The organism is Chroococcidiopsis sp. [FACHB-1243] (assembly GCF_014696895.1).
In the GTDB taxonomy this organism is placed as follows: domain Bacteria; phylum Cyanobacteriota; class Cyanobacteriia; order Cyanobacteriales; family Chroococcidiopsidaceae; genus Chroococcidiopsis.
Map to the genome: position 1 here is coordinate 1 of NZ_JACJQX010000043.1, position 53,551 is coordinate 53,551.

At 44.4% G+C, this 53,551-nt stretch carries 51 protein-coding genes, 1 tRNA gene and 1 pseudogene; 14 read left to right on the forward strand and 39 right to left on the reverse strand.

All coding sequences use genetic code 11. From position 1 onward, the window contains the following. The 4 genes and pseudogenes from H6G17_RS25695 to H6G17_RS25710 form a co-directional block, all read left to right on the forward strand. Nucleotides 1–949: pseudogene (locus H6G17_RS25695) on the forward strand (hypothetical protein); the annotation flags it as partial. 11 nt (nt 950–960) lie between these two features. Then, the gene (locus H6G17_RS25700; protein ID WP_192161417.1) at nt 961–4,140 is read left to right on the forward strand and encodes a hypothetical protein; all 3,180 of its coding nucleotides are present in this window, start codon (nt 961–963) and stop codon (nt 4,138–4,140) included. A gap of 67 nt (nt 4,141–4,207) precedes the next feature. After that, on the forward strand, nt 4,208–4,468 hold the full coding sequence (locus H6G17_RS25705; RefSeq protein WP_192161418.1) for a hypothetical protein: 261 nt from the start codon (nt 4,208–4,210) through the stop codon (nt 4,466–4,468). After that, on the forward strand, nt 4,465–4,746 hold the full coding sequence (locus H6G17_RS25710; protein ID WP_192161419.1) for a hypothetical protein: 282 nt from the start codon (nt 4,465–4,467) through the stop codon (nt 4,744–4,746). Before H6G17_RS25705 ends, H6G17_RS25710 begins: the two co-directional genes overlap by 4 nt. Before the next feature lie 123 nt (nt 4,747–4,869). Here H6G17_RS25710 and H6G17_RS25715 read toward each other — a convergent pair whose 3' ends face one another. The 14 genes from H6G17_RS25715 to H6G17_RS25780 all read right to left on the reverse strand — a co-directional run bounded on the left by H6G17_RS25715 (nt 4,870) and on the right by H6G17_RS25780 (nt 16,285). Beyond that, nucleotides 4,870–5,916 carry a hypothetical protein gene (locus H6G17_RS25715; protein ID WP_192161420.1) on the reverse strand — a complete coding sequence of 349 codons (1,047 nt, stop codon included), beginning with the start codon at nt 5,914–5,916 and terminating at the stop codon, nt 4,870–4,872. A 3-nt stretch (nt 5,917–5,919) separates the two neighbouring features. Beyond that, entirely contained in the window at nt 5,920–6,489 is a 570-nt protein-coding gene (locus H6G17_RS25720; protein ID WP_192161421.1) for a hypothetical protein, read from the reverse strand. A gap of 3 nt (nt 6,490–6,492) precedes the next feature. Beyond that, nucleotides 6,493–6,765 (reverse strand): hypothetical protein, encoded by a 273-nt coding sequence (locus H6G17_RS25725; RefSeq protein ID WP_192161422.1) that lies wholly within the window; start codon nt 6,763–6,765, stop codon nt 6,493–6,495. A 13-nt stretch (nt 6,766–6,778) separates the two neighbouring features. Then, the gene (locus tag H6G17_RS25730) at nt 6,779–7,066 is read right to left on the reverse strand and encodes a hypothetical protein (protein WP_192161423.1); all 288 of its coding nucleotides are present in this window, start codon (nt 7,064–7,066) and stop codon (nt 6,779–6,781) included. A 1,104-nt stretch (nt 7,067–8,170) separates the two neighbouring features. Next, nucleotides 8,171–8,551 (reverse strand): hypothetical protein, encoded by a 381-nt coding sequence (locus tag H6G17_RS25735; RefSeq protein WP_192161424.1) that lies wholly within the window; start codon nt 8,549–8,551, stop codon nt 8,171–8,173. Between the two features lie 213 nt (nt 8,552–8,764). Beyond that, entirely contained in the window at nt 8,765–9,217 is a 453-nt protein-coding gene (locus H6G17_RS25740) for a hypothetical protein (RefSeq protein WP_192161425.1), read from the reverse strand. Between the two features lie 64 nt (nt 9,218–9,281). Next, entirely contained in the window at nt 9,282–10,940 is a 1,659-nt protein-coding gene (locus tag H6G17_RS25745) for an AAA family ATPase (protein WP_192161426.1), read from the reverse strand. Between the two features lie 188 nt (nt 10,941–11,128). Continuing rightward, the gene (locus H6G17_RS25750; RefSeq protein ID WP_192161427.1) at nt 11,129–11,287 is read right to left on the reverse strand and encodes a ribbon-helix-helix protein, CopG family; all 159 of its coding nucleotides are present in this window, start codon (nt 11,285–11,287) and stop codon (nt 11,129–11,131) included. A 340-nt stretch (nt 11,288–11,627) separates the two neighbouring features. Beyond that, complete coding sequence (locus H6G17_RS25755) at nt 11,628–11,948, reverse strand: hypothetical protein (protein ID WP_192161428.1); 321 nt, start codon at nt 11,946–11,948, stop codon at nt 11,628–11,630. Nucleotides 11,949–11,989: 41 nt separating this feature from the next. Further along, nucleotides 11,990–13,096 (reverse strand): site-specific integrase, encoded by a 1,107-nt coding sequence (locus H6G17_RS25760; RefSeq protein ID WP_192161429.1) that lies wholly within the window; start codon nt 13,094–13,096, stop codon nt 11,990–11,992. 82 nt (nt 13,097–13,178) lie between these two features. Further along, nucleotides 13,179–13,251, reverse strand: a tRNA-Ala gene (locus tag H6G17_RS25765). 57 nt (nt 13,252–13,308) lie between these two features. Continuing rightward, nucleotides 13,309–14,037: an HAD family phosphatase gene (locus H6G17_RS25770; protein ID WP_015155585.1), complete on the reverse strand. Its 729-nt coding sequence runs from the start codon at nt 14,035–14,037 to the stop codon at nt 13,309–13,311. A gap of 14 nt (nt 14,038–14,051) precedes the next feature. Then, complete coding sequence (locus H6G17_RS25775) at nt 14,052–14,930, reverse strand: class I SAM-dependent methyltransferase (RefSeq protein WP_192161430.1); 879 nt, start codon at nt 14,928–14,930, stop codon at nt 14,052–14,054. Nucleotides 14,931–15,082: 152 nt separating this feature from the next. After that, the gene (locus H6G17_RS25780) at nt 15,083–16,285 is read right to left on the reverse strand and encodes an ROK family transcriptional regulator (protein ID WP_192161431.1); all 1,203 of its coding nucleotides are present in this window, start codon (nt 16,283–16,285) and stop codon (nt 15,083–15,085) included. Nucleotides 16,286–16,525: 240 nt separating this feature from the next. On the opposite strand from H6G17_RS25780, the gene H6G17_RS25785 reads away from it, so the two are divergent. Together H6G17_RS25785 and H6G17_RS25790 are read left to right on the forward strand one after the other, a co-directional pair. Next, nucleotides 16,526–17,752 (forward strand): MFS transporter, encoded by a 1,227-nt coding sequence (locus tag H6G17_RS25785; protein ID WP_192161432.1) that lies wholly within the window; start codon nt 16,526–16,528, stop codon nt 17,750–17,752. 317 nt (nt 17,753–18,069) lie between these two features. Continuing rightward, nucleotides 18,070–19,251 (forward strand): RtcB family protein, encoded by a 1,182-nt coding sequence (locus H6G17_RS25790; protein ID WP_192161433.1) that lies wholly within the window; start codon nt 18,070–18,072, stop codon nt 19,249–19,251. Between the two features lie 31 nt (nt 19,252–19,282). Here H6G17_RS25790 and H6G17_RS25795 read toward each other — a convergent pair whose 3' ends face one another. Then, complete coding sequence (locus H6G17_RS25795; RefSeq protein WP_192161434.1) at nt 19,283–20,263, reverse strand: glutathione S-transferase family protein; 981 nt, start codon at nt 20,261–20,263, stop codon at nt 19,283–19,285. A gap of 468 nt (nt 20,264–20,731) precedes the next feature. Here H6G17_RS25795 and H6G17_RS25800 point away from each other — a divergent pair, with 468 nt between their 5' ends. After that, a complete protein-coding gene (locus H6G17_RS25800) occupies nt 20,732–22,159 on the forward strand; it encodes a sodium/proline symporter (RefSeq protein WP_192161435.1) in 1,428 nt (475 codons plus the stop codon). Here H6G17_RS25800 and H6G17_RS34265 read toward each other — a convergent pair. The 12 genes from H6G17_RS34265 to H6G17_RS34270 all read right to left on the reverse strand — a co-directional run bounded on the left by H6G17_RS34265 (nt 22,131) and on the right by H6G17_RS34270 (nt 36,850). Then, nucleotides 22,131–22,253: a hypothetical protein gene (locus H6G17_RS34265; RefSeq protein WP_277876085.1), complete on the reverse strand. Its 123-nt coding sequence runs from the start codon at nt 22,251–22,253 to the stop codon at nt 22,131–22,133. The two genes, H6G17_RS25800 and H6G17_RS34265, sit on opposite strands and share 29 nt — an antisense overlap. Nucleotides 22,254–22,260: 7 nt before the next feature. Next, nucleotides 22,261–22,551, reverse strand: a complete 291-nt coding sequence (gatC, locus tag H6G17_RS25805) for an Asp-tRNA(Asn)/Glu-tRNA(Gln) amidotransferase subunit GatC (protein WP_192161436.1) — start codon at nt 22,549–22,551, stop codon at nt 22,261–22,263. 119 nt (nt 22,552–22,670) lie between these two features. After that, complete coding sequence (locus tag H6G17_RS25810) at nt 22,671–23,192, reverse strand: photosystem I assembly protein Ycf3 (RefSeq protein WP_015155576.1); 522 nt, start codon at nt 23,190–23,192, stop codon at nt 22,671–22,673. 71 nt (nt 23,193–23,263) lie between these two features. Further along, nucleotides 23,264–24,010 carry a sulfite exporter TauE/SafE family protein gene (locus tag H6G17_RS25815; RefSeq protein ID WP_192161437.1) on the reverse strand — a complete coding sequence of 249 codons (747 nt, stop codon included), beginning with the start codon at nt 24,008–24,010 and terminating at the stop codon, nt 23,264–23,266. Between the two features lie 179 nt (nt 24,011–24,189). Continuing rightward, a complete protein-coding gene (locus H6G17_RS25820; protein WP_192161438.1) occupies nt 24,190–26,406 on the reverse strand; it encodes a nitrate reductase in 2,217 nt (738 codons plus the stop codon). 503 nt (nt 26,407–26,909) lie between these two features. Further along, nucleotides 26,910–28,418, reverse strand: coding sequence for a NarK family nitrate/nitrite MFS transporter (locus tag H6G17_RS25825; protein ID WP_192161439.1), 1,509 nt, complete (start codon nt 28,416–28,418; stop codon nt 26,910–26,912). Between the two features lie 595 nt (nt 28,419–29,013). Beyond that, complete coding sequence (locus tag H6G17_RS25830; protein ID WP_192161440.1) at nt 29,014–29,850, reverse strand: nitrate ABC transporter ATP-binding protein; 837 nt, start codon at nt 29,848–29,850, stop codon at nt 29,014–29,016. A 185-nt stretch (nt 29,851–30,035) separates the two neighbouring features. Then, on the reverse strand, nt 30,036–32,036 hold the full coding sequence (locus H6G17_RS25835) for a nitrate ABC transporter ATP-binding protein (protein ID WP_192161441.1): 2,001 nt from the start codon (nt 32,034–32,036) through the stop codon (nt 30,036–30,038). Nucleotides 32,037–32,172: 136 nt separating this feature from the next. Further along, entirely contained in the window at nt 32,173–33,006 is an 834-nt protein-coding gene (gene ntrB / locus H6G17_RS25840) for a nitrate ABC transporter permease (RefSeq protein WP_192161442.1), read from the reverse strand. 113 nt (nt 33,007–33,119) lie between these two features. Next, entirely contained in the window at nt 33,120–34,454 is a 1,335-nt protein-coding gene (locus H6G17_RS25845; RefSeq protein WP_192161443.1) for a CmpA/NrtA family ABC transporter substrate-binding protein, read from the reverse strand. Between the two features lie 79 nt (nt 34,455–34,533). Next, a complete protein-coding gene (locus H6G17_RS25850; RefSeq protein WP_192161444.1) occupies nt 34,534–36,150 on the reverse strand; it encodes a ferredoxin--nitrite reductase in 1,617 nt (538 codons plus the stop codon). 571 nt (nt 36,151–36,721) lie between these two features. Next, nucleotides 36,722–36,850 (reverse strand): hypothetical protein, encoded by a 129-nt coding sequence (locus tag H6G17_RS34270; protein WP_277876086.1) that lies wholly within the window; start codon nt 36,848–36,850, stop codon nt 36,722–36,724. Nucleotides 36,851–36,880: 30 nt separating this feature from the next. Here H6G17_RS34270 and H6G17_RS25855 point away from each other — a divergent pair, with 30 nt between their 5' ends. Beyond that, a complete protein-coding gene (locus H6G17_RS25855; protein ID WP_192161445.1) occupies nt 36,881–38,284 on the forward strand; it encodes a HEAT repeat domain-containing protein in 1,404 nt (467 codons plus the stop codon). On the opposite strand, the gene H6G17_RS25860 is transcribed toward H6G17_RS25855, so the two are convergent. The 5 genes from H6G17_RS25860 to H6G17_RS25880 all read right to left on the reverse strand — a co-directional run bounded on the left by H6G17_RS25860 (nt 38,268) and on the right by H6G17_RS25880 (nt 42,888). Then, nucleotides 38,268–38,678, reverse strand: coding sequence for a hypothetical protein (locus H6G17_RS25860; RefSeq protein WP_192161446.1), 411 nt, complete (start codon nt 38,676–38,678; stop codon nt 38,268–38,270). The genes H6G17_RS25855 and H6G17_RS25860 overlap by 17 nt on opposite strands. A gap of 271 nt (nt 38,679–38,949) precedes the next feature. Further along, on the reverse strand, nt 38,950–39,138 hold the full coding sequence (locus H6G17_RS25865; protein ID WP_192161447.1) for a hypothetical protein: 189 nt from the start codon (nt 39,136–39,138) through the stop codon (nt 38,950–38,952). Nucleotides 39,139–39,235: 97 nt separating this feature from the next. Continuing rightward, a complete protein-coding gene (locus H6G17_RS25870) occupies nt 39,236–40,486 on the reverse strand; it encodes a phosphorylase (protein WP_192161448.1) in 1,251 nt (416 codons plus the stop codon). A 381-nt stretch (nt 40,487–40,867) separates the two neighbouring features. Further along, nucleotides 40,868–41,176 carry a hypothetical protein gene (locus H6G17_RS25875; RefSeq protein WP_192161449.1) on the reverse strand — a complete coding sequence of 103 codons (309 nt, stop codon included), beginning with the start codon at nt 41,174–41,176 and terminating at the stop codon, nt 40,868–40,870. An 80-nt stretch (nt 41,177–41,256) separates the two neighbouring features. Further along, a complete protein-coding gene (locus H6G17_RS25880; protein WP_192161450.1) occupies nt 41,257–42,888 on the reverse strand; it encodes an alpha-D-glucose phosphate-specific phosphoglucomutase in 1,632 nt (543 codons plus the stop codon). A 115-nt stretch (nt 42,889–43,003) separates the two neighbouring features. Here H6G17_RS25880 and H6G17_RS25885 point away from each other — a divergent pair, with 115 nt between their 5' ends. The 3 genes from H6G17_RS25885 to H6G17_RS25895 all read left to right on the forward strand — a co-directional run bounded on the left by H6G17_RS25885 (nt 43,004) and on the right by H6G17_RS25895 (nt 46,770). After that, the gene (locus H6G17_RS25885; protein ID WP_192161451.1) at nt 43,004–43,195 is read left to right on the forward strand and encodes a hypothetical protein; all 192 of its coding nucleotides are present in this window, start codon (nt 43,004–43,006) and stop codon (nt 43,193–43,195) included. A gap of 347 nt (nt 43,196–43,542) precedes the next feature. Continuing rightward, a complete protein-coding gene (locus H6G17_RS25890; protein WP_199317001.1) occupies nt 43,543–44,715 on the forward strand; it encodes a carbonate dehydratase in 1,173 nt (390 codons plus the stop codon). A gap of 18 nt (nt 44,716–44,733) precedes the next feature. Next, on the forward strand, nt 44,734–46,770 hold the full coding sequence (locus H6G17_RS25895) for a primary-amine oxidase (RefSeq protein ID WP_192161452.1): 2,037 nt from the start codon (nt 44,734–44,736) through the stop codon (nt 46,768–46,770). A 198-nt stretch (nt 46,771–46,968) separates the two neighbouring features. On the opposite strand, the gene H6G17_RS25900 is transcribed toward H6G17_RS25895, so the two are convergent. Continuing rightward, the gene (locus H6G17_RS25900) at nt 46,969–47,193 is read right to left on the reverse strand and encodes a high light inducible protein (RefSeq protein WP_192161453.1); all 225 of its coding nucleotides are present in this window, start codon (nt 47,191–47,193) and stop codon (nt 46,969–46,971) included. Between the two features lie 71 nt (nt 47,194–47,264). Here H6G17_RS25900 and H6G17_RS25905 point away from each other — a divergent pair, with 71 nt between their 5' ends. The 3 genes from H6G17_RS25905 to H6G17_RS25915 all read left to right on the forward strand — a co-directional run bounded on the left by H6G17_RS25905 (nt 47,265) and on the right by H6G17_RS25915 (nt 50,327). Continuing rightward, nucleotides 47,265–47,645 carry a DUF1636 domain-containing protein gene (locus H6G17_RS25905; RefSeq protein WP_192161454.1) on the forward strand — a complete coding sequence of 127 codons (381 nt, stop codon included), beginning with the start codon at nt 47,265–47,267 and terminating at the stop codon, nt 47,643–47,645. A gap of 228 nt (nt 47,646–47,873) precedes the next feature. Further along, nucleotides 47,874–49,307, forward strand: coding sequence for a circularly permuted type 2 ATP-grasp protein (locus H6G17_RS25910; protein WP_192161455.1), 1,434 nt, complete (start codon nt 47,874–47,876; stop codon nt 49,305–49,307). 69 nt (nt 49,308–49,376) lie between these two features. Next, nucleotides 49,377–50,327 (forward strand): alpha-E domain-containing protein, encoded by a 951-nt coding sequence (locus tag H6G17_RS25915; RefSeq protein ID WP_192161456.1) that lies wholly within the window; start codon nt 49,377–49,379, stop codon nt 50,325–50,327. A 77-nt stretch (nt 50,328–50,404) separates the two neighbouring features. Here the strand turns inward: H6G17_RS25915 and H6G17_RS25920 are convergent, their stop codons facing one another. From H6G17_RS25920 to H6G17_RS33180, 6 genes are all read right to left on the reverse strand, one after another. After that, nucleotides 50,405–51,145: a peptidylprolyl isomerase gene (locus H6G17_RS25920; RefSeq protein WP_192161457.1), complete on the reverse strand. Its 741-nt coding sequence runs from the start codon at nt 51,143–51,145 to the stop codon at nt 50,405–50,407. 169 nt (nt 51,146–51,314) lie between these two features. Continuing rightward, the gene (locus tag H6G17_RS25925) at nt 51,315–51,581 is read right to left on the reverse strand and encodes a hypothetical protein (protein ID WP_192161458.1); all 267 of its coding nucleotides are present in this window, start codon (nt 51,579–51,581) and stop codon (nt 51,315–51,317) included. A gap of 136 nt (nt 51,582–51,717) precedes the next feature. Next, entirely contained in the window at nt 51,718–51,858 is a 141-nt protein-coding gene (locus H6G17_RS25930; protein WP_192161459.1) for a hypothetical protein, read from the reverse strand. A gap of 43 nt (nt 51,859–51,901) precedes the next feature. Continuing rightward, entirely contained in the window at nt 51,902–52,174 is a 273-nt protein-coding gene (locus tag H6G17_RS25935) for a Mo-dependent nitrogenase C-terminal domain-containing protein (RefSeq protein ID WP_347276473.1), read from the reverse strand. Nucleotides 52,175–52,402: 228 nt separating this feature from the next. After that, a complete protein-coding gene (locus tag H6G17_RS25940) occupies nt 52,403–52,609 on the reverse strand; it encodes a hypothetical protein (protein WP_192161461.1) in 207 nt (68 codons plus the stop codon). 506 nt (nt 52,610–53,115) lie between these two features. Then, nucleotides 53,116–53,551: hypothetical protein (locus tag H6G17_RS33180; protein WP_206757175.1), on the reverse strand; the 436-nt coding region annotated here is incomplete at its 5' end.

Here is a 53,551-nt window from a genome sequence, read left to right on the forward strand (position 1 = left end):
TTCGCTACCACGACAACTGGTTGCGAAATTTTCTGATTGCCTCGTCCCTGAATGGTCGTGGAACCGGAAAACCGGTCAAACACAAACTAGAGTAGAACCAGTCACGTATAACCCCTACGAGGGAGGACACCCCAACAATATCAATCCGATTCCTGCCGATGCTAAGCCTTTGATGGGTGGCTTCTACATTCGTGGGGATAAGATTTATGACCGCCAAGGCAAGCAGCCAGCTAGACCAGTTAACAACGTTTACCACAATGGCAATCCTATCAGAAATAGTTATGAGCCAATCGGTAAGGATAACTTCAATGCTGCTAGGGATAACTCTCCTGGTAACAACTACGGCTATGCCGTTCTCGCTAGGGATAAAGAAGCTAGGAGAGCGCTAGCTGAGATATCCACAGATTTAGGTATACCCGCTCAGTGGGTAGCCGATATCGTCCAATACGAATCGGGGTGGGAGCCTACATCAGATAACGGTGTTGGGTACTCTGGGTTAATCCAAGTAGGAGACGCAGCAGCATCAGACTTGGGATACACCAGACACGAGGTTATGAAGATGTCTCGTGCCGACCAGCTTAGGAAAGTAGTAAAGCCTTATCTACAGAAATTTGGTACGGCACGACTAAAAACCGTAGAACACGTACTAGCTTCTATCTGGGGTGGTGATGGCTTCTTGCGAAGAATCGAGAATGACCCTAAAGGAGCCGATAGAGTGAGCGACGGTAATATCACTTGGGGCGAATACAAACTTGGCTTAGGTCGTCATGCCGGAAGACAATACGCTACCACCAATTCCAATCGAGCGAGACGTGTAGCCAAAGTCATACACGAAAAATATACTCCTGGATGTACCGTGTGCAATCAGTTGGTAGCGAGTAACTCTTCGCTGATTCCGCATGAAGGGCAGTTTGTGTCTGGACAGTTAGACATTGTAAACATTGGTTAAGGTTAAACATCATGGGACTAATTGACGATTTAAGAAGAAGCAACGACCCAAGGAACGATGTCAACATTCAAGTTCCTCCACCACCTCCACCCCAACCACCAGCCCCGCCTGCGCTTCCTGAAGAAGATGCATCGTCTCCTTACATTTCCTATGACGAGCCTGAGCCTAGCTTACAGGAACAACTACTATTACCCATTCAAGATTCTGACGTATCCTATGGGTTGGAAATGCCCCCTACAGTACCTAGAGATGGGATGGAAGGTGGATTACTCAGTGGCACTCTTCCAACCATGCCTGCTGCTGAGCCAGCTCCACCACCAATTGACCGTGACATTTATATTAATGATTCCGTGTACGGAGCCGAGGCAAACGTACTGATTCAAAAGGAGCAGCAAGCTTTTCAGAGTCAATTGGATAGGGATGCTCAGAGTATCGTGCTACGAGAAGAACACTTCCCCGTGCTGTACGAGCGTCCTAGCTTCACTGCCTACAACCAAAATATAGAGCAGTACCACAGACTACTGCGCGACAAGAATGACGCTGCTAGAGCTGCTGCTGATGGTGAGAAACTACCAGAAGTTCCACCAGGGCAAGAGGTTGGTATGCCGTCGAGAAAGCCACAGATGCACTCTACTAGAAACCCTTTCAAAGCAGGGGATATAGTAGGACACCAGCGGACTCAAGTACCTTTCAATCCCATAGCTGGTACTGTGATGGGATTTCAAGAAATAGCTAAGAATCCACTAGACCCTAGAAATTACCTTCAGTTTCCCGTATTGTCTTCTACTGGCGGACAGTGGGGAGAGTGGGGTAAGGGCATACTAGGAGGACTTTTCTACACCCTCAACCTGGGAGAGAACGTAGCTAAGGGAGGACTGACGGACTTATACAACCTAGTGAGCGGTAACAAGCCGCCTACATCCAATCAGCCACCAGCAGCGGTACAAGCCACCATTGGAAAGAACTACGACTTCTCTCAGGAAAAGACACCAGAGAAACCACTAGGATTTGTCGGCTCAGAGACAGCACCCAAGACTATTACAGAATTGCAGAATAGGTCAGTGTTTTGGGGATTGATGGCTATGCCTTGGACGTGGAATGCAATCAAGGGAGTCAAGAAAGCTATAACTGGTAACGAAAATATCAACATTCCAGACTTCGCCGTTGCTGGCTTTGATGGTAAACCTATCATCAAAGTACCTGGCGGGAAGATGCTTCAGGGTGTTGAAGCTACGGGAGGCTTTATTGCTGATGTGGCTGCTGGCGCTGTTGTAGATTATGGAGTCGGTGACGTAGCTAAGCTAGCGAGTAAAGCAAAGCCAGTAGAGGAAGCAACTACCGAAGCTATCCAAAAACCAGCATCCAATCTACCGAAGCAACAAGTCAAAGCAGTATCGCCCGTCACTACGCCTACTCCAGGAGGTGTGTTGCAGCCTATGGCGACTAAGCCAATACCCAAGGTGACAGTAGAGCCGCACATTACAGCTCCGGTAGTACCTAACACTGCTGCTGTGATGGAGAAGATAGCGAATCCCCCTACTAACTATCGTGTCAATCCCGACATACTACATAAGGTTCCACGCTCTAACGAGCAGCTAACGCAAATGGGTAAGTTTGTGGGTATAGTCCCGCCTACCAGGACTACACCATACTCTACTGCTCGGCTCAATGCCATGACACAAAACCCAGAGCTGGACGGTGTTATAGCAAAATATGGACCTCCATTAGACGAAACAAAACTACTGCCACAGGAACCACCTACAGTAGTCATCCCCGACCCAGTTCCACCTACCAAGGAAGCATCTAGAAAGCTAGTGATGGAGAAGCTAGACCAACTCAAGACGGCATCGCCAGATGAGCAAGTCAAGCTAAGACACGACATAGACCGACTGCTAGATAAAGAAACGGATGTACCGGACGTGTTACAGCCTGGGGTGTTGCGGGAAGTACAGAAGGAATTACCGAAGGAACTACACGCCAGCAGTCCAGAAGGAATGATATCGACTCAGAAATATTTAGTTGCCAAGCAAGACTATGCCGATGCTTCTGCCATTGAAGCCAAGCTTAGAGGTGAGTTTTCTGAAGAACAGGAAATCATGATAAGCCAAATGGATAGCTTGCTCGACGAACCAAACATCGGTAGACAGGTTTTACTAGAGCAAGTGCCAATACCCAAGCCGAGAGATTTCATACAGGACGGGGACGAACTCATTCAACTCAAGCGCACACCTCCAATGGCAGCTACAGAGATGGCTGAGGGTGTAAATAACTTACGCCTCTACCACGGCTCCAAAGTCAGCGACCTCAACATAACGCTAGACTTGCTAGACCCTATTGAAGGAGCCTCACGCTCTGAATTTGGTACTGCTATCTACCTAACGAGTGACATAGAGGAAGCGTCAGAACACGCCAAGAAGTTTATCAATGACAATTTACCCGCCGCGCATCGCCAATTCGATAACGTAGGGTCAGTGTATGAAGTCTCGACTAGCGTACGCAATCCTCTAGATGGCATGGCGACACCTCCTAGAGAGGTAGATGCTGTGTTTAAGTCGGCTGTTAGAGATTTCTTCGGCGATGAGGTGGCTCAGGAATACACTCAGAAGATAGCTGGTAAGCCGCTATCCCGCTACTACACATCCCTAGATGAGATTGTGGGCGACATTAACCCGCATGAATTCCCAGAGGCTAAGGTGTTATCCTTCCAGCGTCTAGTCAACCAAGACTTGAGGAATATGGGCTATGACTCCATCGTGGTCAAAGGCAATTACAAAGACAGAGGGACGATAGTAGCCATTCTAGATAATGGTGCTACTCGTGGCGTTACCGCTATCAACGACGCTATTACAGCAGGACGAGGCACGATGATAGAGCAGGCTACAGAAGGATATAACGTAGCCGTCAGACACCGCGACTTATACCCCGACGATGCATTTGCTCAGGTGCAGCTTAAAGAGGCTTCATCGCGCCTACAATCCCATTTGGTACAGCAGACTGTAAGGAACTTAAATGATGCTGAAGAGGATGCGATACGCGCTGCCCATAGGCTAGCCGACACAGAAGACGAGCTAGCGGAAATCGCTCGAATCGATAAGCAGCAGAAAGAGGTTGTGTCTCTGCAAATGGCTGAAAGACAAACCAAGAAACAAGTTGCTGAAGATGCTAAGCCAGATGTAACGCACTGTATCTAATGTGGTCTAGTCCACTTTTTCAAGCTAGTATATATGTATAGCCATTCAATAGCCATTAAATAAGACTATGAGAAGAGAAAAATATGCAACGTATTTAAACGAGGAACTAGGTAACTACGTCAAGGGTATTCAGGCAGAGTACGACCTCAAGTCAATATCGCTAGCTATCGAGTTAATCATCTCCGACCACAAGCTAGCTGGTGAGATGGCTAAAGAGGACACGAAGAATTTTCAAAATGAAAAACCTTCGCTCCCCAACCAAAGCGTTAACCTAGCCGACCAAATAGCTATTCTCCACAAACAACTACTTCAGGGAGTTAAGCCATGATACCAGGAGGAGCAAAAGCATTACTTTACCTCTCGACAGCAATTGAAGCTGATACGCCAGAACAGAGAATGCTGTCAGTAACTCTTTTAGAGGATTACTTATTTCAAAGTAGACTTAATTTGACAAGAATTTTAGATGATTTCTTCGTCGAAACCAAGCTAGCAGAGTGGTCTTTAGTCATCGAAAAAGAAACACAGACACCATTCTTAAGCGTGTTGTCTGCGTGTGATAAAGCAAAGAAAATCAAGAAGAAAATTGACCATGAAAAAGAGGTGTAAAAGCAGCCGCCTAACACCTCCAACCCAATGTCCAACCTTTTCTATTTCAATTGTAGACCGCTTAGCAAGCCTCCTAGATAATCTGGGAGGCTCTAAATTATTTGTGCAAGGTATCTAAACACACTACCGCTGTACTAAGCCATTGGCATAGGCGTAGTAGATTTCATCGATGTGCTTCTCATAGGTTGCCATGTCCATTGCATCGATTTGAGATTGTGTGAACATGGGCTTGGGATTAGTCGAAGACACTCCCCTACTACGCTCGAAAGTAGGCACGTTAGGAGCTTTAGGCTTACCTAACTGCTGGCGCTTGTTGTCTAGATAATTCCAGATTACGTCGATACCTTCTGGCGTATGCTCCAAGGCTTGTATTTCAGGAGGTAGGTAGGGAAATGCTTCTTGCATCTGGCTGATGCGAGTGTTGTATTCATCGGCGCTAATCCCCTGCCAAATATTGCTCTTTAATTTGCGCTCTACCTGAGACACGTATTCCCTATATTCCTTCTCCTGCTTGAGTCTCTGGTATTCGTTAGGGTCTACTTGTGATTCAAGATTTTGTTTATCGTGTAGCTGCTGGTACTGGGCTTGTAGGGGTTGTTGCTGGCGTTGTAGGCTTGCACGACTTTGTAACTCCCTTTGCTTATCAGGACGAGCAGCAATATAGTCCAGATACGCCGATACTTCACGTTCTGAGATTCCATATCTCAACCTCGAAAATTCTACAAAGTTTTCATCTGCTACTGGATATTGCTCTTGATAGTAATTGGGTAGGAATTTCTCAACAAACTCCTCATCCGCCGTAGCGGACTGCCACATATCATCTAAGAAATTGATATAAGTCTCACCGTATCTATTCACTAGGTTCTGAACTACTGCATCTAGTCTCTGGACTTTCTTATCGTCCAGGTGTTCGATACCTGCTTCCTGCTTGGATACGTGGTTTTGAAAAGCTTGTTGATAAATAGTGTCTGACTGTCGAGCGTATTCCTCATCGCTCAACTTGCTGATGTGGTCGTAGAGCGGATTAGATTCATCAACAGGCTTATCTACTACACGACTGATATTGTCTTCAGTAACGCGCATTACATTCTGTTGTGGCGCATCCTCAAGAGGAGCATTACCATAGGTGTCAGCTTCTCCACTCTGCGGTAGCCATTCTTGGTTGGTCATAACTTAAGCTTCTCCTTTATTGATGAATTCGTATAGGTAAATCTCTAACGCTTGGGCTGCCCCGTCATTTATGTCAATCTGATGCTTCTTACACAACTCCTCAAACCTACGAGCTAGTGCTACGCTGCTGAGGAAGTTAGTGCAAGTATGTGGTTCCTTCGAGAATTGGATGCTTGGTTTGAATATTGGGATAGTCTTACGTGGAATCTTAACGACACCTACCATCGGGTATTTGAAGTTAGTTAAAGGAGAGTTAAAGCCCCTTCTCTCTCGCTTCAAGTACCATTCGTGACGTGGTTTGAAAGGCTCTTGTCTTTCTATCCCCTTAGTTAGCTCTAGGAAGGCTTCTAGAGCCGCACACACGGCAGCATCGAAGGTGGTATCGTTCTGTTCCACGAATGCTCTTAGATAGTGCAGCAAGCTATCTGACAGACAGACGGATGTAGTAATGGATGTGTCTCCTTCTATTGCCTGTTGCTGCTTATCTAACATCTGTTTCTGTAATTTCTTTTTCTGTCGTGGGTTAGTAGGTTCGAGCGGTGTAGAAGTTCTACCGATATTGACTCTAGGCATGGCTCATTCATCCTGTCCTTTCGAGCTGGGAGCGTCGTAGCTGTTGATGTGTACACCACCATCTACAGTTAGATTCCTTATGGTTTCTGGGTTATAGTACTTCTGCCAGTGTAGAGGAAGCTGATTAGGATGGTATTTCTTACCTCGTATCGTGATGAAGCCATTAGCATCAGGTGTAAGGTTATTATCCTGAGATACCAAGTCTTTAGGCATAGGCGTAGAGTTGAAGTCTCTACCGTTAATGGTCTGCTTGGGTATGTTTTGCTTCTTGGTCATTGGTTACACCTCACTATTTGAGTATTTGGTTGATGATGTCTTCTCTCATGCCATAGCTTCTGAGAATGTCCCTAACCTGCCGATACACATCCTTCTGTGTTTCACTTTGTGCCTTAAGTCGTTTCTCTGCTCTGGTACGCTTGTCAATCTCCAGCGTCAATCGCTTCTGCATTGATTCGATATCTTGTACGCTGAACTGTTCAAAGTCTTGCACGGTAATACCGTGATATGTGTATGCGTAGTCAGCGATTAGATGCTTGATGAATTCTGCTACTGAGTCAAAGCCTTCTTGCTTAACCACATACGCCAATAGCTTGCGGAACTCAGGAGAAGCATTAATCCTAAGCGATGTTTTGGTATCGACACTGAACTCTTTAGGCATTACACAGCTATGGTTATTAATTGGCTATTGAATGGCTATTCATATTCTAGCTGAAATAATGCTGGAAATGATTCACACGACTCAAGGTATGAGGATGAAGTATTATGCAATTAGTTGCATATAGTACTCTCATAATCTTCTCATATTTGCTTGGATTGTAGTGATTATCGCCATGATTATCCTATGCAACCATAGATAATACTCTATACATTACAGCTCTTTACACACATCTGTATACTGCATACAAGGTTACGATAATGGATGTTTGAGTAACCATGATGTCTGGAAGCTATACACAGCAAGGATAAGATTTATCGTGGAGAATTATCAATGCCTATACGGGGGGGGAATGATTATCTAAGTCCTATTTGCATTGGACCAAGGAAATTTGTGCTATGAGACACATCTCAGATGTATTCTTCAGGCGAAAGCTGAGCGATTAAAGAGCGAAGCTGAGCCGATACACATTTAATACTGAGTTGTGTAAAAAAGCTTTGATTTGCGTGATAATCGATTTAAATCTTTGATTATCTCGAATTCACTCCAGCTTTACGCTCCGTCCACTGCCCCCTCCGCCGCTGGGGTGCGGCTGCGGTAATCACTGCTTGACTCCGCTTGCTGTTCGCTCATTCGTGTAAGAGAAAGGAGTGTTGAGAGTCAAGCGAATCAACACGACTATCAAGGAAAGTATCAATGATTATCTGCGTGTATCTTGTGTTACTCCGCCCTTCGCTTCGCTTCGGTTGGTACGGAATGTCTTGTCCGCGCCATTCTCTTAGATATCTATAGATAATCAGCATCAACTCTAGCGTGTCAAGAGGTAGTGTGACACTTTCTCAACTGGCACAGAATAGAAATACTTAAGCCAAAATACGTCAGGTGCTACAAAATAAGGCTCCAGAATAGCTGGAGCCTATATAAACTAAAGGATTGAATGTGCTACACACGTTTACCTAAGAACGTGTAAAGATAGCAACTCATAATTTAATAAGGAATTCTCCAACCCAATAGATGCAACATTAGCTAGTGTTCGTTTACCAATGTTAGTTCTACTGATGAGAAAACTTGTGGTCTTTGACGAATACCTAAACCCATCCAGCTAAAATCAGGGTCTTCCGATTTCGCGCTAAAAAGCCATTTATCAGGCAAACCCGTTTGAAAATTATAGCTACCATTCCAATCTTGCCCGTTTGGAATTTCAGGTAATGTAGCCTCATATAGTTCATTTGTGTCTTGGTTAGTAGCACCGAACTTTCCACCCGCTAAGACCTTTAAACCAGACCTATTCTTTATTAAAACTTTAAAGAGCTGAACCTCGGTAGTAGTAGGTTCTGTAATTGGACCACCCGCATTAATTACTAGCTCAACAGATTCAGCTCCCAAGTTATCTTGTGTTTGTACCATATCGCACCAGCCTTTTAAAAAAAGAATTTATATTTTGAATTCTAATGTGTCAGTTATTTTCTGGATGGCTTTAAATAAGTATCTTTACATACAGACTTATTGAATACTAAATGTATGCTACAGAAATCACCCGCCTCTTTTAGGCGAGTGGTCACAAACAAGGCTCCTGAATGGCTGAAACCTCTGTCTAGTCAGGATTTGAAGGTGGTCATATTACTCCATCTTCCCTACTCTCTCCATCCTCATCCACGTATCAGAGCTAGGGTATCTATAGACTTGTACCTTATCATTTCCAATCTGCATCAAGGAATATCTATCACTGATGAACTTGTCCTTGAGCCATTTAGGATATGGTGTGTCTTTTGCAGTCAGGATAACAATCTCAGACACATTCCAAAATTGCTGCATGTAGAACCACAAGTCATAGGGACTGTCACCGTCCAGCAGTCCCTTGGCTACTTCCTCATTGGGACACAGGATAACAAAATCTGTTCCTCGTCCTAGTCCGTAGTCGGAATACTGCCATTTACCGCAGTAAATCACGGCTCCTATCAATGCTGCTAGATATGAGTCGTGTATCCCTATGTAGTCGTAGAACTTATCGAATGCAGCTATTTCTAACTCTGTCTGTGGTCTTAACTTGAGATGGGGTGTGGGGTCTTTCATAGTCCTCTCTTAGCCTCTGTAGTGGGGTGTAGGGATGCATCGGAGACACATCCCATCGATTAACTTACGTCAAGCGTCTCTTCATTCTCACTGGTTCGTCAGTAGGTGGCTTATAGTCACTAGACATACCTAGTAGAACCTTCTTCGACTTATTTTTTCTCTGCTGTTCCGCCTTGGAATATGCAATCTCGATATCTTTTGGGTCGTTGATACTAATGAAATCATTGGTGTACCACTTGAGAGGAAAGTCAAAGTTCAACTTGTCTTTACTTCTTCTGTAACAGCCGAGTGTAACGAAGAAACCTATATTCTCCTCTTCCTCATCTACACCTACCAGTACCATTGCTTCTTTAATGTAATCCTCCAGGTCATTCGCTGCTCTAGGATGCAGAGTACACATCTGACCAATCTCTGTAGGTTTTTCTATTTTGTAATCGTCGTCTTCATCTTCTGACACATCCTCAGCGTTATCTACTGGACAAACTTCTAAAGGGGGAGGGGGATTGTCCAGTTGTTGGAACCCTTGATTTTCCGTTGTTTCTTCTACACCATCATCTGGACAAGATTTATCTACTGGACAACTCTCTGATACTTGTCCAGTTGTTGGAGATACTGATATATAAGGGTTGTAGCTATTTTTATTAATAACTCCCTCCCCCCCTATATTAAAGTTGTCCTCTTGATAGAGTAGTGTGTTGTCCAGAAGATAGCCTTCCCAGAATAGCCAGTTACGTTTATGGTGTTTGGCAGGCGATGCTGTGTTTTTATCTCGGTTAATCGTTCCCTTCTGGACCATTCTGGATAGAGTTTTAGTGATAGTGAAGTATTTTCCACCTACCTGAGATTGGATGGTGTTAACAGATAACGGTATTCCAGAATGCTGCTGTAGAAGCTGAAGAATATCATCGGCTAGCTTACGGCTATCGGTGTCTGTTCCTACTTCTCCTTCGTATTCAAAGCAGGCAGTGTTAAGCCATTCGATATCTGGGTTGAGCGTAAGCTTGTACTGAAATGCGCTTATTCCTCTACACCCTCCAAGTGAAAGAATGCGCTCGACACAGGTTTCATCCTTGACGTTGGCTGAGTCTAGCTTCATCCATCCCGATAAGTTGGTAGTGATGGAGTGGTGTCCAGATATCTTATCGGCTCCATACGTCTCTTTCTTCTTATTGGTGTGATGGACCAGCAAAGTCCCTACATGGAATCGTGTAGAAAATTTGTGCAACGCATTGACATACACGTTACCGGAATCGGGATGATTTTCGTCTACTCCCGTTCCTACCAGCATCGTTCCCAAGCAGTCTGCAATTACGTAGTCGAATGGCTCTCCTTGCTTCTGTGCTTCTAAGAGAATTCTCTCTACACACTCTATGTTGTGGAACCTAACATCGTCTTCTTTCTGCACCCAATACAAGCGGCTTAAAGCCTCGTCTGGTAAGTCGTAGATACCACGGAGCCTAAACTTGTCTTCTGTCTCTCCTCTACTCTCATCGGATGCCCATAGAAGTATCTTTAATGGCTTGCTTGGCTTGATTAAGTCGTTGCTTTCTCCGGTTAAGCCATAGTAGATTGTGTCAACGTACAAGCATGTTTTACCTACCTTCGCTCCACCTGCTAGCAACATCAGGCTATTACGTTTCAATTGACCGTGAAAAATCCAGTTATCTTCTTCTACCTTTGGTTGTGTTCTGTATTGAGCCAAGCTTCTACCGATTGTCTTCATACTGTTAGAATTTGAATAAGTGGAATTGGATTGTGTGTAGTTAGAAGTAGAAGAGTTTGAACTTGAATGGACTGACATTTCCCGTTCTTCCTTTGTATCTTGTGTGTCATACGGTCAATTCTCCTAACTAACGCTTGGTGTAATTATTATGACGTACTTGTAGCTTGGGTACGTCTATTTTTTTAGCCCTACATTCTTCCTTCTTTTCGGGCTTTTCTAATTGCTTCCTGAGCTAGTGCCTCGAATAAGTTACTGATAGAACGACTCTCTACTTTGGCTAGTGTTTCTATCTCTTTTCTCAGGCTTTCATCGACGTAAACTGATAATTTCTTCTTGTCAGTAGCCAAGTTTTACCTCCTTGGTTTTCTTGTACTACTATCATAGCATAAATAACTCTAAAATGGAGTCACTATATCCATACCACCACCTAACTTACTGTACGACCCCGTTTCCTTGTCCTGCTTGGGTTCTGAGCTATGTCCAGACCCTTGGACATTACCTTTATTTTCCTTAACATCTACCTCCTCCATAGCCTTGACATAGGCGTCTGGTACTTCGTCATGCTTACAGCGCCTACACGCTATCTGTATTGTGTTATGCCCATTCATACCAGCCTCCAGAAAATTATAAGTGCAACGTCTCGGAGAGCGGGACTCCTAGCTAAGCCAAGAGTCCTTACACATCCTGTTACCTATCGTGATAGCGGACGTAAGCATCATCCACTAACTTTTCATGTACTGCCTTCTGAGTCTTCAGATTGAAATGACGCTGCAACCACAACAGTTTCATCTTATGTTGGTCAGACAACTCGGCTGGTCTACCCATACCTTTCACTTCAATTGGATGTACATCTGGTGTCGGTGTTGGTGTCTGCTCTAATAATTTCTCTAGAGCTTCAACGCCTTGCTGTGTCTGGGTTTGAGGTAATTCTACTTGTCTCACGTTGAGACTAATAGAACCGCTAGACTCCTGTGCTGGTATAGGTTTGATGCCTAGTCCATATGTCACACTACAGGCACTTGCACCCTATCCAACACACCACAGTAGTACTAATACAAGTCAGGGATGTGTACGTCTTTGACTAGCCCTACGTAGAAATCGTAAAGCACTCTTACGTCATGTCCTGTGATAGCTGCTACCGTAACCGGACTCATGCCGGATTCTAAAGCGTGAGAAATGAATGTAGCGCGAGTTAGGTAAGGTCTTCGGTATGGAATGCCTAATTTACCTAGTATCTTCTTCCATGCCCTCATAGCAAAGTTATGCTCGTCAATCGGCTTACCAGTGGGGCTAGGGAACACCAAATCATCGGGTCTAGCATCTCTAGGCTTAATGCCGTTGAGTAGCTTGCGTAACTTGTGGTTGATGGGTATGTGTCTATCTCGGTTAGTCTTGGTAGTCCCACGCTTACCCTTCGAGATTGACTCGCCTATCCATATGGTGTTACTTCCAACACTGCCCCACCTCAATGCTCTAGCCTCGCCAGTCCTAACACCACTTAGAAATAAGAATTCTACATAAGGGGCATAGTGATGGTAGTACCTGTTTTCTTTGAAGGCTTGGATAATCGCTCTAACCTCACTCTTAGTAAATGGTGCTGGTCTGCGTCTGGGAGCAACTCTAACCCTACCTTGAATGACTTTCCAAGGGTTATCCGGTTGCTTCGTCCAACTCCAACACGCAGCTAGCAAGCCCAGTCTTTCCTTGTACACTCGCTCTGACAACTTGGGTTTCAGGAATGATGCAAATTCCTTGGCTGCATCGACACCGATAGTAGGCACTAACTTGTTACCTATGGCGTGTTCTTTGATGTGTCCCAGCGTAGACTTGTACTTGCTCAACGTACTAGCTGACACATCCTCTACTTTGCTATCGATAAATTGCTCAAATAGGGTAGCTACTGTGATGTTTTGGATTAGCGGTGGTTTTTGAGGGCTAGGACGATACTTCTCTAGCGTGTGGTCAAACGTACCACCCAGTAGGTCTAATTCGATTTGACGGGCTATTAGTGAAGCTCTAATGCGATTTTCTTTAGTGTCATCTAGGTTAACTGCTAACGTTTTTTGAATGCCGTCAATTCTAAACCTCAGCCTTAACCTACCCCGAAAACTTTCAACTGAAACAGTGCCTTTTGAAGCTTTCTTCTTGATACTCATTGCGATACTCAAACTAGGTGTATCGCATCGCAATCACAAAAATAGAGGTACTATCGTACCTCCTAGAAAGGGTTTTAGGCGATGGAGAATAGGAGACTCGAACCCCTGACCTCTGCGGTGCGATCGCAGCGCTCTACCAACTGAGCTAATTCCCCGTACTGATTTTAGATTTTGGACTGCTAGTCTCAAATTCCTATATGCCACTTGGTATTTTAACATTCAGCGACGGTGGCTTGTGAGTTTGCTTTGGAAAGTACTTGTTGCACCCATTCCAAATCTAACTGGTTGAGGTAATCTACAGCCCAGTTTGCTTGACGTTGCATCATGTGAAATGGATAGGTATTTGCAACTCCAACAACCGGAATTTTTGCTGTCTTCGCTGCTTGGATTCCTGCTGGAGTATCTTCGATCGCAATACACTCTCTTGGCTGCAACCGAAGTTCGGGATAGAGTTGGTTGAGGCGTTCTACTGCCAACAAATAGCCATCTGGTTCTGGTTTACTGGTAGTAATATCATCGCCAGCAACTAATACAGAAAAGTATTGGGTCAAATTCAAACGCTGCAAAACTAATTCAATTTCCGACCGCATTGCACCACTAACTACAGCTAACTTTAATTGTTGGCTACGGGCTTGAAAAACCAAATCTTCTAAACCTGGATACGTAGGTAAGTTAGGAATTTTTTCTAATTCTTGCTGGTATGCCTGCGCCTTGCGCTGCATTAATTGGAGTAAATATGTCTCGCTCACAAATCGACCTCGACGTTTGAGCAATTCAGCTAAACAAACGCGATCGCTTCTCCCTAGACAAACTTCTTCAAACTCACCAGGAATTGGGCGTAAATTTTCTTCAACTAATAACTGTTCGATCAGTTGTTTATGAATCGGTTCATCATTAATAATAACGCCATTAAAATCAAATAGAACTGCCTTTAACGCCATATTATATTATTACCTTAATACCCAGGAGCCGGAATCCATTCCTCTGTTATTACCATATCTTCTTCTGTCTCCTGTCTCCTGTCTCCTGTCTCCTGCATCAAAGGCTTAATTCCACGAGTTACTTGATTAACTAACCACACATCATCAGTCTGCACTGCTGCAAAGCCTACTTTACCCATCCAGACATCCAAATTTCCCTGCGCAAATTCTCGAATGTATGGTTCCTCAAACACATTATTCAACCAATCGAGATGGCGTAAAGTCTGCTGATTGCCATCCAAAACGATCGCCTCGCCGCCTGCTTTCAGCAATCGAAAGCTTTCCTGCAAGATCGCTTGAGTCACCTCTGCTGGTGTTTCGTGAAATAACAAGGAGATTGTCACCAGATCGAAACTGGCAGCTGGTAGTTTTGTCTCTTCAGCATTTCCATGCAGCCACTTAATCGCTAATCCTGCGGTTTTGGCTTTGTCTTCTGCCCTGACTAGCATGTATGGCGATAAATCTAAGCCGATAACTTCTGCTTGGGGAAAAGCCTGTTTTAACATCAGCGTCGTGGAACCAGTACCGCAGCCTAAATCTATAATTCTGCTTGGCTTAACGCGAATACGTTCTAGCAATCCTTGACGGACTAAAGTTTCATTAGGTAACAGGACGTATTGAGTAATTGGGTCGTAAGAAACAGCTGCACCAGAATTAAGATATCCGCCCTTAATTCCGTGAAAATTTTGACTGCTGTAGTATACGGGAACCTTGACCTCTGGACGGCGAAAGCGATCGCTTTCTTTCTCCCAGTCTATACTACGGGCGTATTGCCTTAACTCCTCTTCGTCAATAAATAAACGCACGACAGGCGCTAAGAACTGTTCCCAAATTGTATCTTGACGCGCTGCCATAAGTATGCCTCGCTAAGGGACGATCGCGACTTGCTATTTCTATTTACAAATTTTAATACATTCTTGCAATTGTCAGTGGCTAGTGACCAGTGACTAGAAATAAGAATCTAGCCACCAGCCACTAACCATTAGCCACTCGCTTTTGACTTAACTTATCCAGCTAACAAAACTAAATCAGGAACTTGAAAGAGCGACTGATAGGCAAGTACAGCCCCGCCAATTGCTGCGGCATCTTCGCCAAAAACTGATACGTCAAAACGGGCTTTCGGATCGCTGAAGAATCCACCACCACCATTACCAGGTACGCAGTCTCGCAACATCGAATCCAATTCCTCTTTAACGTGAGGAACCAATATAGCAAGCGGTCCGCCGATCGCGATTCGTTCGGGATTGAGAATATTTGCTAAGTTAATTAATCCCCAGCCTAATATCTGCACCCATTCAGACACAACCGCGCGGGCGAGGGGTTCGTCTTGGTGGAAATGTGCGACTAAATCGCTAAGTTCTCCTGCTTGTCCTCCCCGCTGGCGATAGTTTTGTAGCAATGCCTCTCTTCCAACAAATGTGCCTAAATCTCCACAGCCAGTCGGCATTGGTAAGATTGCCCCGACTTCCCCCGCAGTGCCGTAAGCGCCGCGAAAGATGCGATTGTTTAACACGATTCCCGCCCCAATTCCCTTATTAATTAATAGATAGAGCAAACTATGACACTGCATGGCACTACCTAGATACACCTCTGCTAAAGCGGCGGCGTTCGCATCATTATCTACAAATAAAGGTAGCTGAATGTGAGGCTGAAGGTAGCGGCGTAGATCGACACCTACCCACTGCAAAAATGGGGAGTAGATGACCACACCTGCTAAGTTCATGGTTGCTTGGATGGCTAGCCCAATTCCTCGCGATCGCTCTTGTTTGGTCGGATCGGACTGCTGCACTTGCCCAATTAATTGTCCGAGTTGGCTGAGGACAATTTCTGGTTCTCGACTACCTATTAGTGGTGCTTGAATGCGGTTGACAACTTGGGCAGCTAAATTCAACTGCACTACCGTTAGCTGTTCGTACTCGATCGCCGCACCGATAAAAAATGCCCCATTAGGATTTAAACTCAGTCCGACTCCTGGTCTTCCCCCTCCAGTAGGCGCGATAATTTCACCGCTTTCTCGAATTAAGCCCTGTGAGATTAATTCGGCTGTAATTACGGTAACAGTCGATCGCGTCAGTCCTGTGGAACGGGCAATCTCAGCCCGAGTCATTGGCGCACGACATCTAAGAAGTTCCAAAATGCGGGCGTAGTTGATTTGTTTTAACAGTGTTGTATTGGTGGCGATCGATGGTGAATGTCGATCTGCGGTCATTTTTCTAATCTTTAGTAAGTTTGTTTTTCTAACAAACAAATTAGCATTATAGAAACGTTATATGTAACGTCTTTACGAGAACGGAGAAGAAGAGATGAAAAGCTTCGACTGTGAGACAGTCCTATTTGACCTCAATGGTGTACTTGTCGATTCCAACGTGGCTGTAGAAGGACATTAGCGTAGGTGCGGAATAGTTTTTGTCGCGCCAAGACGCAAAGACGCGAAGAATAAGGAAGAGTTATGGGTAAGAGGCAAGGATTACGGGAAAGTGTGAAGCGATCGCATTTTGGGAAAGAGGCGGTTTGGTTTGGGGTAGCGATCGCCTTTTATGCTTTTGTGGCGATCGCGGTAGCAGAGGCGGGATTGGGGGTTTTGTTGCCTTCGATTTTGGCTGCATATAATTTAAATCCGGCAACTGTAACGCTGCTGTTTATCAGTCAGACGGGTGGTTATGTTGTGGCAGCGTTCTCTAGTAGTCTGATTAGCAGCCGTTTGGGGTTGGCACGGATGCTTTTAGTAGCGGCAATGTTGCTGATGGGGGCGCTGATAATCTATGCGCTGAATCCGTTTTGGTGGGTGATGGTTGCGGCTGGCGTGCTTTTGGGACTGGGAATTGCCCTGATTGATGCTGGAATTAATACTTTTATTGTGGATAACCAGCGGACTAACCATCTGGTGGGAATGTTACACGCTTTTTATGGTGTTGGTGCATTGTTAGGTCCCACGATCGCCACTTCGCTACTAGCTTTTGGGTTGAATTGGCGATCGATCTATTTGGTATTTGCAGGAGTGGTAGGGCTGTTGGTGGTGGCGGTGGCTATAGCGATCGTCCAAAATTATCGACCGATGACGCAGAAAATAAAGGCTTCTGGGACTAGTGCTAAGGCTAATCTCCGCATTGCTTTACAGACACCTGCTGTCCTACTGACGGGTTTACTATTGATGGTTTACGTGGGTGCAGAGGTTTGTGTAGGTAACTGGGCTTACTCGGTGCAAAATCTCAGTCGCGGTATCCCGCCAATAGTTGCCGGATACAGCATTAGCGCTTACTGGCTGGGGGTGACAATTGGGCGTTTGAGTTTGGGATATTTCATGCGGCGACTCGGTGCAGTCCGCACTTTGGATATTTCTCTGGTGCTGCTGAGTATTGGTTTACTGGCTTGGTGGCTAGTACCAAACCTGTATTTGAGCTTACCGTTGATTGGTTTCGGGTTTGCGGCAATCTATCCAGCAACAATTGCCTTATTACCACAGAGGATATCTCCTGCATTAGTCCCAGCCGCGATCGGTTTCGTGTCGAGTGTCGCTAGTTTAGGTGCAGCCAGTTTGCCCAGTGCCGTCGGTTGGATCGCCTCTCGTACTAGTTTGGAAATTATTCCTGTTTTAATGATGCCTCTAGCCCTAGTGATGGTAATTGTACATCGATGGTTAGTAGGAACGGGGAGCAGGGAGCAGCGATCGATGTAGGGGCGGGTTTTACCCAAAATCTCTGCTAACAACGAAGCGGTTCAATCAACCCGCCCTTACACCCATATTCATACAGCAAAAGTTTGACAAGGTGATTTAACAAACCCGCCCTCCCAGCCATATTCGTCAGGATTGTCTTATTGTATTTTATGTAGTACAATGTATCATTTAGAATGAACTTGCATAAGCTAAGTTAGTATTCTCCCCTGTAGAGATAGTCAATCTGGGAATCAAAAACCCAGGGATTTTGTAGGGGCGCACAGCCGTGCGCCCTGGGTAATGTATCAGTTATTTTTCCTTAATTTTTAACTAAAAATATGCCATACGAAAAACTAGAAATTAATACATCAGCGCCCGTACTTTCTTGGGCAAATCATGCTTTAGGACATGAAGAAACCCAAATGGCGAAAAACGTGGCATCGCTACCATTTGTATTTAAACATGTCGCATTGATGCCCGATGTCCACTTAGGTAAAGGTGCTTTAGTCGGCTCAGTTGTAGCAACTAAAGATGCAATTTTGCCTGCGGCTGTGGGAGTAGATATTGGTTGTGGCATGGCTGCCATTCAAACTCCATATCATGCCGAACAATTAGAAGGCAAGTTGAAAAAAATCCGTTTAGATATTGAAGCATCAATTCCAGTCGGTTTTAACGAAAATCAAGATGTGGAAAAATCTGTCACAAACTGGCAACGTTGGAATGATTTTAAAGATCTACATCGCGGGGTGCAAGACTTGCAAGGAAAAGCCATGAAACAAATGGGTTCTCTTGGCGGTGGCAACCACTTCTTAGAAGTTTGTCTCGATACTGAAGATCGAGTTTGGTTGATGTTGCATTCTGGTTCTCGAAATATCGGCAACAAGTTGGCACAGTGCCATATTAATACTGCCAAAGAACTAGCAAAATTAGCAGGCGATCGCTTACCCGATCCTGACTTAGCTTACTTTGTTTCTGGTACGCCAGAGTTTGCTGCATATTGGCGAGACTTGCAGTGGGCGCAAAACTATGCCCGTGTCAATCGTGACGTGATGATGGCACGCTTTAAGCGAGTCGTGGAAAAACATGTAGCTGGTGGTAAGCCGTTCAAACCTCTGTTAGAGGTGAATTGCCATCACAACTATGCCGAAAAGGAAGTGCATTTTGGCGAAGATGTTTACGTCACTCGTAAGGGTGCAGTCAGGGCGCGGACTGAAGACTATGGCATTATCCCTGGTTCAATGGGTGCGAAATCATTTATTGTCAGAGGTAAAGGTCATGCTGAAAGTTATTGTTCTTGCAGCCACGGTGCGGGGCGTTTGATGTCTCGTAATAAGGCAAAAAATGTCTATACACTTAACGATTTGATCGAGCAAACTAAGGGTGTAGAATGTCGCAAAGACACAGGTGTCTTAGACGAAATTCCAGGGGCATACAAGCCAATCGATGAGGTGATGAATAATCAGTCAGATCTGGTCGAAATTGTGGCAACCTTGAAGCAAGTTGTTTGCGTCAAAGGATAAAGTAGGGCGGGCAATGCCCACCTTACATTTCTTAAACTGAAACTGCAACACCTACTTCACTACGATTGTGGGGCGAGTCAAAGTCAATTATTGGTCCTTTAGGCACGATGCGAGTGGGATTAACTTTGGGATGGCTCCGATAGTAATGTCTTTTAATATGATCTAAGTTGCAAGTTTCTTTCACTCCTGGTTGTTGGTACAAGTCTTTTAAGTAGTTCCACAAGTTAGGATAATCTACAATCCGGCGTAAGTTGCATTTGAAATGGACGTAATAAACAACATCGAAACGCAGTAAAGTTGTAAACATACACCAATCGGCTTCGGTAATGCGATCGCCACATAAATAACGTTGTTTAGCTAAAACATTTTCCCAACGGTCTAAAGCCTCAAATAACTCCGTTACAGCCTCTTCATAAGCCACTTGTTGAGTGGCAAATCCGGCTCGGTAGACACCATTATTAATTGGCTGGTAAATCTCATCGATAGTTTTGTCTATTTGTGCTTGCAAACCTTCAGGATAAAAGTTAATATTTTTGCTGGCAATGCCATCAAACTCAGTATCAAACATGCGAATAATTTCGCGAGATTCATTATTTACAATTGACTGAGTTTGCTTATCCCACAACACGGGAACAGTTACCCGTCCGCTATAATTTGGTTCAGCTTTTAGATAAAGTTGCCAAAGATATTGCGTCCCGTTAATAGTATCGGGAATCGCTCCAGGTTCGCTGCTAAACTCCCAACTATTTTGGTCAATCTCTGCTGCTACTACAGATAATCCAATTGCATCTTCTAGTCCCTTCAGACGACGCATAATTGCCGTTCGATGCGCCCAAGGACAAGCCCAAGAAATATATAAGTGATAGCGTCCTGCTTCTGCTTTAAAACCACTCGAACCATCAGCAGTAATTTTATTGCGAAAGGTAGTAGAAGGGCGGATAAATTTCCCTTGGTTATCTTCTTGTTCTCGTTCGGAAATCCATTTACCGTCAGCTAGAATACCTAAACCCATCGATCGCACCTCTTGCGAATTTGTATTTGTGAGTTTCTAAGTTCGCTCTTCATACATGCTAAACCAATAAAGTGAAGTCAAAAATTAAAAGGCAAAAGTCAAAAGTCTTCTTTTATTTTTCAATAACTATCAAGGCATAAAAATGCATCTATCTTATGGTATAAACATTGAGATTGAAGTGAAGCAAAGTAGAAATTCAAGTGTAGGGTAGGCAATCCCCACCTAAATGTTCAAATTACGATCGCTATTCACCTTCTAACCAAATCAGGAGTTGATTTTCACTTTCACTCAGAAGCAGAATGTCCTAAGATGTAACAAAAAGTAAATTTATCTGCATCAGCAACCACTGATAACCGATCGCGGACAACTGTACGGGCGGATTTAGCAAATAGAGTAACCGCCTCAGCAAGTAAATCTGCGCTTCATACCCGCCCCTACGATAACTGATAACTGATAACTGATAAATCTATGAGCGATCGCATATTTATTGCAGCTACTTTCATTGTTTTTCTAGCTCTAATTATTGGCGTTGGCATCTACTCGTCAACTCATAAGAAAAATACAACCGCTGACTACATTCTCGCTAGTCGCGGGGTAAGTCCTTGGCTGACGGCGCTTTCCGCCATGTCAACGGGTCAGAGTGGTTTATTATTTCTCGGTCAAGTTGGCTTTGCCTACACAGCCGGAATTTCTGCTATTTGGTTAGTTATTGGTTGGGCAATAGGAGACTATCTCGCTTGGTTCTTATTTTTCAAACGTTTAAGAAAAAGATCTGAAGAAACAGCATCGGATACTGTTTCTGATTTCCTAGCGCAAAACACTTCCGGCGCTCGTTGGATCTCGATTGTCTCAGGTATAATTATTGTTGCTTTTCTTGGTGCGTATGCAGCATCGCAACTCGTAGCAGGTAGCAAAGCACTGAATGTCGTCTTCGGCTGGGATTATCGTCTAGGAATTATCCTCGGAGCCGCAATCGTCATTATCTACTGTTTTTCTGGTGGCGTACGAGCGGAGATTTGGACGGATGCAGTCCAAGGAATCATTATGATTGGTTCGTTGCTGCTACTACTATCCGTAGCAATTACCGACTGTGGTGGATTTGGGCAACTTTGGACAAGATTGGGCGCGATTGATGCAAAGCTAATTAATTTGAGTCCATCTAATCTACCGTTGGGCTTTTTGCCCTTTTTTATTGGTTGGATTGTGGCTGGATTTGGTGTAGTCGGTCAACCGCATATCTTAGTCCGAGCAATGGCAATTGACTCGCCCGATAATGTCAATAGGGCGCTGAATATCAAAACTATTGCTAGTTTAACCACATCTTTTTCTTCCATTACCATCGGCTTAGCAGCACGGGTTTTGTTACCCGACTTGATATCAGGTGGCGATCCTGAGTTAGCATTGCCGTATTTAGCAGAAGAATTGCTACCCGCAGGCTTTGTCGGACTGATGCTAGCCGGAGTTTTTGCTGCTACTATGTCTACTGCCGATTCTCAGATTCTCTGCTGTTCGGCGGCGTTGACTCAAGACATCGCGCCTCAATTTGCTAATTCCTATCGAATTGTCAAGTTAGGCACTTTAACTGTCACCGCGATCGTTTTGAGTATTGCTTTAGTAGGCGATGATAATGTGTTTCTCTTAATTACATTTTCTTGGTCGGCTTTAGCTTCGGGTTTAGGTCCACTGTTACTATTGCGAGTTGGGCAATTGCCCGTCAGTACGCCTGTAGCACTATTAATGATGGCTGTCGGAATTATCACCGCTATTAGTTGGAACCTGGTATTTAAGTTATCTTCTGTAGTTTACGAAGTCCTACCAGGGATGATTGCAGGTAGCTTAGTCTATGTCATAGCGCGATTGCTGGCTTCTAAATCAGTATCCCAGCAGCGTAGATAGGGGAGTCGGTAGGGGCGCACTGCTGTGCGCCCGTGCAGAGTCGGGAGTCGGGAATAGTGACCAGAAAAATATCTAGCCACCAGCCACCAGCCACTCACTTTCTACACTTCGTTGAGAATCTTAGGAACTTTGAAAAATTCCCCATCCTGTTCTGGGGCGCTTTCGAGTATAGCATCGCGATCGCCATATGGTTCTAGTTTATCCGCACGGGTGATGTTACTAGCATCAATTGCCCGCATGGTTGGAGGTACGTCAGTTACGTCAAGTTCGCTCAACTGCTCGAAATAATCTAGAATGCTACTCAATTGAGTGGTAAATTGTTCCTCCTCTTCGGGAGTGAGTGCTAGGCGTGCGAGATGGGCAACTTTATGGACTTGTTCTTTGTCAAGCATGGATGGTAATTGGTATAGCAGGGAGCAGGGAGCAGGGGGAAGAGAGCTGCTCTTGAGCTGAGGGAGAAAAAACCCAGCTCACGACTTATGACTTACGATTTACAACTTACCTATTACCATTAAAAATAAATATCTTTTGATAAACGTCCGGTGGTTTTGAGCCAGTTTTGTGCTTCGAGATAGTTGTTGGGATCTATTTGGATAGCGCGTTTCCAGTAGTCAGCAGCGAGATCGAATAAACTATCGGCGCGATCGCTATCTCCTTCTTCTTTGGCTTTTTCCCCTTGGAAGTGATAGATGACAGCCATGTTATTCAAGGCTTGCGTCATGTTGGGGTAACATTCGAGTGCTTTTTCGTAGTACTCCAAAGCTATCTCGTGTTCGCCATTATTTGTATAAATTAATCCCATGTTGTAGAGAACGTAGCTGCGATCGTAGGGATCTTCCTCTAGTTCCAAAGCCTGTCTGTAGTTGTCTAAAGCTTCGGCATACTCTCCAGCCCCCTGAGCAGACATACCATCGCGGTAATAGACAAAAGCTTCTTTAGCTTTTTTATTGGTAGGCAGAATCTTCAGAATGATATCTGCCATGACGGTAAATGTTTTATCTACAAAGTTGTCATTACGCTGGCTTCTTGGCATATCGAGTCCGAGCTACCGTTTGGTGTATCACTTTTGCGATCTATCTTAACGTGAGTGCGGCAGTCTTAATCTCATTGCAACAAAATAGCAAAAAATTTTCTTTGATTCCACAACATTGATAAACCGCTAATAGTTATCAGTACAGTTACAAACTTGTGAAACTGCTCGTCACTCATTTTCTGTAAAATTTGCTGTCCTACCCAGTTCGCCGGAATTGCTGCCATCCCAATGACTAATCCATACCAAAGATACGATTGTGTAAATGCTCCCAAGCTAGCATAGGTACATATTTTGGCTATATGTACTACTAAAACGTGGGCGGATTTCGTGCCGATCATTTTTTCTTTAAATAAACCGTAATTTAAATACAATGGATTTAAGATTGGACCAATACTGCCGAGTAAGCCTGAGAGAAAAGCGTGAATAAACCCAGCAGGTAAGAAAACCCAACCCGAGACTTGAAAAGTTGGTTTTCTTTCGCCTACAAACAAACTACAAGCAGAACTTACTAAAAATAGCCCTAGCAGAGTTTGTATCCACTCTAGATGGGTTTGAGTAAATGCGATCGCACCCAAAATCGCCCCCGACACTGCACCAGGCAAATACCACCAAGTTAGCCGCCAATCTATGTCTCGCCAAAAAACAAAAACTCGCTGCAAGTTCCCCAATAACATTCCTGTGGTCACAACTGGCGGAATAGCTGGCGTTTCCAGCAGGAAGTTTACCATCGGAATAATAATAAACGGACTTCCCCCACCAGCTAAGCTACTAATAACCCAAGCAACAAAGCTCGACATTGCCAACAGGAAAACCGTCATATAGGCGATCGCTTTTAATAAATCTTTATATTCTTAAATATTTACTTTACCTCCTTACGTGCATCCGTTGCTACCAGAATTTGCACTCTTGACGTTGCTTGAGCCAGAGGGAGGCACAGACATTTGTTAGAGGGTTGTACCCTCTAAAATTGTGAATTGTGAATTGTGAATTGTTGCGGTCACACAGAAATAGGCGAGGGAGCAGGGTTGTATTGCTCTACTTCTTGAGCAGAAAACAGACTGCTGCTGAGGGGTACGAGTTGTACCGCACAAGCCTTTAGTTCTGGTTGTCCCGAGTCAGGACAGGCTTCGGGATGGGTGAGGGCATTTGCTTCAGCTTGTTCTGCCCACAATGCCCCCCAGTGCATCGGAACAAACACCGTACCAGGAGCGATCGCTTTTGTTACTTTAGCAGGAAATTTGGCTTTGCCACGTCGCGATCGCACTTCTACCCAGTCATCATTGTTAATTTTCAAATTCGCAGCATCGCGGGGATGAATTTCGATAAACGGGTTGGGATGCATTTGTTGAATTTTGTCAATTCTGCCCGTGCGAGTTTGAGTGTGCCAATGTCCGTATAATCGTCCGTTTGTCAGGACATAAGGATATTTCGGATCGGGTGGTTCTGCCAGTCCCCGTGAGTGATATGCAGCGAACTTCGCCCTTCCGTCAGGGGTATGAAATTTAAAATCTGTATACAACCGTTTGGCTTTTTCGTGACGATCTGATTTACCTAACTCAGATTCGGGACAGGGCCACTGCTGCGGTCCTTCAGCGCGGAGGCGTTCGTGACTCAAGCCTGACATGTCGCAAGGGCGATCGCGGGTAATTTTGGTAAATTCAGCGTAGACTTGGGTAGCAGCAGAAAAAGCGAACTGTTCGGTAAAGCCCAACCTTCTGCCAACTTCGGCGAAGATCTCCCAATCGGCTTTAGCTTCTCCTGGTGGCTGACGAAAGGCACTACACAGAGTCACGCGCCGTTCGGAATTTGTCATTACGCCTGTTTTTTCACTCCACTGGGCGGCGGGAAGTAAGACGTGGGCGTAGGCAGCAGTTTCGGTAGGATAGTAGGCATCTTGGTAAATTGTAAAAGGCGATCGCAACAGTGCTGCTTTCGTCCTTTCCAAATCCGGCATACTGACAGCTGGGTTAGTTGCTGCAATCCACAATACGCCGACTTCCTCTGACTCTAATCCTGTAATCATTTCCCAAGCAGTGCGACCCATGTAGGGTGAAATAGTGCCAGATGGCACGCCCCAAATTTCCTCTAACTCGGCGCGGTGTTGTGGATTTTTCACGCTGCGGTAGCCTGGAAGCAAATGTGCCAATCCTCCTGCTTCTCGTCCACCCATTGCATTTGGTTGTCCTGTCAGAGAAAATGGACCCGCACCAGGCTTGCCAATTTGCCCTGTCATGAGGTGCAAGTTGATAATGGTTCTGACCTTTGCCGTACCTTCTGAAGACTGGTTTACGCCCATCGACCACATAGATAGGACGCGCTTCGATTCTTTCCAGTATCGCGCCGCCGTCTCTAAATCGGCAGCAGAGATTCCGCATTTTTGCGCCACCATCTCTGGGGTGTAATCTTGAATTACCTCTGCATAAGCAGGAAAGTTACTCGTACAATCTTCAATAAAATCTAAGTCGATACAGCCCCAACGCATTAACAAATGGGCGATCCCGTTAAGTAGGTCGATATCTGTACCAGGATGAATTGCCAGATGCAAGTCAGCAGCTTCCGCCGTAGTTGTGTAACGGGGATCGACGACTACCATTTTGACGTTGCGGTTCTGCTTGCAGTATTTGTTGAGGCGGTTGAAAATAATTGGATGACACTCAGCAGTGTTCGTACCGATTAAAAAAACGCAATCGGTTTGTTCCAAATCCTCGTAGCAACAGGGAGGACCGTCAGCACCAAAACTTTGTATGTAACCAGATACCGCTGACGACATGCACAGGCGAGAATTGGCATCAAAGTTATTCGTCCCTAAACACCCCTTCATGAGTTTTTGCGCGATGTAATAGTCTTCGGTCTGAAACTGACCGGAACCATACATGCAAATTGCGTCAGCCCCTTGAGTCAGGCGAACTGTTTGAATGCGATTGACAATTTTTTCTAGTGCTTCTTCCCAGCTTACCTGGCGGAACTCTTCATTGAGCGAGTCTCTCACCATTGGATAGCGTAAGCGGCTTTTGGCGATCGCTTCTGCTATTGTCGCGCCTTTGACGCACACCATTCCTTGACTGGAAGGATGGGCTTTGTCCCCTCTCACTTTCCAGACTGGATTCCCTTGACTGTCTCGATTGGTCGCTTTGCCAGCAGCGGCTGGGGGTGAGACTTCTAAGCCGCAGCCGACACCACAATAAGGACATAGGGTTTTGGTGGAGTCAGTCATGACAGTGTTACCGCAATTTTTTCGTTAATGGGCTACAGATTTAAAGTTGGAGAATTTAGAAGAAGATATTTCAGTAAATTTGACAGTTTTTCACCACTTTAAACCACGATTCTACATTACCAGATAACCTACCTACGTTCAGAATTTTAGTCTGTAGAAAATGTTACACAAATACCGTTTTTAAGAGTAAAATTGTCTAAAAGTTCTGACATAATCAAAATCGAAATAACTCGAACAGATCCTATTTAATTTTGATATTCAGATGTACTATTTACCTCAGTTAGTTCTAGTCAAAATTATAACCATAGAGAGAGGTAAACAAATATAGTATTTAAAAAAACTTTTGGCAATCGCTGTGATTGGTAATTGGTAGTTGGGAACTGATAACTTTCTTTTATAAGTGTTGTTGGGTGCTAATAATAGAAAACTAGGATAACGCAGTTTAAGAATTTACCTACGTTACCCTGAATAAAGATTAGCTAAATGGAATGCAACAAAAGATTTTATTCTAATTCTTCTGCCAACATAGAACTACTTGGTAGCGATTGTTCTGCTGTGGTAGTTTCGTAATCTTCAGCAAAAGAGCCTTTTGGTTCCTTCAAGAAGAAGGCGCATAAACTAGCACAAACTAGAGCAGCAATTCCCATTGTGGCAAACAAAGTACGGGCATTCGTTAAGCTGAGTACAGTTAAATAAATCACCCCACCAAAGTTACCATATGCTCCGACATTACCAGAAATTTGTCCGGTAATTTCTTTTTTAATCAGAGGTACGATTCCGTAAGTTGCACCACAACCAGCTTGGGCAAAGTAAGCAGAGAGCATTGTCACAGCGATCGCTAGTGGTAAAGCCCAGCTGCCATTAATTTCGTAAGCGAGTAAGTAGCTAATCCCAATTCCAACCGAAATAACTGTCATCGTCCATTTGCGCGAACCTAATTTATCAGAAATTAAACCACCACTAGGACGAGAAACTAAGTTTAAGAATGGATAGGATGAGGCAATGATACTTGCCATGTGATGATCTAATCCAAAGGTTGTTTCAAAGAAGATTGGTAGCATAGAAACTGCTGCCAATTCCGAACCAAAATTAGTGACGTAAGTGAATTCGAGTAAAGCAACTTGACGAAATTGATAGCGTTCGGATGCAGGGTAAATTTTTTGTCCAGTTAGTAACTCTTTGTTGACGCGCCAACCTTGATAAGTTTGGTAAGCATACAACACTAATAGTCCCATCCAAGCAATATACATTTGGCTTTGGCTGAGGAAGTGAATTTTAGGTTGAGCCAAACGCCAAGCTAATAAACCAAGAGCGAAAATCAGACCGAAATTTGACAGCAGCATGGCATAAAAACTGCCTTTGCTGGTGACTTCCATCGCGCCATTTTTCTTAGGACGCTTGTAAACTTTACCGCTAGGAGTATCTTGGACTGTATTGAAATAGATAACACCGTAAATTGCAGCAACAATACCTGTAAAGGCAACTGCCAAACGCCAGTTAGATGCACCACCTGCGAAAACGCCTGTAGCTACTGCAAGAATTGGGAGAGCAAATTCAGCACCAAAAGCCCCAAAGTTACCCCAGCCGCCATAGACACCTTGAGCAATACCAATATCCTTGGGCGGGAACCACTCAGACACCATGCGAATGCCGATGACAAATCCAGAACCGACAATCCCCATCAACAAACGACTCCACACCAATTGGTTGAAATCGTGAGACATCGCTGTTGCCATACAAGGAACTACAGCAAACATCAACAGAAAAGAGTAGGTAATTCTTGGACCAAACCGATCCAGCAGCATACCGATAATAATACGGGCTGGAATTGTCAGTGCTACGTTGCAGATGAGGAGAGTTGTTTTTTGCGGATCGCTTAAATGAAGTTCTTTCTGAATTAATCCGGCAAAGGGTGCAAAGTTAAACCAACAAACGAAAGTTAAAAAGAAAGCAAACCACGTTTGATGTAAGATGCGATAACGACCCTGGAATGAAATTAAGCCTTTGAGCATGAGATGACTTCCTAAGTCAAAAGAAGAGGAATTGCAAAAGTTGTGCTGTTAGCAATTCTGTGAATTGCCTCAAGAGTGTTGTAAGAGCTACTGGATTCTATGAGTCTGAATTAGGGGATCTTTTACCAGTTTGAAAAAGTTCTATCAGTGTCGAAAAATATTGACGAACCATACCGTAAACATTTGCTAGCTTGACTTTTTATTTGCACAAGTTACATCCATAACACTGATAGACAAGCGATCGTGTCGGAATTTTTAATGGCACTTTCAATACTGGTTACTACTCTAGATTGGATTACTAAAGCCAGAAGTTTCGTATATTTTGTAACGGAATTCCATTAATCATGAAATAAACGCATAGCGCTCATGCATTTTCATGCATATTTACCACCCAAAGACAGATTGCAAAAAAATAGCGATCGCCTAAATGTCTGAGCGATCGCTATTTTCAATTATCAGTAGAAACAGAGAGTAGCGAGCAGGGAGTAGGGAAAAGAGAGCTGGGGGAGAGCGAGAAGAAAAAATTCTCCCTTGTGTTCTCCCACGTTCCCCACACTTCCCACACCGCTCACCCCTCGCTCCTCACTCCTCACTCCTACTCCACATGGGCGTGACGATGATACAAGAAGTCGAGGATGTGGTTGCGCAGTTCGTAGTAACGGGGATCTTCAATGATACGAGCGCGTTGGCGCGGACGAGGGAAGGGAATCTCCACAACTTCGCCAATCGTTGCCGAAGGACCGTTAGTCATCAAGATCGTTCGGTCGGATAAAAATAGGGCTTCGTCAATGTCATGCGTGATCATCAGCACGGTGACGCGGTGTTCTCGCCAAATTGTTAGCAATTCTTCTTGGAGTTCCTCTTTGGTAATGGCATCCAGCGCCCCGAAAGGTTCGTCGAGAATCAGGATTTGGGGACGAATAGCTAAAGCACGGGCGATCGCCACTCGTTGTTTCATCCCACCAGATAGCTGACGCGGCTTTTTATCGGCAGCTTCCGTCAGTCCTACCATTGCTAAATGCTCAAGCGCGATCGCTTTTTTCTGTGCCACAGGCATATTGGGATGGACGGCATCAATGGATAGATAAACGTTATCAAACGCCGTCATCCAAGGCAGCAGGGAGTAATTTTGAAACACCATCATCCGTTCCGGTCCTGGTTCGGTGACGCGATCGTTTTGCAGTCTGACTTCCCCTGTAGTAGGTTTGTTAAATCCTGCCACCATGTTTAGCAGAGTAGTCTTGCCACAGCCAGAGTGACCGATCAGACAGATAAACTCACCTTCGCAAGCAGTGAAATTGATATCTTTTAAAACTGTGTAAGGATCGTTTTTCGTAGGATATACCTTGGAAACATCCTCTATGACTAAAAAAGGGGTGTGGGGTGTGGGTTGTAGGGTGTGGGTTGTAGGGTGAGTTTCTCTAAGTTGCATGTTTTTTAGGGAGTAGGGAGTTGTAGGGGCGGGTTTGGAAACCCGCCCGTACGGGAGCCGGGAGTAGGGCGGGTTTACCAAGAGTTTTTACTACTATCGGAGATTTCGCGTGAACCCGCCCGTACACAGGAGTAGTTGGTAGTTGGTAGTTGGTGGTTAGTAATACCCATTACCCATTACCTTTTTTAAACAGTGACTATAGGATCGATCGCAATTTCTTCGACGCGAATTTGGTGTTTGATTTCCAAACTGTTGAGGTAGTCAATCGGGCGATCGGGATAGAGAATTTTGCCGTCAAATAGTTTGATGGGTTGCGGATCGTGTCCGATGTCCATGAATCCTAATTCGCGGGCAGCAATGCCAAATACATCGTTACGACTGACGCGATCGAGGACTTCGACCCAGTTTTTCGGGAATGGAGTCAGTCCCCAGCGAGCGAGTTGAGTCAAGATCCACAGCAAATCGGTGCGATCGCGATAGTTGGCTTTGTCTACGTGAAATTGGTTGAAATGCAGTAGTTGTTGGGGTGCGGAACCGTCACCGCGATTGTAGGGATCGAGGAACCCAGGACGGGTGTAGGCGGGATCGGAACCGACGTATTCCGGTCGGCAGAGTAATTCGAGGATCTCTTCCCGATGGCGGCGATCGTCGCAGTAGTCGCAAGCTTCTAATAAGGCTTTAACTAGGGCAACGTGGGTCTGTGGATATTGGTTTGCCCATTCTTCCCGCACGCCTAAAACTTTTTCTGGATGTCCCGCCCACAAATCTAAATCGGTGGCAACGACAAATCCTAATTCTTCGTAAACGGCGCGGGAATTCCAAGGTTCGCCAACACAATAACCGTCAATGTTTCCAGCTCTGAGATTAGCTACCATTTGCGGCGGCGGAATCACAGTTAAGCTGACATCTTCATCGGGATGAATGCCACCACTCGCCAGCCAGTAGCGCAGCAGCAAGTTGTGCATCGAGGCTGGGTGTACCATACCGAAGGTGTGGACGGTATCGGAGTCGGAGGCGATCGCGGCTTTTAAGTCAGCTAGTGTTCTGACTCCTTGCTCGAAAAACTTTTTGCTCAGCGTAATCGCGTTACCGTTACGGGAAAGAGTCAGGGCGCTGACGATGGGAATAGGAGTTTTACCACCCGCCCCTAAAGTCATGGCTAAGGGCATTCCTGCAACCATTTGGGCAGCGTCTAAGCGTCCCGTACCCACACCCTTAGCGATTTCCTTCCAACTCGGTTCGCGGCTGAGGGTGACATCGGTTAAGCCGTATTTAGCAAAGAAGCCTTTTTCTTTGGCGACTACTAACGGGGCGCAGTCGGTAAGGGGGATAAAGCCGATTTCCAAATTGACTTTTTCTAAGCCATTGCCAGCAACGACGACGTGTTGTTTTGCTTTGCGCTGCTTGATGCGCTTTTGTTGGTTGAGGAAGTAAATCAGCTCGTTACGCATAGCGTAGTAGCTGGGATGATTGACAACTTCCATCCGCTGACGGGGACGGGGAATGTTGACATCCAGAATTTGTCCGATTTGCGCTTCGGGACCGTTGGTGAGCATGACAATGCGATCGCTCAGCAATAAGGCTTCGTCTACGTCGTGTGTCACCATCACGCAGGTAACGTGACTTTCTTCGCAGATTTTCATCAACTGTTCTTGCAAACCGCCTCGCGTCAGAGCATCTAACGCCCCAAAGGGTTCGTCGAGTAGCAGCAACTTCGGACGAATTGCTAAAGCACGAGCGATCGCCACCCGTTGTTTCATGCCTCCAGAAAGTTCGCCCGGACGCTTATCTCTAGCGTGACGCAAGCCAACTAAATCGATATGATGTTCGACAGTCGATCGTCTTTCTGCCTTGGTTTGATTTTTGTAAACTTCATCAACTGCCAGCGAGATATTCTCGTACACTGTCATCCAGGGCAGTAGAGAGTAGTTTTGAAATACCACCATGCGATCGGGTCCAGGTTCTTTTACCTGCCGTCCTTCTAGGATTACGCCGCCATGACTGGCACGGTCTAGACCAGCAATGATATTTAGTAGCGTTGATTTGCCGCAACCAGAGTGACCGACTAAAGAAATAAACTCACCCTGTTTAATTTTTAATTCAATATTTTTCAGTGCCGTATAGGTACTACCATTTGGCAATGAAAATATTCTATCAACGTGGTCAACTTCTACAAAAACTGACATGGTAGTTGGTAATTGGTAATTGGTAGCTGGTAGTTGGTAGTTGGTAATTGGTAATTGGATAGCTAGGCAAGAAGCAAAAGGCTTTCTTATTTTTCACTTACGACTTACGACTTACGACTTTCCCATTACCCATTACCTATCTCTGTTCTTCTGGAACGACTTTACTAGCAATGAAAGCAACGATTCTGTCTAATAGCAGACCGACAACACCGACATAAATCAGTGCGATGATGATTTGACTTAATAAAGAGCTGTTATAAGCGTCCCAGATAAAGAAGCCGATGCCGACTCCACCAACTAACATTTCTGCGGCAACAATTGCTAACCAAGATAAGCCGATCCCGATTCTCAAACCTGTAAAGATGTAAGGCACGGTGGCAGGAAACAGGATTTTAAAGAAATATTTGCTTCCCCTAAGTTTGAGAACTCTGGCAACATTGCGATAATCTTGAGGTAGTTGTTGTACGCCCACTGTCGTGTTGATGAGAATTGGCCAAATTGCTGTAATGAAAATTACAAAAATTGCGGAGGGATTGGATTGTTGTAATGCTGCCAACGATAAAGGTAACCATGCCAAAGGTGGAACGGTTCTAAGAACTTGAAAAATTGGGTCTACAGCGTTGTAAACAAATTCATTCGAGCCAATTAGAATTCCCAGAGTAATTCCGACAATAGCTGAGAGGGAAAAACCGATTGCGACCCGTCCCAAACTAGCCAAAATTTGTAATGCTAATCCCTTATCCGTCCCGCCATTATCAAAAAAGGGATTGATGATGTAAGGGTCCCATGTTTCTTGAATTACCGCGAGTGGCGAAGGCAAAGCGAGGATGCCGCTCATGGTAAGTAACTGCCAAATCAGTGCAAAAATGGCGATCGCCACGATGGGCGGAATCACTTTTTTAGCGATAAACTTGGCGATCGCTTTCTGCTGTAAACTTTTTCTCGAACGACTCTCTAGCGTTGCGGTCATGCTCCTCCTATGCTTCTACGTTTATATAAAGAATTGCGGAAGTCGGGAATTGTAGAGACGTTACATGTAACGTCTCTACAGGATTTCTTCTTTCCCTAGCCCCTAGCCCCTTCCTAGACTTTCTTAATCTTTAGACTCTTTAAATATGCTGCGGGATTTGCCGGATCGAATTTGACTCCATCAAAGAAAGTTTCCACACCACGGGAAGAACTCTTAGGAATTTCTGCGTCTGGTACGCCAATTGCTTTCGCAGCTTCTTTCCATAGATCTTCGCGGTTTACCTGGTCTACAAGTTTCTTCGTGTCTGTATTTGCCGGAATATAACCCCAGCGAATGTTTTCCGTCAAAAACCACAAGTCATGACTCTTATAGGGATAAGAAGCATTGTCTGCCCAGAACTTCATTTTGTAGGCATAGTTTTCTTCTGTACGACCGTCGCCGTAGTCAATGTTGCCCTTGGCTCGCTCGATAATATCTTTAGCTGGGACTCTAAACCACTTCTGCTGGGAGACAATGTTTACCATCTCCTCTTTGTTTTCTGCTTTTTCGCACCATTGTTGGGCTTCTTGTACTGCCATCAATAATGCTTTCGCCGCATTGGGATTTTTATCTACCCAGTCAGCCCGCATTGTAAAAGCTTTTTCTGGGTGGTCGTTCCACAACTCTCCAGTTACCAAAGCTGTATAACCCCGCTTTTGGTTTACCAGTTGGGCATTCCAAGGTTCTCCGACACAGAAAGCTTCCATGTTGCCCACTTTCATGTTGGCTACCATTTGCGGTGGTGGAACGGGGACGACCGAAACATCAGAGTCAGGATTAACACCACCAGCCGCTAGCCAGTAACGAATCCATAAGTCGTGTGTCCCGCCAGGAAAGGTCATAGCTACTTTGAGATCTTTGCCAGCAGCTTTAGATTTAGCGAAGGCTTCCTTGAGTGGCGTGCTTTCCTTAGCTACCTTTAACTCCTTGTAAGTTTCAGCAACAGAAATTGCCTGACCGTTGGTATTCAACCTTGCCAGAATGTACATGGGAACCTTTTTACCCTCAGTAATCGTTCCCAAGCTCATTAGGTAAGGCATTGGCGTAAGGATATGTGCCCCATCAATCCCACCACCACCAGAACCTAGTGTTAAATTATCGCGGGTGACGGGCCAAGAGGCTTGCTTTTCCACCTTCACATCAGTCATGCCGTATTTGGCAAAAAGCCCCTTTTCCGCAGCAATAATCAAGGGTGCAGAATCAGTCAGGGCGATAAAGCCTAATTTTGCTGTAGTTGTCTCTACTTTGGGAGCGTCGGCAACGGGACTAACGTTAGCTGTCGAACTAGTATTCGTAGTAGAGGTATTGTTACTTGCCGTGTTGCTTGAACTGCAACCGTGAACTAAAGCTGAACCTGCTGCTGCCGCACTTGTAGTAATGATGAATTGCCGTCTTGTAAACTTGGTCATTCTTGAAGTGGTAATTGGTAATTGGTAATGAGTAATTGGTAATTAGCGAGAGGTAGATTTTGACTTTTGACTTCTTTGCCTAGCCTCTAACCCCTATTGCAACTTCTTGCCTCGGTCTAGCGCCGAAATGCTCGATGAGTAAATTGCGTAACACTGGCTGCAAATCGTCGCAGGGAATTCCCTTTGTGATGCAGCTACCTAAATGAGCATCCTTACCGACTTTGCCACCCATGTAGATATCAACACCTTCTACAGCTTTGCCATCTTTACGGACTTTGGTTCCCATCAGTCCAATGTCCGCTACCTGGGGTTGTCCGCAGGAGTTAGGGCATCCCGTCCAGTGAATGCGGACTGGTTGAGTAAATGTTAGTTCTGTCTCTAGCGCCTTAATTGTTGCCAGCGCTCGATTTTTGGTTTCAATCAAGGCAAAGTTGCAGAACTGAGCGCCCGTACATGATACGAGTCCTCGGGTCAGCGGATCGGGTTCTATAGAGAAGCGTTGTAAGAGTGGTTCCGCCAGGAAGGTTCCGAGACGCGAATCGGGAATGTTGGGAATAATTATGTTTTGTTCTACAGTCAGGCGAATCTCACCACTACCATAAACTTCTGCTAACCGCGCTACTTCAAACATATCTTGAGCGTAGAGCCGCCCGATCGGAACGTGTAAGCCGATGTAGTTTAGTCCTGGCTGTTTTTGAGGGTAGACTCCAATGTGGTCGCGTTTTTCCCAGTCAATTTCGTCTTTAGCGGCTGCCGATCGCAAAGATTTGCCCATTCGGGTTTCTATAGCTAGACGGAATTTTTCCATCCCCCACTCGTCAATCAGCCACATCAAGCGAGCTTTTTGTCGATTGGCTCGCAGTCCATTATCTCTATAGACTTCCAAAACTGCTCTGCATACAGCAATCACATCTTCTGGTGCTACCCAAGCATCGAGAGGAACCGCCGCCTCACAACGTTTGGCAGAAAAGAAACCTCCCACCAAAATATTAAAACCAAACTCTCTTTCCTGACTCTCCTGTACGGGCGCACAGCCGTGCGCCCCTACCGACTCCCGACTCCCTTCCTTAAACGCAGGAACGAAAGCCAAATCGTTGATCTCTGCATGGACGGAGTTATCGCGACCGCCAGTAATGGCAATATTAAATTTTCGCGGTAGGTTGGTGAATTCTGGGTTTCCCTCACCGTAATTGGTGATTGCGTCTTGCACTTGATTCACTAAGTCTCGCGTGTCAAATAACTCTTCGGTATCGAGTCCTGCTAGCGGATCGCCAGTAATGTTACGGACGTTATCCATCCCCGATTGGATGCTGGTTAATCCCACAGCAGCAAACTTTTGAAAGATCTCTGGCAAGTCTTCAATCCGAATGCCCCGCAGCTGAATATTCTGTCTGGTAGTGATGTCTGCGCTACCGTCATCGCCATAGCGTTGCAGGACTTCACCCAGGACTCGCATCTGATGGGTGGTGATAATGCCATTAGGCATCCGCAGCCGCATCATGAATTTACCTGGAGTGACTGGACGAAAGAACACGCCTAGCCACTTAAGGCGATGGTCGCGATCTGTTTCATCCATTGCTTCCCAACCAATAGAGGCAAATTGCTCGATCTCTGTTTTAACCGCAAGACCATCTTTTTCTGCCTTAAATTTTTCAAATTTATTCAGACTTGCCTTGGAGGTTGCTGCGTCCGTCATATGGCTTTATCCCTGTTATCTGCTATTTTCGTGCCACTACCAGCACTTATGTTGAAAAAATCAAAAATTCCGCTAGTTCTAAGTTGCTGTCATCTGTCAGATTTTGTTACAACCTGCTGTCCGTTGTCTTCCTTGGCAAAATCTTCTTTTCATCGGTATGATGGGCGTTCGCGACGCACCTTCTTTTCGTTTGAGGTTGGAATCAGACAAGACACCACGCAGCTGTTTTAAAATGGCTTTAAAATGGCATCATATGAAAAGTCATCCCTGTATTTTTGATACATTCGATACTTTGCGATCGCCTTCTGTACGATTAACCCTCCGAATTTGAGCAACAACCCCAGTCCTTGCAGTCTGAATATTTGATGGATCGCAATTCGATCGAGTGCCGACTCGCGTTGTTTGCTTCTTAGAAACTAAATTACGCGGATTTTTCCTACTAATTCGTAACTTAAGTAACAAATCATTGCTTTTATTGAACTTTTTGCATCATTTCTATGCAGATATGACATAGAAATCGGTACAAAGACGGATGTAGCATGTCTCAATTAGGTCAGACTGAAATCAGTTATCAGTTGTCAGCGATCGGCGAACGGGGTGTGGGAAATTGGTAGTTGGTAATGGGTAATTGGTAATGGGTAATTGGTAGTTGCTCCCTCAGTTCCCTCAGCTCTCTTCCCTGCTCCCTAATAACTGACAATCATCTAATTCAAATCGCAGTAATTTAACCGTGAATTTACAGACTGCTAATTTGTTAGAACAGGCACAACTCGCCCACGCTGCTTCTAACTGGGCGTTGCTACTCCAATGCCTTCAGCAACTTATGGCGGAAGTTGGAAGTCGGAAGTCGGAATTCGGAAGTGAATTTTCTCCCTCAGCTTCCTCAGCTTCCTCAGCTCTCTTCTCCCCGACTCCCGACTCCTCTGTACGGGCGCACAGCAGTGCGCCCCTACCGTCTCCCCTAACATGGGCAATTGATATTTTGACTTGGGGAGATTTTCATCAACGGTGGGATGTGGCGAAGTTACTGCCTAAATTTGGACGAGAGGCGATCGCATCTTTGTTGGAAATTTTGGCAGATGAAGATGCGGATGAAGAATTGCGCTGGTTTGCCATACGGAGTTTGGGAACTTTTGACGATCCAGAAGCGATCGCCGCTTTGGTAGAGTTGTTGCAAACATCATCAAATTTAGAAGAACAGGGAATAGCAGCCGCAGCTTTAGCAGAAATTGGCTCGAATGCTGTATCTGCAATTACAAAGTTGTTAGAGAGAGAGAATACCAGAGCGCTAGCCGTGCGATCGCTTGCCTATATTCGTACCAAAGAAACAATCGAGCCTCTACTCAGCGTTGTTCGAGACTCAGATGTGGAAATTAGAGCGATCGCGATCGAAGCTTTGAGTAGCTTTCACGATCCTAAAATTCCGCCCATTTTAATTGACACTTTAAGCGATTTGGGGGCAAAAGTGAGAAAAGAAGCCGTTACTGGCTTGAGTTTTCGCCCCGACTTGCGGGAAGAATTGAATTTAGTCGATCTCTTGTTGCTGAGATTGTATGACTTCAGCATAGATGTTTGTCTGGCTGCTGCAAACGGTTTGGGTAGATTAGGAACGGATCGAGCTGCAACAGGTTTGTTCCGAGTCTTGCAGTCTCCCCATACGCCGAGCGCTTTACAGATAGAAATTGTCTTAGCTCTAGGCAGAATTGAAACCTCAGCCAGTCTGGAATATTTACGGCAAGTTTTCGAGGAAATAACTTCAATCGCAATTTGGCAAGAAACAATTAATGCTTTAGGACGAGTCGAACAGTTAAGTTTAAAGCCACAAGCAGCAGAGATTTTACTCGAATTGCTGCGTACCAATCGCTTAGCAGCACAACACGCCAAACTCAAGCAAGCGATCGCTTTGTCGTTAGGTCAATTGGGTGAAATGCAAGCAATTCCATCGCTGATTCAATTACTAGCAGACTCAGAGCTTGCCGTCAAATTGCACGCGATCGCTGCTCTCAAACAGTTAAATTCTACTGCTGCCCATCAGCAATTAACCCAAATAGCTGCTGATGCTAACATTTCACTGCAACTACAACAGGGAGTCGCGATCGCTTTGCGAGAATGGGATCTTAATTCTTCTTTTTAAGTAAATATTTACCCCACTCTACAGCAATCGGGATCTCTGTAAAAGGAATTCGCACGGTATCGTGTGAATCTCGCATGACAAATTCTAGCGCGATCGCTTTACCTTTCGTTGGTGGTGTCTCCAACGCTACTGGTTTTTCCTCTACTAGTAAGTGAATTTCTTGTACCCGATCTAAAGAAAAAGTTTTCAGGTCAATGGGTCCCGTGCGTGTTGGTTTGCCCCAAGTTAATTCGTTCCCATTCTGCCCCAAAACCGCATAAAGATCGTATTTTGACTTTTCAAATTGTTTTGCCCAATTTTGGTAGGCTTCTACTTTCTGAAATTCGTTTCTTCCTTGCCAAGTTAACCAAATAAATAATCCTAGCAGTGGTAGCCAGATCAACCCACGTTCCATTTTTTTCTCGATCGGTATTACTCTTAATTAATTATAAAAATTTCTTAGATTGGAAGGCAGGTCACTTGCTTTTATACGACGCTTTTGATACTATTTACTTTACAATGGAAATATTTTTAAATTTCTTAAAAATGCAAATATTCCCATTGTAACAAGACTATTATAAAATGAAACTTGCCAAAAATAAAGCAGCTCGAACTGATTAACAGCTAAATTTTTCGCAATTCGCAATTGAAGAAATAATTACGAATTACGAATTATGAATTACGAATTAACCATGCAATGCCTTAAACAGAGCATCAGTCAGTTCGACAGCTTGCTTGGCTCGTTCTTGGGCTGTTGCACTCGCATCAGTTGCGGATAGGGCGATCGCGGCAATGTATTCGCGTTTAGTCAATCCTTTATCCAACATGGTTGGGTCTGTAGGATGGGCAGGCGCATTAGCATCATGAGCGGACATAAATTTAACCCTCCGATATTACAGGTAGCACGAAGTCAATATATACTGCGTTGGCTACCATTTGTCATATCAGATGAGGTTACTGCCAACCGATCTCTTACAGCTTTTCTAGGAAAGCAAATACAACCCGTGCTTGATTTTCCGCTGCGATCGCAAAAAATGTGCCGATTTGCGTTGCAGCTGCCTCTTCGCCACCACCAGCTAAATCGGAAACGCTTCTGACGGCAATGAAAGGGACGTTGTTGGAATAGGCTACCATTGCCGAAGCGGTGGTTTCCATATCGACAACTAATACATCCGTGTCGGCGTTGCGGTTGCCTTGTTCGTCAAAATTAAGGGTTGTCGCTAGAAATCTCCGATATTGGGCGTTGTCAACAAATGTAGGTCCAGCGACCCCATTTTGACCGACGATCAGTTGAGGTGGTGGATCGATCGGCGTAGTAGCGCAATTTCCCGCCTGGTCGAGTTGGGGACAGTCCAATAACTTAACTTCCAGCTGACTTGCTTTTTTAAACATTGCCTCATCAACCGTAAACCAAAATTTTAAGTCTTGATCTGTCTCTGGGTTGACAGACGCGCCTGGGAATGGCACTTGACGGATGATCTGTTCGTTGTTCTGGTTGAAGTAAAATTGCGGTGCGCGATCGGAACTGACATTTGTATTGCGTAAGAAAGCATTCTTAGCATCTGGTTGAAAGATCCCTTCTTGGTTAGCTTGCCCTGGTTCAGATGCTTGTCCGATGAGAAAATTACAGGTCTTGGCTTCCTCCAAGGGATCTTGCAGGACGTGATTGAGCTGAAGTCCAGGCGAGAACGCACACGGTACAATTTCTGCCGTGTTATTGAAATACGTCTCTTGGGGGAAAGCCCACCGTTTGGGGATCGTCACCGAACCGATGGGTGTCTCGTTCGGGGTATTAGGGTCGTCGTCGTTTGCTCCAACCCCACCAACTCCACCAGCGATCCCGCTAAAAATTACTTTCGAGACGTTAAATTTATCTAGCGTTAATTGCGTCACCATTGTAGCGTTGACAATACTGATATTAGTCAATATGACAACGACATTCTTACCGCGCAATTTTCCCTTACTAAAGCGATGTCCGTTGATGTTGACGCAGCCATCAAATTTGTTTCGACCATCATTCAAGCGCATTTCATCAATAAATCGATCTGCCTCACCAGAAAATGCAGAAACGAGAGCAATTCTGGGAACTGCATCAGTATTAGCTTTACACTCCCCTTTAATCGGTGCGGCTTGAGTGCTGCTGACGGGTAACTGAGACGCAAAAGAGAGCAAAATAGGCAGTTGCCACCAACGCAATCTAGTTGTATTCTTGCTAAATCTCATGGTTTTGCTCTCCTACCCTCTTGTTGTAACGCTAGGTCATTAGGATAGTAGTATTGGCAACCACGCAAAATGGTAGTATTTGCAACTTAACTATTAGTTAGGAATTAAACATTGTATTTTGTCGTGAAACTATAGAAAAGTTGACTTATTCGTCAGTGGTTGCTGTAAGAAGCGGGAGTCGGGAATTGTAGGGGCAGGTTTACCCAAAATCTGTATTTGGTATCAGAGTCTATTTGGAAAACCCGCCCGTACGGGAGTCGGGAATTGTAGGGGCAGGTTTACCCAAAATCTGTATTTGGTATCAGAGTCTATTTGGAAAACCCGCCCGTACGGGAGTCGGGAGTCGGAGTGTTATTCCTAGAGTTTATTTTCCAATCCAATCTATCGAGCGGGAGTGTTGCAACGATTGACGATCGCCGGATTCGCGCGACTCCCTTGAGTTTGTAGATTTGCTAGCGTACTTCCGAGTAGATACAGTCCACCACAAAGCATGGGTAAACCGATGAGTACAGTTAGCCCAAAAACGAGTATTTGACTTGAATCTGATTCAGTTACAACTTGGCGATCGCTAGGATTTGTATCATTACCCAATGGTTTCCCACAGACACTACAGCAATTGGAATGAGTTCCTGCATCGCGAGAGCGTCCTACAGTCACTGCTAAAAGCTGTTCTCCCAGAGTTTTTGCCATAACACAGGGGTAAGTAATAAGTCGTAAGTCGTAAGTCGTAAGTAAAAAAACACTTACGGCTTACGATAACTGATAACTAATTATGTAATCACCGTTGGTTTCGACATGCCAGTATATTCGCGAATTTGAGCAACTTCCTGGGCGATCGCAATTGGTTCGGCTAGCGCTTGTTGTACCTCTAGATCTTGTTTGCTAGAGTCACCTTCGTAGCTTTCAAAGTAAACCCGCAATGTTGCTCCTTGGGTTCCCGTACCGGAAAGGCGGAAGACGATCCGAGAACCGTCAACAAAACCGATCCGCACGCCTTGTTTGCTGCTGATACTACCATCAATCGGGTCGGTGTAGCTGAAATCGTCTGCGTATTCGACTTCATATTGTCCGTAACGCTTACCTTTGAGCGTGGGAACAACGGAACGCAACTTTTCCATTAAGGTATTGGCGCGATCGCTATCTACTCCTTCATAGTCGTGGCGCGAGTAATAATTGCGACCGTATGTCTGCCAGTGTTCGCGCACGATGTGTTCTACCGATTGTTGGCGCACGGCAAGGATGTTTAACCAAAATAACACTGCCCACAGCCCGTCTTTTTCGCGAATGTGGTTGGAACCCGTACCAAAACTTTCTTCCCCGCACAGGGTTGCTTTGCCTGCATCGAGGAGATTGCCGAAAAACTTCCATCCCGTTGGAGTTTCGTAACAATCAATTCCCAATTTAGCTGCTACGCGATCCGCCGCTTGACTTGTGGGCATAGATCTGGCAACTCCAGCGATTCCTGAAGCATAACCAGGGACTAACTTAGCGTTGGCTGTCAGCACTGCTAAACTATCGCTAGGGGTGACGAAGAAATGTTTGCCCAAGATCATATTGCGATCGCCATCTCCATCGGAAGCAGCCCCAAAGTCAGGCGCATTGTCTCCAAACAGAATTTCTACGAGATCGTGGGCATAGACTAAATTCGGGTCTGGGTGTCCGCCGCCAAAATCTTCTAAAGGCGTACCGTTGACTACCGTACCTTGCGGTGCGCCCAAGCTTTGCTCGAAAATTGCCCGGGCATAGGGACCCGTGACTGCGTGCATGGAATCAATGCAGATGCGTTTACCAGAGGTGAGAAATTGACGAATGCGATCGAAATCAAATAGCGACTCCATTAGCTTTTGGTAGTCTTGAACTGAGTCGATAACTTCAACCGTCATCTCTCCCAAACGAGACTCGCCTAACGTGTCTAAATCGATATCTGGTGCATCTAGAATTTTGTAGCGATCAATTGTTTTACTACGGGCATAGATTGCCTCAGTTACCTTTTCCGGTGCGGGTCCACCGTTGCCAGTGTTGTATTTTACGCCAAAGTCCCCATCTACCCCACCTGGGTTGTGGCTGGCAGAGAGAATAATTCCACCCAGGGTTTTGTATTGGCGAATAATACAGGAAGTCGCAGGAGTAGAGAGAATACCGCGATGACCGACCTTAATCCGGCTAAAACCATTCGCAGCAGCCATTTTCAAAATAATTTGGATCGCTTTTCTGTTGTAGTAACGACCGTCACCACCCAAAGCTAAAGTTTGTCCCTGACAACCTTCGAGACTATCGAAGATGGATTGGACGAAGTTTTCTAAATAGTGGGGTTGCTGAAACACTTTGACCGCTTTTCGCAAACCAGAAGTACCTGGCTTCTGGTCGGTAAAGGGAGTAGTGGAGACTTCAAGGATATTCATGGAATAGGTTATTGTTCCTGACCGAGCGTTTGCAACTGTAAACTTTTCAAAAAGGGCGATTGCGCTACTTTGAACTTTCGATCTATTTCGTCGCTGCACTTAGCACTGTGACACTTTGCTTGGAATCGCAGAATATCTGGCGCTATTTTCACATTACCATCCTCCCTTGCCATCACTCTCAAGTCAGGGAGCAGGGAGCAGTGAATTGCGTGGTGCGATGAAAGCTGAGAGGAAGGTGCAGAGGCGATTGCTACGCTCATGCTTCGCGCTTCGCAGCTATGAGGCAAAAGCCGATCGCGATCGCTGAAGGTATGAAAGATTTTGCATTGCCCCCAAAATAATAATTTACCGAGCTGTTTCGCACTAGATTGCCTAATACTTTAGTTGTTGAGTTGGCAAATACAGATCATTTTTTCAACCTACTTCTACTGAACGAGTTTACAAATTAAAAACCTGCCAAACAAGCGCTCTATTCAGAAAAATAATGTGCTGTTGTCTCGCTTTCAAATTCACAATCGGAGACGTAAGTACGGACAAAAGTTGTGATTTTGATAAATCGCATCTTATATTATTATTATGGCAAACTATTCAACCTTAGAACTTCAAGTTAAGCTTCTAAATACACAACTTGCCATGCCTTTTGGTAAATAATCTATGTTCAAGAATGCTAAAAGTAGGTTGAAGCTTTTCGTGTTCCTCGGTCTGATTGTGATTATTTTTACCCTAAAGACGATTGTTATTAATGCTCAGTCTCAGGGTTCAACCAGTTTATTTGAACCATTTAAAATCGTAGTTAATTCTAGCTTTATTAGTCCGTTAGATGAGTTTTTTGGTGATATTTCAATTGGTCGAAAAGTTTTTATTGCTAGTAACACTATCATCCGAGCGGAACCCAACACTCGCATTTGTATTGGCGATCGAACTAATTTTCAAGACAATATTTTATTTCTAGCACTCCGTAGAAATACGGCTCCTCCAAGTGCTTGTGCGGCAAAATCAAGTAGTACTGGCGAACGAGTGAGTATTGCTCATCAGGCAAATATTGAGAATTCACAAATTGGCAACTTCACCTTTATCGGTTTTCATACCCGCTTGCGCAACGTAGTGCTAGAAGACGGTGCTTTTGTACTGCATGGTGCGATTCTGTCGAACGTGCGGATTGGCAAAAACCGTTTAGTACCAATTGGGGCAGTTATTACGACTCAAGCGCAGGCTAATGCTCTCCCACTTAAAACGGAAGCTAATTCTAAGTTTCAAGCAGAAGTATTAGAAGTCAATGCCGAGTTTGCTGAAAACTACAGCCACCTGTACGAAGAAGCAGGATTTGATGCCGTAACGGGTGTTAGTACAGCACCAAAAACATCTTGGAATCCGAAACCAGTCAAACCCACAATCGGTCAGAATGTGAAACTTGATGAGTTTGCTCGCATCGTTGGAGATGTCAGGCTTGGCAATAATAGCACCGTGGGACAGCGAACTTCAATTCGTGCTGATGAAGGCACACCAATTATTATTGGGAAGAATGCCCAAATTGAGGATCGAGTCACGTTTCATGCGCTCAAAGGTACGAGTATCCATATTGGTAAAAACTTAGATACGAGCGATAACATCGTTTTTCACGGACCTCTCGAAGTTGGCGATAATCTCACAATTGGAGATGATACTGTATTATTTCGTTCTAAAGTTGGTAACAACGTGACAATCGGCAGCGAGGCTATAGTGGTGGACGTAACGCTGCAAAACGGCGTAAAAGTTCCCGATCGCGCTATTATTACTACCCAGAAGCAAGCAGATGCCTTAGTGCGATCGCCAAGGCTGCCAATCTGACAGCGCAGAAATCTTCCTATGTTGCAAATGCTTTCCCAGTTATTCTCGAAGCGGCGAAAACAATTTTGGTTATCTATAGCCACGTTTATCGTAGTCGCGATCGCCATCGGTTCAATTCAAATCTCTCTAGCTCGAATAGTCACCCCTACTCATCCACTCGATTCATTAACAGCACAAGAGATTACAGCAGCCGTTGCACTCATTAAACAAAAAATACCCCAACGGGAAATTCACTTTCCCATCGTTGCTCTGAACGAACCAGATAAAACAGAAGTCTTGAATTTCAAGCCAGGACAATCCTTCAAACGCGAAGTTTTTGCCGTGGTTTACGATCGCTCTCAAAACAAAACCTACGAAGCTGTTGTAACTTTAAAACCTACAACTAAAGCTGGTGTTTTGTCATCCTGGCAAGAGATTCCTGGCGTGCAGCCAGCCATCATGGAACCAGAATATGAAATAGCAGAGGCAGTCACCAAAGCCGATCCGCGCTGGCAAGCGGCTATGAGGAAGCGAGGCATTACTGACCTTAAACAAGTTGTCGTTGAAGGCTGGGCAGTAGGGCTGGTGACTGAAGCAGAAAAGTCAAGTGGGGCGCGTCTGTGTCGCACGTTATCTTACTTCAAAGGCGATCGCTGGAACTACTACGGCACGCCGATAGAGGGAGTCGTTGCAACTGTCGATCTCAATGCTAAAAAACTGGCTAGTTTTAGCGATACGGGTGTCGTAGCTCTCTCCAAGGAAAATTGGGACTACGATCCGCGATCGCTCAGCCCCCTAAGAACGGCAGCCAAGTTACTAAAAATCCTGCAACCAAACGGTCACACCTTCAAACTCAATGGTAATGAAGTGAGTTGGCAGGGGTGGAAATTCCGCTACACGATGCATCCACGGGATGGCTTGATCCTTTACCAAGTGCAGCATGAAGACGGTCGCGAATTTCGTCCAGTCATGTATCGTGCCAGCCTATCTGAAATGGTCGTTCCCTATGGCGATCCCAATCCGCAGTGGTCGTTTCGCAATGCCTTTGATGTCGGAGAATACAATTTCGGTACGCTAACTAATACTCAGGAACTAGGCAAAGAAGTTCCTGAAAATGGGGTATTGCTAGATGCAGTGCTAGCAGACTCGCAAGGCAAACCTTATGCCATGCCTGATGTTATCGGGATCTATGAAAAAGATGATGGCGTGTTATGGAAGCACTACGATTATAGATCCGAACGCAAGGATGTCCGACGCGATCGCCAGCTCATTGTCACAACGACAGCCGCGATCGGTAACTACGATTACGCCATCAACTGGATCTTTCACCAAGATGGATCGTTAGACGTGCGAACTGACTTGCACGGACTTGTTTTAGCCCAAGGATCGGATTCTGTCACCACTGCAAATCGAGATACCTACGGCAAGTTAATGGCCAAAAACATTGTCGGTGTCAACCACCAGCACTTTTTTAACTTCCGATTGGATCTAGACGTAGACGGTGAAGCAAATATGCCGATGGAAATGACGGTTCAATCCCTACCTATCGGTGCAAATAACCTTCAAGGCAATGCATTTGTTGCCAAAGACACGCCCCTAACAACAGAAAAAAGCGCCGTCCGAGATCTCAGTATGGCAGAAAATCGAAAATGGGCGATCGCCAGTACGACTCGTAAAAATCAACTCGGCGCACTTACGAGTTATATGCTCATGCCATCTGGAAATACAGTCTTTTTCCCCAGCCAAGACGCAACAATTCGCGATCGCGCGGGCTTCGCTACTCACCATTTCTGGGTGACTAAGTATAAACCTAAAGAACTCCACGCTGGAGGAGAATATCCCAACCAAAGCAACTCCCAGCAGGGCTTACCTACCCTTGTTGCGGATGATGAACCGCTTATAGGTCAAGACTTGGTAGCTTGGTACACGTTGGGTACTACGCATATTCCTCGTCCTGAAGACTGGCCTGTTATGCCCGTTCACCATGCTAGTTTTAAGTTGATCCCTGTAGGGTTCTTCACGCGCAATCCTGCTATCAACCTACCAGAACCAACAGCCGTCAAGCACTCTTCCTAAACAAATAATTGTTTAATTATGGGTTGCTAGCAATTTATCACATTTATAGCAGAGAGCTGATAGATCGGGGCATTTCAATTATCTACAAGCAATATTAGCCAAGTTTTTTTCCTCTGCTCCCTGCTCAAAAGCTCCCTGTTCCCTACTATATCTAGCAACCTTAAATTACCTGTGCATTGTCATCTAAGACAGGAATATCTACTGTCCCAGACCAGCTAGATACCCAAAAATACCGTGACCTGTCAATACTTCCATTGCAATCAAAGCTACAAAACCAATCGCTGCCAACCGCCCGTTGAGTAGTTCGGCATAGTCGGTAAAACCAATGCGGGGGGTCTCATCTACATACATTTTGGGTTCGACGGCGAAATTGTTGAGCTTGTCGCCTTCGCCAGGTGAAGTAATATATCCAGAGCGTGTCATGAGACTATTTTTTCCATTTGTTACTTTGTCTTAAATAAACTTAACAAACTTTATTAAGTTTTGCAACATTTATGAACGAGAAACACACTGTATTTGTCTGTACAACCTGCGCTAGTACTTGGCAGGACGGTAAACGAGTGGGAGTGAGTGGTGGTCAAATCTTGTTCGATCGCTTAACCCAACTTTATGAAGAGTGGCAACTCGCACCAGAATTTTCTTTACAAGCAGTAGAGTGCATGAGTGCGTGTAGCTCTCCCTGCGTTGTGACGTTTGCGGCAGCAGGAAAGTGTACTTACGTATTTGGGACACTACCAGCTGAAGATAGCGCTGCTGCCATACTCGACTGCGCTAACAAGTATCATGCTAAGAACGACGGTCTGCTGCCTTGGTCGGAGCGACCGGAACCACTGAAAAAAGGTATTGTGGCGCGAGTTCCGCCCATGAGTAGTTGAATTCTCAGGCTGGTTTTACCCCAGCCAAAGTGCCACTACCTAACCCTCATTTACCAATTAAAAATCAATTTTGTAGTCAAAACTACAGTTGAAATGCGATCGATATTCTATTTGGTAAGGTAATTCAACATGAACGATAGACAAACTGCGATCGCTAAAAAGTAGCAAGTCGGAAGAACTTCTGACTTACGACTTACGACTTTTCCCCTTACCCCTACCCTTTCTATTGTGCGATTCGACAATTACGAACCAGGAGACTTTTACGACGAGCTATTCGTCACTAAAGAAAAACCTCGTGCGGAAGCAATTCCACTGCTAGAAAGAATTAATTCTCTACCAGCAGGAGAATTACAACGGCGACATCAAGCAGCACAAATTGCTTTGATGAACATGGGAGTCACCTTTAATGTTTACAGTGAAGGTGAAGGTACAGAACGAATTTTTCCCTTCGACATCATTCCCCGCATTGTCTCAGCCGCGGAATGGCAGTTTCTAGAAAAGGGACTCAAGCAACGGATCTTTGCCCTGAATTTGTTTATTAACGATATTTATAACGAGCAGAAAATCATACGAGATAGCGTGATTCCGAGCGAGTTAATCGAATCGGCTACGGGATTTTTAAAGCCTTGTATTGGACTAAAACCGCCTGGTGGGATCTGGTGTCATATTACCGGAACTGACCTAGTGCGCGATCGCGATGGTCGTTGGTACGTGTTAGAAGATAATATGCGCTGTCCTTCTGGCGTTTCCTACGTGCTGGAAAATCGTCGCGTCATGAAAAGCACTTTTCCTAAAGTCTTTGAATCGATGACAATTCAGCCGGTTGAGGAATATCCGAGTCATTTACTAGAAACCCTACTCAACCTGGCTCCTCCTCAACTCTACGATCCAACGGTAGTTGTTTTAACACCAGGAATTTACAACTCAGCTTACTTCGAGCATTCCTTCTTAGCGCAGCAGATGGGTGTGGAGTTGGTAGAAGGACGAGATTTGGTAGTGGCGGATGGCTACCTACAAATGCGGACTACCAAAGGCTTAAAGCGCGTTGATGCCGTTTATCGCCGGATTGACGACGATTTTATCGATCCTTTAGCATTTCGCCCCGATTCTTTATTAGGCATACCTGGACTGATGGAAGTCTATCGTGCGGGTAGAGTGGGACTGGCTAACGCACTAGGAACTGGTGTAGCTGATGATAAAGTCATCTACGCATACGTTCCAGCGATGATTCGTTACTATTTGGGCGAAGAACCGATTTTATCTAACGTTCCTACATACCTCTGTTGGGAACCAAATCAACAGGCTCATGTTTTGGCAAATCTCGATAAGTTAGTTGTCAAAGCAGCGAATGAATCTGGTGGCTACGGAATGCTCATTGGTTCTTCTGCCACCCCAGAACAACGCCAAGAATTTGCCGAAAAAATTAAGGCTAGTCCGCGCAACTACATTGCCCAACCAACTTTGTGTTTGTCTCGCGTGCCAACCATTTTAGAAGACCAATTTGAAGGCTGTCACGTAGACTTGCGACCGTATATCCTCTACGGTAAAGAAATTTACGTCAATCCAGGTGGACTAACCCGCGTCGCCCTTAGAAGAGGTTCTCTGGTAGTCAACTCTTCCCAAGGTGGAGGGAGTAAAGATACTTGGGTGGTATGTAAATGAGGAGTGAGGGTAAGAAGTCAAAAGTCAAAAGTCAGAAGTCAAAAATAGCTCTCTCACCTATTACCAACTATGCTAAGCAGAGTTGCTGATTCAATTTACTGGTTAAACCGCTATGTAGAAAGGGCAGAAAATGTTGCCCGTTTTATTGATGTCAATTTAACTCTATTGTTGGATGCTCCTACTGGAGAAGCGCAGCAGTGGAAACCTTTGATTTTGACTACAGGGGATTTATCGTTATTTCAAGAACGCTACGGTGAAGCGACAGCAGAAAATGTGATTCAGTTCTTGACTTTCGATCGCGAATATTCTAATTCGATCGCTTCTTGCTTGTTTGCTGCTAGAGAGAACGCGCGATCGATCCGGGAAATTATTTCCTCGGAAATGTGGGAACGGGTAAATGCATTTTATTTCCTAGTCAAGGAAGCGGCTCAATCTCATACCGTTCCTGAATGGTCAAATTTTTTTGCTGAAGTCAAGCTAGCCAGTCACTTGTTTGCTGGGGTGATGAATGCAACCATGACGCACAATGAAGGTTGGCATTTCGGACAAATTGGACGTTTGTTAGAACGGGCTGATAAAACTGCGCGAATTTTAGATGTAAAATACTATATTTTACTACCTTCAGCTAAAGATGTGGGGACGACTCTAGACCAGTTGCAATGGATAGCATTGCTAAAATCTGCGAGCGCTTACGAAATGTATCGTAAATGGGGACGACATCGGATTGCGCCTACAGCTGTAGCGGAATTTTTGATTCTCAACCGCGAATTTCCTCGTTCGATTCAATTTTGCTTACTCCAAGCAGAGCAATCGCTACATCAAATTACTGGAACTCCCATCGGTACTTGGCAAAATCCCGTCGAACGCGCCCTCGGTCGATCGCGATCGGAATTGGAATATATCACAATTGAAGAAATTGTCAATATTGGACTGCATGAATTTCTCGATCGCATCCAGCATCAAATTAACGATGTGGGTGACAAGATTTTTACGACTTTTGTAGCGGTCAATCCTGTTTGAGTGAGTTGTGAGTAGTAGAATTGAATTTCTTGGTATAAACCTCGGCAATATTTGCAGGAATCGATATCAGTGCTGTTTTAAGTTGTTTGATTATGAAGTAGATAATTTAACTCGCTCTCCAACCATTCCTTAAACATTCTATTAACGATTTCTTGCTGCAATTCTGGTGTTAATTTAGCTGGAATAAACTCTTCGACCATCAAAAGATGGTGTCCTTGCTCGGTTTGCAGTGGACCAACTAACTCTCCTGGTTGAGCGCCAAATATAGCTGTTGCTATATCTGGTTGTAAGCTCCAACGGTAAAGCTTTCCTTCATAACCACACTGATAGCTGCGCTTTTCATCAATGTCATAAAGGTGAGCAGCTTGATAAAAACTAATTTCTTCTTCGGTGATTTGATAGAATATCTCTTGAGCGACTCGCTCAAAGGGAACAATAATTTGGTAAAGCAAAATCTGTTCAAAATCAAGTTGAGACTGAGCAAAAAACTTTTCTACTTCTGAGGCGAATAGATTGTTAGCTAATTTTTGAGCTAGAAGGCGATCGCAAATTCCTGCTTCCCACTCACCTACAGTAATCATCTGATCTGCTAGCCATGCCAGTGTATCGGCAACCTTCTCTAAACTCTGTTCGCGTCTGAGACAATCTGCTTCAATCTGTATTTCTTCTGGGGTAACTACTAACCCTCTTTCTTGAGCGACTTGAGCAATAATTTTTTGATACAAAACTTCCTGATAAATTTCTCGAAAATGTGTAGTTTTTCGTAGAAAATCCAAAATCTCATCGGGTAGAACGTTTAACTCTAAAAGACTAGGCATTTTACACTAATTCATTTTTTCTTAGTTTGGTTTTGAGTAAGTTAAAAGCAGCATTTTTAACAACTCTTGTTCTCAATCCAAAAGCTAGAATTAGTAGCAATGCTGCTTGATTAATCTATCAAAGTGGCAAGATGCAACTAGAAGTAACTACTGTGTTTTACTATTACTTCTAGAAGCCGTTCATATAAGAAGTTTGCCAGCTAGATTGTGTATTATTCCCATCAGAAGAGAGACTAACTTGGTTATTACCAGCCTCAAAAATGTAGGTAGTAATACCTCCTTTTTTAATAACTTTTTTGGTAAGAGGACAACCTTTACTCTCAGCAGTAGGTTCGCCATTCACCCACTGAACAGTGAGCGAGCAGGCTCCGCTAGAACCACTAATAGTAGGGAATTCTGTAATTTCTCCACAGTAGCTCAATTCAGAGATAATCATGGTATTTTTCTCCTTGTAATATTCGTTACTTTTGGATCGATGCTAATAAGAATAATTATTTTAAATCACTTAAGAGATACTAAATGTAGATATAGTATGCACAACTCTATATCGCCATATGTAGAGACGGCTATTATCATTTCCCATTGTCACTAGCTTCCAGAGTTTCAATAATTGCTAAACCACTATCAGAAGCTACAAGTAGCAGCATTACTGAGAGCAGATAAACCATTGTCAGGAGCTGAAGTACTGTTTCAAAGCTAATATTGGCGTTCATGAGTTAACCTCTCTGCTAAGACTAGTAATAATATTTTTGACTATCAGCAATATTTCGTTATATCTTCACCGCAATCCACTAAATAGGATAGAGCTTTGAAACGAAGCCTAACCACTTGCTCGTAGAGAGGGTTGAGCTTACACAAGGGTGGAATATAAAATAAGGTGCGATCGCAGAGCTTGATTTTCCGCTCAAAAGGACAATGAGTCGGGATTATCTTGCACAATAATTTAGCTATCTTTAGGTCATAAACTTCTATCGTATCAAACCACTGGTAAACTAAAATCATTAGATTAATAAGTTTCTTCATAATCATCACTCACTATCATCTAGTTAAGTAATGTGTAAGTTTTTAAATCCACTAAGTTAAATTTGTATGTACTGTTTGCCAATCCCAGAATTTAATACTTAGTATTAAATTCTGGGATTAGAATCAACAGTTACAGTCGAAAGATAGAGTTAAAAAAGCGCATTTTTTTACCACGGCTTCACTACCAATTCAAGCCTTGTTACTTATTGACAAGCTAGATATGGCTGTAAATCTTTACGACTGGCGTATTGAGCCATTTTGAGTATTAGACTGATTACCCTTGCTAAAAACAGCAATATTAACACCTGTCTGAATTTGGACAAGTTTAGCGTAATTGCTCTTTTTGCTAACTGGATAAGAATGCTTGGGTGGTTTGCGAGTACCTCCTAAAATGCTATTATTAGAAACAACTTCCAGATAATTCAATTCAGAAATAATCATTGATTTTCTCCTTAAAAGTAGTTTTTGTGAGAAACAACAACTTTGTTTTGTTGTTATAAATAATCTAACTAATCTAAATAAGGCTATGTTGCCAATTTGGCAGATATTTTTTGAATTTAGTTGTGTAACAATAATTGAATTTTGAGCGCCCTAGATTAGCAAAGCAGTAAGGTAATGCTATTTTTAGAGTAGACATTAGGTAGGAGCGTACAGCGCTCTTACTAGTAGGTGAGGATACACCATTTACCACATGCTTTGTTGTTACAGATAATCCATCTAGCTTGCATAAAGTAATGCTGCTAGTTATCGCGCCGCGTAACGCACTCCTATACGCATAAGTGGTGCGTTACGCCATCATGCTAACGCACCCTACGCATATTTCAAAAATCAAATATGAGTCCTATAGAAACTTGTCACTGAAAAACTGCCTCGTTCTTAAAGGTAAACGAACTCGGCAGAAAAAAGATATTTTTTTGAAAATGAAATGATGTTTCAATTAATTATTGTTATTTTAGTTTGTGCAGAAACTCACCATTCGGTACAGAAAAACTATAATTCTTGAGCGACAATAGTTTAGCTTGGCAAGAACTGTATTCTCGAATCTTGTTTAACAACCCCCATTCTAATTTACTACCGCGTTCGTTCTTCTGCCGTTCACTTATTGCTTCACAATAAGCAAGATCGGAAAGACTACCTACGTACTTTCGTGAGGTTTCGCTATCAACTCTAGATTTAGAGGACTGCTCAACCACGTTGGACTTATCCGTTTCATCTCTACTCAGCTTAGTAACCTGATTGTTTTCTTTGATTAACCGATTGTAAGTTCTATATGGTATATAATCAGAAGTGTTGAATGTTAAGAAATCGCCATAAAAAAGCAGCCCAAAATGTGATAACTTTTGAGCTGAATAGAAATAATAAATGTTAACGATTGATGATACC

Bases quoted from the DNA above. Each gene is read 5' to 3' on its own strand.
- H6G17_RS25700 (WP_192161417.1), top strand. From the start codon at position 961: ATGGGACTAATTGACGATTTAAGAAGAAGCAACGACCCAAGGAACGAT.
- H6G17_RS25705 (WP_192161418.1), top strand. From the start codon at position 4,208: ATGAGAAGAGAAAAATATGCAACGTATTTAAACGAGGAACTAGGTAAC.
- H6G17_RS25710 (WP_192161419.1), top strand. From the start codon at position 4,465: ATGATACCAGGAGGAGCAAAAGCATTACTTTACCTCTCGACAGCAATT.
- H6G17_RS25715 (WP_192161420.1), bottom strand. From the start codon at position 5,916: ATGACCAACCAAGAATGGCTACCGCAGAGTGGAGAAGCTGACACCTAT.
- H6G17_RS25720 (WP_192161421.1), bottom strand. From the start codon at position 6,489: ATGCCTAGAGTCAATATCGGTAGAACTTCTACACCGCTCGAACCTACT.
- H6G17_RS25725 (WP_192161422.1), bottom strand. From the start codon at position 6,765: ATGACCAAGAAGCAAAACATACCCAAGCAGACCATTAACGGTAGAGAC.
- H6G17_RS25735 (WP_192161424.1), bottom strand. From the start codon at position 8,551: ATGGTACAAACACAAGATAACTTGGGAGCTGAATCTGTTGAGCTAGTA.
- H6G17_RS25740 (WP_192161425.1), bottom strand. From the start codon at position 9,217: ATGAAAGACCCCACACCCCATCTCAAGTTAAGACCACAGACAGAGTTA.
- H6G17_RS25745 (WP_192161426.1), bottom strand. From the start codon at position 10,940: ATGAAGACAATCGGTAGAAGCTTGGCTCAATACAGAACACAACCAAAG.
- H6G17_RS25760 (WP_192161429.1), bottom strand. From the start codon at position 13,096: ATGAGTATCAAGAAGAAAGCTTCAAAAGGCACTGTTTCAGTTGAAAGT.
- H6G17_RS25770 (WP_015155585.1), bottom strand. From the start codon at position 14,037: ATGGCGTTAAAGGCAGTTCTATTTGATTTTAATGGCGTTATTATTAAT.
- H6G17_RS25775 (WP_192161430.1), bottom strand. From the start codon at position 14,930: ATGGCAGCGCGTCAAGATACAATTTGGGAACAGTTCTTAGCGCCTGTC.
- H6G17_RS25780 (WP_192161431.1), bottom strand. From the start codon at position 16,285: ATGACCGCAGATCGACATTCACCATCGATCGCCACCAATACAACACTG.
- H6G17_RS25785 (WP_192161432.1), top strand. From the start codon at position 16,526: ATGGGTAAGAGGCAAGGATTACGGGAAAGTGTGAAGCGATCGCATTTT.
- H6G17_RS25790 (WP_192161433.1), top strand. From the start codon at position 18,070: ATGCCATACGAAAAACTAGAAATTAATACATCAGCGCCCGTACTTTCT.
- H6G17_RS25795 (WP_192161434.1), bottom strand. From the start codon at position 20,263: ATGGGTTTAGGTATTCTAGCTGACGGTAAATGGATTTCCGAACGAGAA.
- H6G17_RS25800 (WP_192161435.1), top strand. From the start codon at position 20,732: ATGAGCGATCGCATATTTATTGCAGCTACTTTCATTGTTTTTCTAGCT.
- gatC (WP_192161436.1), bottom strand. From the start codon at position 22,551: ATGCTTGACAAAGAACAAGTCCATAAAGTTGCCCATCTCGCACGCCTA.
- H6G17_RS25810 (WP_015155576.1), bottom strand. From the start codon at position 23,192: ATGCCAAGAAGCCAGCGTAATGACAACTTTGTAGATAAAACATTTACC.
- H6G17_RS25815 (WP_192161437.1), bottom strand. From the start codon at position 24,010: ATGACGGTTTTCCTGTTGGCAATGTCGAGCTTTGTTGCTTGGGTTATT.
- H6G17_RS25820 (WP_192161438.1), bottom strand. From the start codon at position 26,406: ATGACTGACTCCACCAAAACCCTATGTCCTTATTGTGGTGTCGGCTGC.
- H6G17_RS25825 (WP_192161439.1), bottom strand. From the start codon at position 28,418: ATGCTCAAAGGCTTAATTTCATTCCAGGGTCGTTATCGCATCTTACAT.
- H6G17_RS25830 (WP_192161440.1), bottom strand. From the start codon at position 29,850: ATGCAACTTAGAGAAACTCACCCTACAACCCACACCCTACAACCCACA.
- H6G17_RS25835 (WP_192161441.1), bottom strand. From the start codon at position 32,036: ATGTCAGTTTTTGTAGAAGTTGACCACGTTGATAGAATATTTTCATTG.
- ntrB (WP_192161442.1), bottom strand. From the start codon at position 33,006: ATGACCGCAACGCTAGAGAGTCGTTCGAGAAAAAGTTTACAGCAGAAA.
- H6G17_RS25845 (WP_192161443.1), bottom strand. From the start codon at position 34,454: ATGACCAAGTTTACAAGACGGCAATTCATCATTACTACAAGTGCGGCA.
- H6G17_RS25850 (WP_192161444.1), bottom strand. From the start codon at position 36,150: ATGACGGACGCAGCAACCTCCAAGGCAAGTCTGAATAAATTTGAAAAA.
- H6G17_RS25860 (WP_192161446.1), bottom strand. From the start codon at position 38,678: ATGGAACGTGGGTTGATCTGGCTACCACTGCTAGGATTATTTATTTGG.
- H6G17_RS25865 (WP_192161447.1), bottom strand. From the start codon at position 39,138: ATGTCCGCTCATGATGCTAATGCGCCTGCCCATCCTACAGACCCAACC.
- H6G17_RS25870 (WP_192161448.1), bottom strand. From the start codon at position 40,486: ATGAGATTTAGCAAGAATACAACTAGATTGCGTTGGTGGCAACTGCCT.
- H6G17_RS25875 (WP_192161449.1), bottom strand. From the start codon at position 41,176: ATGGCAAAAACTCTGGGAGAACAGCTTTTAGCAGTGACTGTAGGACGC.
- H6G17_RS25880 (WP_192161450.1), bottom strand. From the start codon at position 42,888: ATGAATATCCTTGAAGTCTCCACTACTCCCTTTACCGACCAGAAGCCA.
- H6G17_RS25890 (WP_199317001.1), top strand. From the start codon at position 43,543: ATGTTCAAGAATGCTAAAAGTAGGTTGAAGCTTTTCGTGTTCCTCGGT.
- H6G17_RS25895 (WP_192161452.1), top strand. From the start codon at position 44,734: ATGTTGCAAATGCTTTCCCAGTTATTCTCGAAGCGGCGAAAACAATTT.
- H6G17_RS25900 (WP_192161453.1), bottom strand. From the start codon at position 47,193: ATGACACGCTCTGGATATATTACTTCACCTGGCGAAGGCGACAAGCTC.
- H6G17_RS25905 (WP_192161454.1), top strand. From the start codon at position 47,265: ATGAACGAGAAACACACTGTATTTGTCTGTACAACCTGCGCTAGTACT.
- H6G17_RS25915 (WP_192161456.1), top strand. From the start codon at position 49,377: ATGCTAAGCAGAGTTGCTGATTCAATTTACTGGTTAAACCGCTATGTA.
- H6G17_RS25920 (WP_192161457.1), bottom strand. From the start codon at position 51,145: ATGCCTAGTCTTTTAGAGTTAAACGTTCTACCCGATGAGATTTTGGAT.
- H6G17_RS25925 (WP_192161458.1), bottom strand. From the start codon at position 51,581: ATGATTATCTCTGAATTGAGCTACTGTGGAGAAATTACAGAATTCCCT.
- H6G17_RS25930 (WP_192161459.1), bottom strand. From the start codon at position 51,858: ATGAACGCCAATATTAGCTTTGAAACAGTACTTCAGCTCCTGACAATG.
- H6G17_RS25935 (WP_347276473.1), bottom strand. From the start codon at position 52,174: ATGATTATGAAGAAACTTATTAATCTAATGATTTTAGTTTACCAGTGG.
- H6G17_RS25940 (WP_192161461.1), bottom strand. From the start codon at position 52,609: ATGATTATTTCTGAATTGAATTATCTGGAAGTTGTTTCTAATAATAGC.